General features: G+C 64.8%; 53 protein-coding genes and 2 pseudogenes (1 of these 55 only partly in view). 23 read left to right on the top strand and 32 right to left on the bottom strand.

The window, feature by feature from the left end; all coding sequences use genetic code 11:
• A protein-coding gene (locus ACO2SS_RS06185) for an autotransporter outer membrane beta-barrel domain-containing protein (RefSeq protein ID WP_423276715.1) crosses the window boundary here: on the top strand, positions 1-520 show its 3' end. It extends 5,684 nt beyond the left edge of the window; only the last 520 of its 6,204 coding nucleotides appear in the window; its start codon lies off the left edge, out of view; the stop codon is at positions 518-520.
• Between the two features lie 95 nt (positions 521-615).
• On the opposite strand, the gene ACO2SS_RS06180 is transcribed toward ACO2SS_RS06185, so the two are convergent.
• Genes ACO2SS_RS06180 through ACO2SS_RS06160 form a run of 5 tightly spaced genes read right to left on the bottom strand, consistent with a single transcriptional unit; the run spans position 616 to position 4,674 of the window.
• Entirely contained in the window at positions 616-1,041 is a 426-nt protein-coding gene (locus tag ACO2SS_RS06180; RefSeq protein ID WP_423276714.1) for a cupin domain-containing protein, read from the bottom strand.
• 11 nt (positions 1,042-1,052) lie between these two features.
• Complete coding sequence (locus tag ACO2SS_RS06175) at positions 1,053-1,844, bottom strand: SDR family NAD(P)-dependent oxidoreductase (protein ID WP_423276713.1); 792 nt, start codon at positions 1,842-1,844, stop codon at positions 1,053-1,055.
• Positions 1,845-1,872: 28 nt separating this feature from the next.
• Positions 1,873-2,628, bottom strand: a complete 756-nt coding sequence (locus ACO2SS_RS06170; protein ID WP_423276712.1) for an SDR family NAD(P)-dependent oxidoreductase — start codon at positions 2,626-2,628, stop codon at positions 1,873-1,875.
• Positions 2,625-3,878 (bottom strand): ABC transporter substrate-binding protein, encoded by a 1,254-nt coding sequence (locus ACO2SS_RS06165; protein WP_423276711.1) that lies wholly within the window; start codon positions 3,876-3,878, stop codon positions 2,625-2,627. Before ACO2SS_RS06165 ends, ACO2SS_RS06170 begins: the two co-directional genes overlap by 4 nt.
• Before the next feature lie 31 nt (positions 3,879-3,909).
• On the bottom strand, positions 3,910-4,674 hold the full coding sequence (locus tag ACO2SS_RS06160; protein ID WP_423276710.1) for an SDR family NAD(P)-dependent oxidoreductase: 765 nt from the start codon (positions 4,672-4,674) through the stop codon (positions 3,910-3,912).
• A 164-nt stretch (positions 4,675-4,838) separates the two neighbouring features.
• Between ACO2SS_RS06160 and ACO2SS_RS06155 the strand changes: the two genes are divergently transcribed.
• Positions 4,839-5,681 (top strand): IclR family transcriptional regulator, encoded by an 843-nt coding sequence (locus ACO2SS_RS06155; protein WP_423276709.1) that lies wholly within the window; start codon positions 4,839-4,841, stop codon positions 5,679-5,681.
• Between the two features lie 101 nt (positions 5,682-5,782).
• Positions 5,783-6,985 (top strand): ABC transporter substrate-binding protein, encoded by a 1,203-nt coding sequence (locus ACO2SS_RS06150; RefSeq protein ID WP_423276708.1) that lies wholly within the window; start codon positions 5,783-5,785, stop codon positions 6,983-6,985.
• Between the two features lie 467 nt (positions 6,986-7,452).
• Here ACO2SS_RS06150 and ACO2SS_RS06145 read toward each other — a convergent pair.
• A pseudogene (locus tag ACO2SS_RS06145) lies at positions 7,453-7,608 on the bottom strand (MBL fold metallo-hydrolase); the annotation flags it as partial.
• A 40-nt stretch (positions 7,609-7,648) separates the two neighbouring features.
• Here ACO2SS_RS06145 and ACO2SS_RS06140 point away from each other — a divergent pair.
• Positions 7,649-8,137, top strand: a complete 489-nt coding sequence (locus ACO2SS_RS06140; protein ID WP_423276707.1) for a substrate-binding domain-containing protein — start codon at positions 7,649-7,651, stop codon at positions 8,135-8,137.
• A gap of 555 nt (positions 8,138-8,692) precedes the next feature.
• On the opposite strand, the gene ACO2SS_RS06135 is transcribed toward ACO2SS_RS06140, so the two are convergent.
• The 9 genes from ACO2SS_RS06135 to tenA all read right to left on the bottom strand — a co-directional run bounded on the left by ACO2SS_RS06135 (position 8,693) and on the right by tenA (position 18,059).
• On the bottom strand, positions 8,693-9,028 hold the full coding sequence (locus ACO2SS_RS06135) for a helix-turn-helix domain-containing protein (RefSeq protein ID WP_423276706.1): 336 nt from the start codon (positions 9,026-9,028) through the stop codon (positions 8,693-8,695).
• An 83-nt stretch (positions 9,029-9,111) separates the two neighbouring features.
• Complete coding sequence (locus ACO2SS_RS06130; protein WP_423276705.1) at positions 9,112-10,260, bottom strand: hypothetical protein; 1,149 nt, start codon at positions 10,258-10,260, stop codon at positions 9,112-9,114.
• Positions 10,261-10,276: 16 nt separating this feature from the next.
• Positions 10,277-12,025: a hypothetical protein gene (locus ACO2SS_RS06125; RefSeq protein ID WP_423276704.1), complete on the bottom strand. Its 1,749-nt coding sequence runs from the start codon at positions 12,023-12,025 to the stop codon at positions 10,277-10,279.
• Between the two features lie 2 nt (positions 12,026-12,027).
• Positions 12,028-13,350: a hypothetical protein gene (locus ACO2SS_RS06120; protein ID WP_423276703.1), complete on the bottom strand. Its 1,323-nt coding sequence runs from the start codon at positions 13,348-13,350 to the stop codon at positions 12,028-12,030.
• Positions 13,347-14,342 carry a hypothetical protein gene (locus ACO2SS_RS06115; protein WP_423276702.1) on the bottom strand — a complete coding sequence of 332 codons (996 nt, stop codon included), beginning with the start codon at positions 14,340-14,342 and terminating at the stop codon, positions 13,347-13,349. Before ACO2SS_RS06115 ends, ACO2SS_RS06120 begins: the two co-directional genes overlap by 4 nt.
• 28 nt (positions 14,343-14,370) lie before the next feature.
• Complete coding sequence (locus tag ACO2SS_RS06110; RefSeq protein WP_423276701.1) at positions 14,371-15,261, bottom strand: hypothetical protein; 891 nt, start codon at positions 15,259-15,261, stop codon at positions 14,371-14,373.
• A gap of 356 nt (positions 15,262-15,617) precedes the next feature.
• Positions 15,618-16,355 carry an acetoacetate decarboxylase gene (locus ACO2SS_RS06105; RefSeq protein WP_423276700.1) on the bottom strand — a complete coding sequence of 246 codons (738 nt, stop codon included), beginning with the start codon at positions 16,353-16,355 and terminating at the stop codon, positions 15,618-15,620.
• 505 nt (positions 16,356-16,860) lie between these two features.
• Positions 16,861-17,340 carry a transcription elongation factor GreA gene (greA, locus tag ACO2SS_RS06100; protein ID WP_423276699.1) on the bottom strand — a complete coding sequence of 160 codons (480 nt, stop codon included), beginning with the start codon at positions 17,338-17,340 and terminating at the stop codon, positions 16,861-16,863.
• A gap of 53 nt (positions 17,341-17,393) precedes the next feature.
• A complete protein-coding gene (tenA, locus tag ACO2SS_RS06095; protein WP_423276698.1) occupies positions 17,394-18,059 on the bottom strand; it encodes a thiaminase II in 666 nt (221 codons plus the stop codon).
• Between the two features lie 973 nt (positions 18,060-19,032).
• On the opposite strand from tenA, the gene ACO2SS_RS06090 reads away from it, so the two are divergent.
• From ACO2SS_RS06090 to ACO2SS_RS06040, 11 genes are all read left to right on the top strand, one after another.
• Complete coding sequence (locus tag ACO2SS_RS06090) at positions 19,033-20,625, top strand: sensor histidine kinase (RefSeq protein WP_423276697.1); 1,593 nt, start codon at positions 19,033-19,035, stop codon at positions 20,623-20,625.
• Positions 20,622-21,248, top strand: coding sequence for a response regulator transcription factor (locus tag ACO2SS_RS06085; RefSeq protein WP_423276696.1), 627 nt, complete (start codon positions 20,622-20,624; stop codon positions 21,246-21,248). The genes ACO2SS_RS06090 and ACO2SS_RS06085 overlap by 4 nt, the downstream gene beginning before the upstream one ends.
• 146 nt (positions 21,249-21,394) lie before the next feature.
• Positions 21,395-21,745 (top strand): response regulator transcription factor, encoded by a 351-nt coding sequence (locus ACO2SS_RS06080; protein WP_423276695.1) that lies wholly within the window; start codon positions 21,395-21,397, stop codon positions 21,743-21,745.
• Positions 21,746-21,805: 60 nt separating this feature from the next.
• A complete protein-coding gene (locus ACO2SS_RS06075; RefSeq protein WP_423276808.1) occupies positions 21,806-22,456 on the top strand; it encodes a hydrolase in 651 nt (216 codons plus the stop codon).
• Between the two features lie 110 nt (positions 22,457-22,566).
• Entirely contained in the window at positions 22,567-23,409 is an 843-nt protein-coding gene (locus ACO2SS_RS06070) for an alpha/beta fold hydrolase (protein ID WP_423276694.1), read from the top strand.
• Between the two features lie 40 nt (positions 23,410-23,449).
• Positions 23,450-23,704 carry a DUF1427 family protein gene (locus ACO2SS_RS06065; protein ID WP_423276807.1) on the top strand — a complete coding sequence of 85 codons (255 nt, stop codon included), beginning with the start codon at positions 23,450-23,452 and terminating at the stop codon, positions 23,702-23,704.
• Positions 23,704-25,668: an amidohydrolase gene (locus ACO2SS_RS06060; protein WP_423276806.1), complete on the top strand. Its 1,965-nt coding sequence runs from the start codon at positions 23,704-23,706 to the stop codon at positions 25,666-25,668. The genes ACO2SS_RS06065 and ACO2SS_RS06060 overlap by 1 nt, the downstream gene beginning before the upstream one ends.
• Position 25,669: 1 nt before the next feature.
• On the top strand, positions 25,670-26,110 hold the full coding sequence (locus ACO2SS_RS06055; protein WP_423276693.1) for a DoxX family protein: 441 nt from the start codon (positions 25,670-25,672) through the stop codon (positions 26,108-26,110).
• Positions 26,107-27,729, top strand: a complete 1,623-nt coding sequence (locus ACO2SS_RS06050; protein WP_423276692.1) for an MFS transporter — start codon at positions 26,107-26,109, stop codon at positions 27,727-27,729. Before ACO2SS_RS06055 ends, ACO2SS_RS06050 begins: the two co-directional genes overlap by 4 nt.
• A gap of 29 nt (positions 27,730-27,758) precedes the next feature.
• Positions 27,759-29,132: an alginate export family protein gene (locus tag ACO2SS_RS06045; RefSeq protein ID WP_423276691.1), complete on the top strand. Its 1,374-nt coding sequence runs from the start codon at positions 27,759-27,761 to the stop codon at positions 29,130-29,132.
• Between the two features lie 90 nt (positions 29,133-29,222).
• Positions 29,223-29,690, top strand: a complete 468-nt coding sequence (locus tag ACO2SS_RS06040) for a RidA family protein (RefSeq protein WP_423276690.1) — start codon at positions 29,223-29,225, stop codon at positions 29,688-29,690.
• A 277-nt stretch (positions 29,691-29,967) separates the two neighbouring features.
• Here the strand turns inward: ACO2SS_RS06040 and ACO2SS_RS06035 are convergent, their stop codons facing one another.
• Positions 29,968-30,642: an alpha/beta family hydrolase gene (locus ACO2SS_RS06035; protein ID WP_423276689.1), complete on the bottom strand. Its 675-nt coding sequence runs from the start codon at positions 30,640-30,642 to the stop codon at positions 29,968-29,970.
• On the opposite strand from ACO2SS_RS06035, the pseudogene ACO2SS_RS06030 reads away from it, so the two are divergent.
• Both ACO2SS_RS06030 and ACO2SS_RS06025 read left to right on the top strand, forming a co-directional pair.
• Positions 30,578-31,402 (top strand): annotated as a pseudogene (locus ACO2SS_RS06030) (5'-3' exonuclease); the annotation flags it as partial. The gene ACO2SS_RS06035 and the pseudogene ACO2SS_RS06030 sit on opposite strands and share 65 nt — an antisense overlap.
• A 156-nt stretch (positions 31,403-31,558) precedes the next feature.
• Complete coding sequence (locus ACO2SS_RS06025) at positions 31,559-32,329, top strand: exodeoxyribonuclease III (RefSeq protein WP_423276805.1); 771 nt, start codon at positions 31,559-31,561, stop codon at positions 32,327-32,329.
• 227 nt (positions 32,330-32,556) lie between these two features.
• On the opposite strand, the gene ACO2SS_RS06020 is transcribed toward ACO2SS_RS06025, so the two are convergent.
• From ACO2SS_RS06020 to ACO2SS_RS05995, 6 genes are read right to left on the bottom strand one after another with little or no spacing between them, the layout of a single operon-like run.
• Complete coding sequence (locus ACO2SS_RS06020; RefSeq protein WP_423276688.1) at positions 32,557-33,336, bottom strand: SDR family NAD(P)-dependent oxidoreductase; 780 nt, start codon at positions 33,334-33,336, stop codon at positions 32,557-32,559.
• Positions 33,333-34,907: a class I adenylate-forming enzyme family protein gene (locus ACO2SS_RS06015; protein WP_423276687.1), complete on the bottom strand. Its 1,575-nt coding sequence runs from the start codon at positions 34,905-34,907 to the stop codon at positions 33,333-33,335. Before ACO2SS_RS06015 ends, ACO2SS_RS06020 begins: the two co-directional genes overlap by 4 nt.
• Entirely contained in the window at positions 34,904-35,581 is a 678-nt protein-coding gene (locus ACO2SS_RS06010) for a TetR/AcrR family transcriptional regulator (RefSeq protein ID WP_423276686.1), read from the bottom strand. Before ACO2SS_RS06010 ends, ACO2SS_RS06015 begins: the two co-directional genes overlap by 4 nt.
• A gap of 51 nt (positions 35,582-35,632) precedes the next feature.
• Positions 35,633-36,718: a TRAP transporter substrate-binding protein gene (locus tag ACO2SS_RS06005; protein ID WP_423276685.1), complete on the bottom strand. Its 1,086-nt coding sequence runs from the start codon at positions 36,716-36,718 to the stop codon at positions 35,633-35,635.
• A gap of 46 nt (positions 36,719-36,764) precedes the next feature.
• Positions 36,765-37,190: a Zn-ribbon domain-containing OB-fold protein gene (locus ACO2SS_RS06000; RefSeq protein WP_423276684.1), complete on the bottom strand. Its 426-nt coding sequence runs from the start codon at positions 37,188-37,190 to the stop codon at positions 36,765-36,767.
• Complete coding sequence (locus ACO2SS_RS05995; RefSeq protein ID WP_423276683.1) at positions 37,187-38,326, bottom strand: thiolase family protein; 1,140 nt, start codon at positions 38,324-38,326, stop codon at positions 37,187-37,189. The genes ACO2SS_RS06000 and ACO2SS_RS05995 overlap by 4 nt, the downstream gene beginning before the upstream one ends.
• A 400-nt stretch (positions 38,327-38,726) precedes the next feature.
• Between ACO2SS_RS05995 and ACO2SS_RS05990 the strand changes: the two genes are divergently transcribed.
• Positions 38,727-39,233 (top strand): DUF421 domain-containing protein, encoded by a 507-nt coding sequence (locus ACO2SS_RS05990; protein WP_423276682.1) that lies wholly within the window; start codon positions 38,727-38,729, stop codon positions 39,231-39,233.
• 76 nt (positions 39,234-39,309) lie between these two features.
• Here ACO2SS_RS05990 and ACO2SS_RS05985 read toward each other — a convergent pair whose 3' ends face one another.
• From ACO2SS_RS05985 to ACO2SS_RS05960, 6 genes are all read right to left on the bottom strand, one after another.
• A complete protein-coding gene (locus ACO2SS_RS05985) occupies positions 39,310-40,599 on the bottom strand; it encodes a PQQ-dependent sugar dehydrogenase (protein ID WP_423276681.1) in 1,290 nt (429 codons plus the stop codon).
• Positions 40,599-41,030 carry a DUF2231 domain-containing protein gene (locus tag ACO2SS_RS05980; RefSeq protein WP_423276680.1) on the bottom strand — a complete coding sequence of 144 codons (432 nt, stop codon included), beginning with the start codon at positions 41,028-41,030 and terminating at the stop codon, positions 40,599-40,601. Before ACO2SS_RS05980 ends, ACO2SS_RS05985 begins: the two co-directional genes overlap by 1 nt.
• A gap of 251 nt (positions 41,031-41,281) precedes the next feature.
• Positions 41,282-41,470: a hypothetical protein gene (locus tag ACO2SS_RS05975; RefSeq protein WP_423276679.1), complete on the bottom strand. Its 189-nt coding sequence runs from the start codon at positions 41,468-41,470 to the stop codon at positions 41,282-41,284.
• A gap of 34 nt (positions 41,471-41,504) precedes the next feature.
• Positions 41,505-41,900 (bottom strand): hypothetical protein, encoded by a 396-nt coding sequence (locus ACO2SS_RS05970; RefSeq protein ID WP_423276678.1) that lies wholly within the window; start codon positions 41,898-41,900, stop codon positions 41,505-41,507.
• A gap of 24 nt (positions 41,901-41,924) precedes the next feature.
• On the bottom strand, positions 41,925-42,191 hold the full coding sequence (locus tag ACO2SS_RS05965; RefSeq protein WP_423276677.1) for a hypothetical protein: 267 nt from the start codon (positions 42,189-42,191) through the stop codon (positions 41,925-41,927).
• Positions 42,192-43,128: 937 nt separating this feature from the next.
• Complete coding sequence (locus ACO2SS_RS05960) at positions 43,129-43,797, bottom strand: PRC-barrel domain-containing protein (protein WP_423276676.1); 669 nt, start codon at positions 43,795-43,797, stop codon at positions 43,129-43,131.
• A 200-nt stretch (positions 43,798-43,997) separates the two neighbouring features.
• On the opposite strand from ACO2SS_RS05960, the gene ACO2SS_RS05955 reads away from it, so the two are divergent.
• On the top strand, positions 43,998-46,115 hold the full coding sequence (locus ACO2SS_RS05955; protein WP_423276675.1) for an ATP-binding protein: 2,118 nt from the start codon (positions 43,998-44,000) through the stop codon (positions 46,113-46,115).
• Positions 46,115-46,780: a response regulator transcription factor gene (locus ACO2SS_RS05950; RefSeq protein WP_423276674.1), complete on the top strand. Its 666-nt coding sequence runs from the start codon at positions 46,115-46,117 to the stop codon at positions 46,778-46,780. Before ACO2SS_RS05955 ends, ACO2SS_RS05950 begins: the two co-directional genes overlap by 1 nt.
• An 11-nt stretch (positions 46,781-46,791) precedes the next feature.
• On the opposite strand, the gene ACO2SS_RS05945 is transcribed toward ACO2SS_RS05950, so the two are convergent.
• Positions 46,792-48,114 carry a DUF2254 domain-containing protein gene (locus ACO2SS_RS05945; RefSeq protein WP_423276673.1) on the bottom strand — a complete coding sequence of 441 codons (1,323 nt, stop codon included), beginning with the start codon at positions 48,112-48,114 and terminating at the stop codon, positions 46,792-46,794.
• A gap of 165 nt (positions 48,115-48,279) precedes the next feature.
• On the bottom strand, positions 48,280-48,834 hold the full coding sequence (locus ACO2SS_RS05940) for a DUF305 domain-containing protein (protein ID WP_423276672.1): 555 nt from the start codon (positions 48,832-48,834) through the stop codon (positions 48,280-48,282).
• A 569-nt stretch (positions 48,835-49,403) separates the two neighbouring features.
• Here ACO2SS_RS05940 and ACO2SS_RS05935 point away from each other — a divergent pair.
• The 3 genes from ACO2SS_RS05935 to ACO2SS_RS05925 all read left to right on the top strand — a co-directional run bounded on the left by ACO2SS_RS05935 (position 49,404) and on the right by ACO2SS_RS05925 (position 52,377).
• Complete coding sequence (locus tag ACO2SS_RS05935) at positions 49,404-50,321, top strand: phage exclusion protein Lit family protein (protein ID WP_423276671.1); 918 nt, start codon at positions 49,404-49,406, stop codon at positions 50,319-50,321.
• Between the two features lie 269 nt (positions 50,322-50,590).
• Positions 50,591-51,022: a very short patch repair endonuclease gene (locus tag ACO2SS_RS05930; RefSeq protein ID WP_423276670.1), complete on the top strand. Its 432-nt coding sequence runs from the start codon at positions 50,591-50,593 to the stop codon at positions 51,020-51,022.
• Between the two features lie 56 nt (positions 51,023-51,078).
• The gene (locus tag ACO2SS_RS05925) at positions 51,079-52,377 is read left to right on the top strand and encodes a DNA cytosine methyltransferase (RefSeq protein WP_423276669.1); all 1,299 of its coding nucleotides are present in this window, start codon (positions 51,079-51,081) and stop codon (positions 52,375-52,377) included.
• On the opposite strand, the gene ACO2SS_RS05920 is transcribed toward ACO2SS_RS05925, so the two are convergent.
• Together ACO2SS_RS05920 and ACO2SS_RS05915 are read right to left on the bottom strand one after the other, a co-directional pair.
• Positions 52,328-53,392, bottom strand: coding sequence for a hypothetical protein (locus ACO2SS_RS05920; RefSeq protein ID WP_423276668.1), 1,065 nt, complete (start codon positions 53,390-53,392; stop codon positions 52,328-52,330). The two genes, ACO2SS_RS05925 and ACO2SS_RS05920, sit on opposite strands and share 50 nt — an antisense overlap.
• A 6-nt stretch (positions 53,393-53,398) precedes the next feature.
• Entirely contained in the window at positions 53,399-55,771 is a 2,373-nt protein-coding gene (locus tag ACO2SS_RS05915) for an ATP-binding protein (RefSeq protein ID WP_423276667.1), read from the bottom strand.
• Positions 55,772-55,903 lie beyond the last annotated feature (132 nt).

The following is a 55,903-nucleotide window of genomic DNA, read 5'->3' as shown; positions in this document are numbered from 1 at the left end:
CGACGAGAACCGCGCGCTTGCCCGCAGCCGGGCGGACGTGCTCTCGGCGGCAGGCCGCTTTCGCGTCTCGCATCAGTTCGTGTTCGGCGACTGGTATGCCAAGCCCTATCTCGACCTGGACGTCATCCACGACCGCGTGTCGCGCTACGGGGAATACGGGGCGCCCGGCTACAACCTGGATGTCGAGGGTATCAACAAGACGGTCTTCGTCGCCAACCCGGCGATCGAGATCGGCGGCCGACTGGAGGCGGCCGGCGTGACATTCCGCCCCTACGCGTCCGTGGGCATGAGCTTCCTCTCCTCTGACCGGGTGGTCGGCACTGCGCGCCTCCAAGGCGCGCCGGCGGCAGTGGCAAGCTTCCAGACCGTCGCGCGCACTCCCGACACCCTGGCCGATCTCGGCCTGGGCCTGCAGGCCATATCGGCCGGCGGCTTCGAGGTGACGGCCGAGTACCACGCGCAGCTCGGGCGCGACTTCACGGGCCAGATGGGAAGCGCCCGCTTGTCCTATCGCTTCTGAGGCCAGGCAGGGCCCGTCGGCTGCATGGCAAGGAGCGTGCGGGCCGCCAGCAGCAGGAGTCCTTTCGTCCTCCTGCTATAATCCTCGAACTCGCGCTAAGCCCGCCGGTAGCCCTCGAGGAGGGAATCGTCGACGTCGTCGAGGTTGACGACGATGTTGTCCGGGGTCCGGCAGGTGATCCAGACGAGCTCCTCCGTCGTGCTCATGTTGGCTTCGACATGGTTGAAGTTCGGCGGCACGAAGACGAAGTCGCCTTCGGTCATCTCGACCCACTCGGAGTAGTTCTCGCCGAAATAGATGCGGCCCCGACCCTTGAAGAGGTAGCCGCCCGTCTCGGCGTCGCCGTGGTGGTGGGGGAGGGAGCGGAAGCCCGGCTCGTTCGAGACCTTGCCGTACCAGATCTTCGTCGCGGGCGTGTGCTGCGGGCTCACGCCCGAGATCCTGACCGCGCCGCCCGACTGGCCGGTGCCGCGGTCCTCCTCGTTCTTGCGCGTGACGACGGGCCTGACTGTTGCGCTCATGGTGTGCTCCTTCAGTTCTGGATCTCGGGGAGGATGCCGGTTTCGGCCGCGACGCGGCGGTAGGGAGCGCCCGCGATGAAGCCGCCATCGATGACGAAGTCCTCGCCGGTGATGAAGCTCGACGCGTCGCTGGCGAGGAAGAGGACGAGTTCGGCGATCTCCTCGGGAGTGCCGGGGCGCCGCATTGGCGTCATCCGGATCATGGGCTCGAGATGCGGGGAATTCGCATTCAGGCCGGTCACGACGAGCCCGGGGCAAACGGCGTTCACGCGGATGTTGTCGGAGACGAGCTCCATCGCGGCCGTGCGCGTGAGGCCGCGCAGGCCCCATTTGCTCGCCGTATAGGCCGGGTCATAATGGGCCGAGAAGGCTGCATGCGAGGCGATGTTGACGATGGCGCCCCCGCCGGATGCTTTCATGGCTGGCGCCGCGGCCCGAATGCCCAGGAATGCGCCTGTCAGGTTGATCTCGATGAGGCGCGACCAGGCGGCCGGCTCCGTCGCCGCGATCGTGCTGCGGTTGATGATGCCGGCATTGTTGACGAGGATGTCGAGGCGGCCGCGCCAGGCCGCGACCTCGCCGACCACTCGCGCCCAGGCTTCCGGCGAGGAGACGTCGAGGTGCCAGAAGCGGCAGGCGTGACCGGCCGCCTCCATCTTTCGCGCCAAGTCGGCCCCTTCTGCCTCCAGCACGTCGCAGATCGCCACCGCAGCCCCGGATTGTGCGAACAGCCGCGCCTCGGCCGCGCCCTGGCCGCGAGCCCCGCCCGTGACGATCGCCACCTTGCCGTCGAGTGCGGCCATTCGAGAATCTCCGTTCGCTCTGCGCGACCTAGTGGATGAGGAGCCCGCCGTTCACATCCGTCTCGGTGCCCGTGATGTAGGCCGAGAGCTCGGAGGCGAGGAACAGGCATGCGCCCGCGACGTCTGCCGGGGTGCCGAAGCGCCCGAGCGGGATGTTGGCGAGCATGCCGGCCTGCTGCTCCTCGCTGAACACGCCGCGATTCATGCCCGTCATGATGACCCCGGGATTGATCGCGTTCACGCGGATCCCGCGCGGGCCGAGCTCGCGCGCCATGGCCTTCACGAGGCCCAGCACGCCGCCTTTCGAGGCCGCGTAATGCGGGCCGCCCATCAGGCCCCCGCCCCTCTGCGCCGCAATGGATGCGATGCAGATGATCGAGCCCGCCCCCGCATCCGTCATCGCGGGCACGACCGCCTGGCACATCTGCAGGGTGCCGCGAAGGTTCACATCGAGGATGGCGTCGAGGTCCCCGGGCGTGACCTCCAGGAGCCGACGGGTCTGGACGATGCCGGCGCTGTTCACGAGCGCATCCACGCGGCCGAAGGCGTCGAGCGCCGCCCGCACCATCGCTTCGCAGGCGGCCTTGTCGGCGACGTCGAGCTCGAGCCCGAGCGCGGCCGGACCGAGTTCGGCGGCGAGCCTCTTCGCGCCGGCTCCGTCGATATCCGCGAGGAGCACCTTCGCGCCCGCCTCGACGAAGAGCCGGGCCGTTGCGAAGCCGATCCCGTCCGGAGCCCCGGCTCCCGTGACGATCGCCGTGCGGCCGGCAAGGATCGGGGTCATCCGCCGCTCCGGGTGTTGCCGGTGACGAGCGGGCAATTGCCCTTGTCGAGGGGGCGGAAGGCCTCCTCGGGCGGGATGGTCGCCAGGAGCTTGTAGTAGTCCCAAGGGCCCTTCGACTCGGCCGGGCTCTTCACCTGGTAGAGATACATGTCGCGCATCACGCGCCCGTCCTCGCGGATCCAGCCGCGCTTGGTCATGAAGTCGCTGATCGGAGTCGCCTTCATGGTGGCCATCACCGTGGCGGCGTCGTCCGTCCCCGCCTTCTCGACCGCGCGCAGGAAGTGCGTGACCGCAGTGTAGTCGCCGGCCTGAAGCATGCTGGGCTTGCGGCCGTTGAACCGCTCGGCGAAACGCTTGGAGAAGGCGCGGGTCTCGTCCGTCTGGTCCCAGTAGAAGGCCTCGGTCAGCATGACGCCCTGGGCCGCCTCGAGGCCGATCGCGTTCACGTCCGAGATGAAGAGGAGGAGGGCGGCGAGCTTCTGGCCGGACTGCGTCAGCCCGAACTCGCGGGCCTGCTTGATCGAGTTGATGGTGTCGCCGGAGCCGTTGGCGAGCCCGACGACCTGCGCCTTCGAGCCCTGCGCCTGCAGGACGAAGGACGAGAAGTCCGGGCTGTTCAGCGGGTGGCGAACCTCGCCGACCACGGTTCCGCCGAGCCGCTTGACCACCTCGGAGGCGTCGCGGGCAAGCGCATGGCCGAAGGCGTAGTCGGTCGTGAGGAAGAACCAGCTCTTGCCGCCCTGCTTCGTCACCGCGGCTGCCGTGCCGCTCGCGAGGGCATAGGTGTCGTAGGTCCAGTGCAGGCCGTACGGCGAGCAGGCCCGTCCGGTGAGATCGGAGGAGGCCGGGCTGACATGCATTGCCAACCGCTGCTTCTGGCGCGCGAGGTCCTGGACGGCGAGCGAGACCGCGGAATTCGTGAGGTCAACGATGACGTCGACGCCCTCGTCGTACCAGCCGCGCGCAATGCCGGCGCCGATATCCGCCTTGTTCTGGTGGTCGGCGGAGACGACCTCGATCGGCTTGCCGAGCACCTTCCCGCCGAAATCCTCGACGGCCATCTTCACGGCGACGACTGCTCCGGGACCGGAGGAATCTGCGCTCGGGCCGGCCATGTCCGACAGGACGCCGATCCGCACGACGTCGCCGCTGAGGCGAGGGGCGCCCTGAGCCGCTACGGCGCCGGCGTGACCGAGAAGACCGGCGAGCGCCGCGGCCGCGATCCAGGAGCCATGTCGAACCGATGTCATGCCGTTCCCTCGCTCGTTGTCCCGATTTCGATCAGGAGATCGTCAGGCCGCTATCGACCTGGAGGATGTGACCCGTCGTGCGGGCCGACTCGTCAGAGGCGAGAAACAGTGCCGCCATGGCGACGTCCTCCGGCTCCGCCAGCCCGACGAGATGCTGCTCGGCAAGCTTGCGGGTCGTCTCCAAGGCCCCGAACTGCTCGACCACGCGGGGTGTCCGGGTGACGCAAGGCGCGACGGCATTCACGCGCACGCGTTGCGGTGCGAATTCCACCGCCATCGAGCGTGTCAGCGCGGCGATCCCGCCTTTAGCGGCCGTGTAGGCGTCCTTTCCGGGCCAGCCCATATGGGCCACCACCGACGAGGCGTTGATCACCGACCCGCCGCCCGCCTTCACGAGCTCCGGGATGCCGTGCCGGCAGACCAGCCAGGTTCCGAACAGGTCGAGCTTGATGGCGCGCCAGAACTCGTCGGTCGGGCACTCGGTCACCGGACCGTCCGCGAGGGTCGAGCCCCCGGCATTGTTGTAGAGGATGTGGAGTGCGCCGAAGCGCTCCACCGTGGCGGCGACCGCCGCCCTCACGCTCTCCTCCTCGGTCACATCCGTCTGGATGAAGAGCGCCTTGCCGCCGGCCTGCTCGATTCGGCTCCGCGTCTCTTCGCCCGAGGCGGCGTCACGCTCGGCGATGGCGACCTTGGCGCCTTCGCGGGCGAAAAGTTCTGCCGCGTGGCGCCCGATCCCGGATCCCGCTCCGGTGATGAAGGCGACCTTTCCCGCCAGCCGTCCCACACGTTCCATCCCGTGATCTCTGTGCGTTAATCGCACTATACGAGACTTTTGCGCGATACTGTGATTGGAAGGCAAGCGATTTCTGACCGGCTCGATGCGCTTTCCGGCAGGTGGGGCTTCGGCTCGGCGCTCCCGGCGTTCTACATCGCGCCATGACGCAACCGAGATCGGCGATGAGCAGCCTCGATAAGATGCTAGGAATCCTCGGCCTCTTCCGGGAGAACCGGACGAGGATCCGGATCGAGGACGTCATCGATCTGACCGAGGCGTCGCGGGCGACGGCTTATCGCTACCTGCAGTCGTTGACCGATGCCGGGCTTCTCGCGCCGGCGACCGGCGGGACCCATGCGCTGGGGCCCCGCATCATCGAACTCGACCGGTTGATGCGAATGACGGACCCGCTGCTGACCCAGGCGGCCGGGCCGCTTCGGGAACTCTCGGCCGCACTGCGCGCCAACGTGATGCTGTGCAGCTATTACGGCGACAAGGTCATGTGCGTGGATCTGGTCTGGCCCGACAGCACCGTCCCGCAAGCCTACGAGCGCGGCCGGCCCATGCCGATGTTTCGGGGCGCCATGGCGAAGACCATTCTGGCGCATCTTCCCCCTTACCACCTGCGCAACATGATGGCCTGGCACGCGGCCGAGATACGGGCGGCGGGCCTCGGCGAGTCCTGGGATGAGTTCCGCAGCCAGATGGCCAGGCTGCGACGCGCCGGAATCGTGGTCACGCGGGCAGAGGTCGTGCCCGAGCTGATCGGTCTCGGCGCGCCGCTCTTCGATCGCGAGCAGCGCGTCCTCGGGAGCCTCGTCTTGGCCATTCCCGAGAGTCGCTTCGATACGGAGGGCATGGAGATATTCTCGGGCCGCCTCACCAACACCGCCGAACAGATAAGCGCCGCTATCTCCCGTTCGGCGGAGGATGCTTCGCTCCCGACACCGAAACCTGCGCGTCCGAGACCGCCTTCGAGCAGGGGATCGCGCTCGGCGACGCCGAGAAGCAAAAACGAGATTTGACGATAGTCACACTATGTGAGACTTTTTAGCGCCATCCGCGAGGTGGCCAAAGGCCGTCCGACAGAGGATCGCGGCCTGTGCAAAAGCCAGGGAGGATGAGAATGACCCGTGTCCGACGGTGGGCCTTGCCTGCCGCCTTGATGATGCTCGTCGCCGGAGCGGCCGAAGCAGAGCCCGTCAAGTTCGGCGTTCTGACCGACATGAGCGGGCCGTTTTCCGATCTGTCGGGCAAGGGTTCGGTCGAGGCCGCCCGTCTCGCGATCGAGGATTTCGGCGGAACGGTGCTCGGCGAGAAGATCGAGCTCGTCTTCGCCGATCACCAGCACAAGCCCGAGATCGGCCTGAACATCGCGCGGCAATGGCTCGACGAGGGCAAGGTCGACGTCATCCTCGATGTCCCGAATTCCGGCATCGCGCTCGCCGTGAACTCGCTCGTGAAGGAGAAGAACAGGATCGCGATCTACGCGAGCGCGGCAACGGATCGCCTGACCGAGGACAGTTGCAACGGCCACGGCTTGCACTGGACCTTCGACACCTACTCGCAGACCCGCGGTGCTTCCCGGGCGATGATCGAGCAGGGCATCGACACCTGGTTCCTGCTCGTCGCCGACTATGCCTACGGCCACTCGATGGAGCAGGCGATGCGGGACGCGATCCCAGCCAATGGCGGCAAGATCGTCGGGAGCGTACGCCACCCGCTCGCCACCCTCGATTTCTCCTCCTACCTCCTGCAGGCTCAGGGTACCGGCGCCAAGATGATCGCGCTCGCCTCGGGCGGGGACGCGACCGTCAACGCGATCAAGCAGGGCAGGGAATTCGGCCTCGACAAGACCGGCACGCGGCTCGCGAGCCTCCTGACCTTCCTGACCGACGTGCACAGCCTCGGGCTGGACACGATGCAGGGCCTGCAATTCGCCGTCCCTTTCTACTGGGACATGGACGAGAAAACCCGCGCCTTCTCGAAGCGCTTCGAGGAGCGGACCGGGAAGAAGCCCGGCGAGGCGCAGTCCGGGATCTATTCGGGGGTGCTGCACCACCTCAAAGCGGTCCAGGCCGCCGGGACGAAGGACACGCAGGCGGTGCTCGCCAAGATGCGTGAGCTGCCGGTCGAGGATGCGTTTTCCCGCAACGGCAAGGTTCTGCCGAACGGACGCATGATCCACGACATGTTCCTGGTCCAGGTGAAGAAGCCGTCCGAGTCGAAGGCGCCCTGGGATTACTATTCGATCCTGTCGACCATCCCGGCCGAGAAGGCCTTCCGCCCACTCAGCGAAAGCGCCTGCCCCCTCACGAAGAAGGGCTAGTCGCGCGCGACGTGTTGCGCCTGGCCGGGGGGCTCGGCCAGGTTCAACGCTCAACATAGGAAAGCTGACAACCCGGTCGTAGAAGAGCAGCATTTACATGCTGCACACGGCTGCCAGCCTGCACCGGAGCGGCGAAGGAGGGAGCGCGGCGATCCATGGCGCCCGGGGAGAGGTCGGCGGCGATGGTTTGGAGCTTCGTGCGGCTCGCCTCGTTGCCGCTGCGCTTTGTCAGCATCGGACCCCGCGGGCCCGGAAGGCCTACGCACCGGGTTGACGTCTCGCACTGAGACCAGGTGGTCCGGCCTGGAGCGCAACAAACTCGCAACGAGAGGGCCGATGCTGCCAGAAGCCAGGGGACATGCCGATCCGGTGGCGATACTTATAGGACCTGACAGCGGTCGAGCAATCCAGCACCCTTGGTAGACACGGTGATGTAGCGAACCTCACCGGCTCCACGCTCGCCCGGATCAAACTCCCGCATAGACGAGCCGTGTGAAGAAGTCCGGCCCGATGACAAACTTGCCCCATTTCGCGTCGAATGCTGCCGTCGGTCTCGCGGCGGCCGTGTCCGCGAGCGAGCGCCCCTGTGCCTTCAGCTTGGCGACATTGCCGCGGATCGCGACCGAGCACCTGATCGAGCACGGGCATCGGCGCATCGGCTTCATGTGCGGCCGCACGGGGCTGAATGACCGCGCAGCGCAGCGCCTTCAAGCCTTTCGAGACGTGCTCGCGGAGAACGGCATCCGGTTCAGGGCCGACCGGGTCGCCGAATGCGCCTTTGAAGCCGACGAGGGGCGGACGCGAGCCGAGCGGTGGTTGACCCGTCCCGACCGGCCGACCGCCATTTTTTGCGCGAACGACATTCTGGCGCTTGGAGCGTTGTTCGCCTGCCAGAGCCTCGGGCTCGCTGTTCCAGGGGACGTGTCGATCGTCGGCTTCGATAACCTGCCGATGACCGCTGTCGTGCCACCCGGCCTGACTACGATTGCCGTGCCGGCCGAAGAGATCGGCCGCCGGAGTGTGCGACTTCTGTTCGACGGCGGAGCCCTCTCGAGTCCTGCACCCCGCATCGCGGTCGAAACGCAGCTTATCCAACGCAGCAGCGTCGGACCGGCTCCGTCCACGGCCAAGCTGCGTCGGTCGAGCAGGTAATTGACCGGCGCTCTCGGTCGCTAGGCTCGCTTGCTGCCTGCGCTCAGCGCCCTTTGCCGATTGCCGATCTCGGCCCTGCGGAGTTCTTGATCGGCGACGACCTTCCGCCCGGGAGGCGCTGCGTGCACCCGCGACGCCAATTCTGATCGGCACCGCGAACGAGCGCCTTCCGGCCTGATCTCTGCCTAACGGTCCGCGCACGGCGGCCCGCCGGTTTCCAAAGTTGCGCGCAGGGGGCATCGCGCCGCGATCGGTCGAGTGCAGCTTCGTCGCGGAATCCTGTGGTGCGGTGGAGCGGCGCCGCCGCCAGCGGCAGAGCGGAACAACTCGCATGGCACTAGCCGCCCCCTCCGAGGGGGGCAGCGCTTGCCCCTGGGAGCAAGCGCGGCTACTACTTGGCGACCCGTGATGACTGCTCCTAGAATGCGTTCGTGTAGCCCTTACGACGGACTTGGGCGCTAAGCAGCCACGACCGGCGTCGGCGGGAAGCCGCTCTGCCAACTTCGATACACCCCAGCGGACGACGCCTTCCGCTCGGGGTCCGAGCCGCGACGACTAGATCTGCTTGCCCCGGCCTGGATTGCCCCCTCGGTACATCACGCAGAGGTCGATCCGGCGGTCGATCGAGAGCTTCACGAACATGTGCCGCAGGTGGGCCGATACCGTCCAATGGCTTATGCCGAGGTAGATTCCGATCTCCTTGTTCGACAGACCGTCTGCTACGAGCCGGGCGATGTCCTGCTCTCGAGGGGAGAGAGCGGAGATCAGGCCGGCGCCGCTGACCGGCGCGCTCCGGACTATCCTTAGGGGGCCCTTCGTCGGCTCCTCCGTCAGGGTCGCTTTGCTGGCAGGCGCCGAGACTATGGCGTGGGCTGACGAAGCATTCGACATGGCCGCTCCTCCCATGAGCCCAAAGGCCCGCTTACGCCCTGGGAAGCGCTGCATTCACCTCCAGGGTGGGCCTTGTTTCTCCCCTAAGACGCACTCGGATAAGCCTGCCCGCGCCGAGGCAAGGCGGCGGGGCGGAAGGTGACGACGTTGTCCCGGCCCGCCTGTGGCCGGTAACGGAGGCCGACGGATTCCGCGCTCGTCAACCAATCATCGCAGGCATCCACGATCGCCTCAAGCAAGGATTCGAAGTCGATCCTTACGGTGGACAGTAGGTAATCCTCGGACAACCAGCGCAGGATCTCCCGACCCGTCACGGCCATTCGACTTCGCTGCGAGGTGACCGGAATCTCCCGAACGTAGCGGGTCAGCATCTCCTCGAGCACGTCCCAGGCGTTGTCGGCGCCGAACAGGTTGATCACGTCGTGAGAGCCCAGGATGTCGAACGCTTCCTGGAGGAGCACCATCACCTCGCTCCGCAGCACGGCGACGTGCCCGAACGAGACCTGCTTCAGGTTATGCCGCAGGTCCAGACCGGAACGGCGCACGACCGCCATGCTCCCGAAGGTCTCGCGAACCCCGTCGGGCCGCAGCACCTCCGAGACGCGCTTGTCCTCGAAGAAGCGCGAGACGTGCTGGCAGAAGTTGCTGAGGAGCGCGTGGAAGGCGGTGTTCGGCTCCGCGCCCGCGGGGGGCACCGCTTCCGTATAGCCGAAGACCTTGCGGTAGGCTGCCCGGCGCTCGCGCTGCGTGTAGCGAAGAACGCGCTTACGGTCGTACTGGTAGAGCGACAGGGCGCCCGGGCCGTCGGAGAGTCGGATTTCGCCCGCCTGGAAGAGCTGTTGCAGCTTCAGGATGGCCCGGAATACTCCGGCCCGTTCGTGCTGGTAGATGTAGTAGAGGTCCCCGACCGCGGTGAGCCGCTCCCGGCTGATCTGATCATCATAGGGCGGCACGAGGGCCGTCGGGCGCGTCTCGTTCAGATCGGAGGCGACGCGATCGCCCAGCCCGATCAGACGGCTCATTCCGCGGTCGTCTTCCGGTTGCCCAGGAACACGGTTGAGAGCGTCGTAAAGGATCGTCTCCGCTTCGGAGATGTACTGATTGATGAGCTCAGCCTGGGCCGGTGTCTTCGCGAGTTCGTCGCGAGCGTCCCGGACCATCTGGGAGCGGACCCGCTGAAGTCGTCCAAGAAGATCGTTCAGCTCTCCGAGGGTCGTATTCTTGTCGGGCATGGCAGATACTCCCGATCTAAACTAGGGCAAGCGCAGCTTTTGCCGCTTCATCCAGGAGATATCGCAACTCGATGAGCTGCCGTATCGGCCCTGGTAGCCTGATGGAGAACCGGAGGATGTTCGCCTGGGACAGGAAGGCTTCCGCGGCATCCCTCAGCGCGGCGAGTTCGTCGGCCAGTATCCGAAGATCTTCGGATTGCAGTGTCGCCGCGCGGTTCTCGGCCCTTGCGAATGGTTCGGTGACCGCCTGTGTCCACCCCAGGAACTGCCCGATCGAGACGCGTACATCCTGGTGACGACCCTGCCGGACCTGGACTGACACGAACTGGAGATCTTGTTCGCTGACGCTCGTCCCGGTTTGGACAAGGGCGTCCATAAGCGCCGTGGCCGAGCCGAGCACGGCCGTGAGGGCTTGCTCGAGGCGTGCCGCGTTGACGCCGCGTTGCGCGCCAAGATCGATGGCGAGAACCCGACGGCCGATCGACTTCAGGAGCTGCCAAATCGCTTTCAGCTCGGCCGCCACCTCCTCGTTACGAACCGAGCTGACCGGTGCCGCAAGATCATTGTTGATGATATCGTCGACTGCCCGGACAAGCGCGTCGGTGTCGGATGCCGAGAAGCGAGTCCGCCACTTCGTTACGGCGTGGACCCCACCGATTTCGAGGTACTCGGCCGTGGTCCTGATGACGCGGCGATACTGGAAGCCGGCTCGTGCGCGATTGATCCCGAGCGGATCACGTGCCGTTTCAATGAGCTGGTTGAGCTCCTCGGCCACACGCTTGCGCATCACTTCAGGCTCGAAGATCCCGTTCGCGATCTCGAAGCGGCTCATCGGCGGCAGACGGCCTATCGTCGCCATGAGCGCATCGGCCTCGGCCCGCAGCAGATTGGCGTTGACCAGAGCGGAACCGCGCAGGAGCTGAGATTGGTCAGCGAGGGCCCGCGGGGCCGCTTCCGCATCGGTTCGGTAGTAGACTTTGAAGCCGTCCCGCTCCTTCCAGGCGAAGTTCCGCATAAGGCCGCTGACCAGCCGATCTCGAGCCTTATCGAGGTCGTTCTCGTGACCGAATTGAACACCGTCGTGAGGCAGTCCGAGTTCGTCGAGGGTGGCGGCCATTTGAGCGCTGACCGCGTCGAACCGTCCGGCAGCGCGCGTGGTCTCGGCAGGCTGGGGCTGCCGCGGCGTCTGAAGGGACGCCATCATGACGGCTAGGTCGCGGATTGCGTCGCTACTGGAGATATTATCGACCGCTTGGCTCGTCCTCGCAGTCGCGACTTCCGGTGAAACTCGTGCGAGGTCATCCGTGAGGCCTCGTGCACCGTCCGCCAGCTTGGTGCACAGCTTGTCGGCCTGGATGAGGGAATCGGAGATCTCCTTTCTCATCTCCTTAGAGCGCGTCGCATCGTAGGGCGTCGCATCCAGCACGTCGGTCAGGACGCGACGATATTCGGAGTTCACGATCTCTTCGTAGAGCAGGCTGATCAGGCGCAACGCTGGCGTAAATATCCTGTCGGGACTTCGCCTCTCGACCTCGGCTTCCGCTTCCTCGGCGAGCTTCTGCGCCTTCCTCAGGGACAAGGCGAAGTGGGGGCGCAAAGCTTCCCCCTCGATCTCGTCCGAGAATTGGCCGAGATCGTCGATGCACGCATCCAATTCACCAAGGCAGCAAGACAGGTCGGACAGGGAGCGGGCCACATCGGCGAAGGGCTCATGGCCTCCTCCAGTCGCGCTCGACGTCACGTGCTCCGTCGCGAGAACGCTCATCATCATCTCCCCAGAGTGTCGTAGAAGTTGCGGTGGATGACCTCCGGATCGGTGCGCTTGCGGACAAGCGCGATGCGGGCCGCAGCTATAAGGAAGCGCTCGGGAAGCACACCCGTGCTCGTGCCTGCCTCGAGGCGAAGCGCGGCCTCTCGAACGAGTGTCGCGTGCTTGGGCTCGAAACGAATGACTTGGGCGAGCGCCTTGTCTCCGTACTCATCGAAGTTCTCGAAGCACATCGCATCAAGCGTCGTGTCGATCTGCTGCTGCAGCCTCTCAGTCACCCAACCCGGGATCTTCCTCCAGACGGAGGCAGGATAGAGTTGGTCCCATGCCCGTCGAAATGCGCTCGCGTCCTCTCCGAAACCGATGCGCTCGAGCAGCCTGATGTTCAAAGGGACGCGGATCAGCGGCGTCGGATGCACGGCATCGTCGGAATACGCGGAGGCCTGTTCCCGCGAGCGCCCGACCACGTCCATCAGAGATCCCACATAGGCGGGTCCGATAAGGAGCACGCCGGTCAGGTCCGCGTAGGTCTCCTTGTGCCAGCGTTGCCATACCTCGGCGTTCCTGTCCGGCAATTTGTGTCCGGTGAAGGCGCGCTTGATGCGCCTTGGCATCACGGCCCATAGCCCGAGGTCGTTCTGGAGGTTGTGAGCGACTTCGTGGGGCACGGCGCCCAGGGACCAGGGGTTCAACAGCCGATGGTAGGGGACCTTGACGAGAGGGAACGGGTTCTGCCGCTGCCCGAGCATCGAGAGCTTCACGCCGCGGCGGAAGGTTGCCGGGCCGAAGCCAGCCTCCATGTAGGCGAACGGTGCGGGCGAGGGTATGGGCCGCGCTTTCCCCAAACCAAGATAGACGGCTTGGTAGCAATCGAGCGCAATCCGATCGATCCCGCGCAGCCAGTGGCGGAACGGACCCGCACGCTGGCTGAAGAGATTCAGATAGAACTCCCAGATCTTTTCGGCCTCGCCGGCCAGCGCCTGGTTGCGCTCCTTCAAGTGCAGGAGCAGGGCGCGCTGTGCGTCGCCCGCCTTTCCGATGTTCCGGGCAACTCTGGATAGTCGCTCGTCCTCGACGATCTGGGGCTGGCGGGCCTCAGCCAGAAGCCGGTTCACGGCTTGAATATGTGCGCGGCTTGGCGCCTCCGGACCCAAGCCGAATTCGTCCTCTCGGAACGATTTCAGGCCGGTTCCGAAGCGCGTGGCGTTCACGGCGGTTCGAAGCGCGAAGAAGGGTAGGGCATCTCCGGTCGTCGCAGTGATCGCTTGACGGGCCCGTGCGCGGGGGGGCGGGGCATCCAGTGCTGCGAGGATCGCGCTCACGTCGCCATCCTCCATTGCTCGGCAGCGTCCTCCCCCTGTCTCCCGGGCACGGCCCTGGACGCGAGGCTGGCAGCCACGATGGCAAGCTTGAGGGCGGTCGGAAGGACAGGCGCGAACGCCTTGTTCACCGCATCCGCCAACGCCGGGATGGCCGCCGGATCGACGAGCTTGTAGCGCTCGGCCGCGTCTGCCACCGCGGCGGCGGCTGCCGCGTTGATGGCGACCTGATCCAGGGCGCCGCCCTTTGCATCGCCGACGATCCGGATGAATTCGGAGACGAACCTGTCGGCGGCGAAGCGGGCGAAGGCATTTCGCAACCGCGCGAGATCGCCGGGAGGAACGGAAGGGTGCCGCAGGGCAAGGCTGCGCGTATCCAATGCCCTCCCGGTGCTCACGCCGAGAAAGACGTTGGCAGCCAGGGACCGCAGACGCTGGCGCGCCGCGAAGCTCGCCTGGCGCTTGTCTCTGCCCTGCTGCGCGCGATCCACCCCTCGGACCACGGCGCGGGTCTTGAGTAGACCCGCCTGGATCTTGTTCCGCCGCTGCTTCTTGGGGTGCGAGCGTTCCGGATCACCTCCCTCGTTCCGGAGCGCCTGCAGATGCGCATCGAGGGCGCGTTGCAGCCGAGCGCGTACGCGCTCGTCCGCCCAGGTCCGCTCGAGGAGATCCCGCCGCTGACGGTCGGATAGGACGCCGGGGCCAGTCGTCGGGACCTTCCTCAGGGCAAGGCGCAAGGCGATGGCGATGATGCGCCTGCGCGCCGGATGGTGCCGAGATCCGATGGAAGCGCTGAGCCCGGACGGAAGGCTTCGAAGCAGCCGCGGAAGTACCCGGATTGCGTATGCCAGGACGAGGCGCTTGAAACCGGGCCGCGGCAGCGGTGCCGGGGTAGCCGGGAGGGGAGGGCCGCGTTCGAGTTCCTCCAGCGCCGCTTCCAAGGAGCTGTTGGCAGAGGCCGCTTCGAACGGGACGCTTTGATCGATGGCGAACATCGGCCGGCTCCCCAGCCCGATCGAAAGCCTAATAGAACCGCTCGGACCGCGCTATAGCGCGGCGGTCGAGCTGGCGCTTGCGCACGGCGTTTCCCGCGAGCGCCTTCGCGAGGTTCTGCGGGTTCGAAAGCGTACGGTTGGCCTGCTTCGCCATTACCCGGACGGCCGTACGGGGAGTCACGGGCTTACCCGTCTGGGCCTTGCGCGTGAGGGTTGCGATCGTGCGGCGCTGAATGGTCGGCAGCGCGCGGATCAGGGCACGGGCACGCGGGTCACGGGTCATCACGAGCCTGCGCGCAACGTCCGCGCTCGCCTTAGCGAGCACCGGCGTGACGGTCTTGACCGCGAGCGGCGCGCGGCTCGCGATGGTGATGGTGATGGCGGAGCCGAGTGCGAGTGCGTCGTTCGCGGGTGACTTCGACGCCGCAACCGCCATGGACTCGGCAAGTTGTTCGTCCGTCTGTGGGATGCGAACGGTCGCATTCATCTCGTCCTCGGTTTCGCCCTCGTCCTCGGCTTCGAGGGAGCGAACGACCGATCCGAGCTTCCCGCCAATCGCGGCGCCTGCCGGGCCGCCGAGAGCGCCGCCGATGACCGTACCGATCTGCGGAGCGAACTTCTTTGCGATAGGCGCGACAACCTTGGCCGCCTTCTTCGCCGCTTTCCAAATTGATCCGAGGAACTCGTCGCCCTCGGCTTCGCCGAAATACTCGGTCTCGGATTCGAAGCTCTCGTCTTCGAAGCTCTCGAAACTCTCGAAATCCATCAAGTCGCTTTCGCTTTCCCCGAATTCCTCTCCCATGAAGGTTTCGAAGTCGCCGCCGAACGCGTCGCCTGCCTCCGAAAGAACGCCAGCCTCTTGGCTGTCAAATCCGAGATCCTCTCCGAGGCCGTTCGGAGATCCCATGTCCTGGATCATCGCATCCTCCTTCGAAGCGGGGCTCTCCTGGCCCGAAATCTGGTGGTGCGATTAGACGCGCAAAAACAGACACGCGACAGATCCAAGCATGAACTAGCTCGTTTGCGCTAAGTTGGCTTTAGAGAGAAAACGGTCCATAGAAGTGAATAGCGGTCCGGAGCAAATTGTGTCACCGGCAATGTTGCGTGTTGATGGCTATTTGCCTGTTATGGGCGGTCGGCCGGAGGTCTGTGCTTGCCCGTAGGCCTGGGGTGCTTCCTGACGGACTTTAGGCCCATGGCCGTGAGTAGGGCAGTCCTCAGGGAGCGTGCACGACGGGATCGGCACCTCCCGGCTCGTTCCCGATAGCCTTCCGATCAGGCCAGGTAGTCGTGGACGACTTTCCCGAGGCCGAGCGTCAGATCGGCGAGGATGTGCGTCGTCGAGACGATCTCGACGACCGGCAACTCGGCGACGGGCGCGAGCGCGTGAGGTGAGAGCGCGAGCGCGCCGGGGCCGGTCCAGGCGCCCTTCAGGTCCACGTCCAGCAGGGCATACTCGACGAGTTCGCAGATGCGGGCGGTACCATCGACATGCGGAATGATCTTCAGGAGGAAGTTCGGCGCCTCTAGGGCCTGCCGCACCGCCTTGAGATCGGCCGCACCGTGCTTGTAGCCCATCGTGGCGGTGGCCACGCGCACCGGGCCGTAGTCGAGGGTGCCCACCAGAGTGTCGACCTCCTTGCGGAGGCTGGGGTTCGCGAGCTTCTTCGGAAAGCCCCAGATCTCCCGGCCGCCGGCGATCGGTCCCTCGTCATCGAGGAACATGCAATGCGTGTAGCCGCCCTGGCGCCCGTTGAAGGTGACGGGAATCACCTGGCCGGTCTCGGTGTAGTCGCCGAAGCCGGTCGAGTCCGGCATGCGAATGAACTCGTACTTTACGAGCGGCTCCTCGATCTCGAGCGGCTGGGGAACCACCGCTCGCAGCTTCGCGGGATCGGTCCGGTACGTGATGGTCAGGAATTCACGATCAACGAAACGATACGGTCCGGGCGGGTAGGCCGGGCACGTTAGGGGCATGGCGAAGGCGCGTTCGCGAACCTCTTCGATCTTCATATCGCTTCCCCTCTGTGAGCGTAACGGGAATGAGCATGGTTCGCTGTAACCGGACCTCCAAGACTCCTTGCTCGCAAGCCGCGAGAAATCCTGGTCCCTGGATGCGCAGGCTTCAAAGCGAGCTCTGTGATTAGAGGAAGGGGTGGCCGCTCGGCCAGTCTTACGCGGCACGACGATCGGGCGAGATCGGATCGGGCCACCGCTAACGAGATCGCCGGCCAGCGCTGCCGGGGCGATTGCTGGGGTCGGGCACGACAGAGGGGCCAACATTGGACGCCGATCGCGGGCCAATGTTCGACGCCGTTCGACAGGCTGAGCATCAACCCGGACGCTCGCTCGGTCGAGGAGCTCACGTTGACCCGCTGGGCGCGCTGGTCGCACGGAGAGGTGGATTGCGTAACAGGCGGGCCCTCAACTGCCTCGATCGAGCGGAACTCGATGCTGGTTTGCCAGGCGGAAGGAGCGGATTCCGTACCCTGACCCGGACCGCCAACCAGGAACGGGATCACTCGACCGCCACGATCTCGATCTCTCCTCCGGCAACGGTGGCTACCTCGCCAGCCCGGCGGCCGAGGATAGCTCGTGCGAGGGGCGAGACATAGGATACCGAGCCCCTCCTGGCGTCCGCCTCGTCCTCGCCGACGATCCGGAAGGTCTGCCGCCGCCCGTCCTCCCGATCGAAGGTAACCTTGCTTCCGAACACGGCAGCGCCTGAGGAGCGATCCGGCTGCGTCACCTGCGCGCTCGCCCGGCGCGCCGTGTAGTAGCGAAGGTCCCGTGCCGCCTTCGCCAGGGCTGTCCGGTCGGCCTGCAGATCCCCGGCGGCCTGCGCTGCTGCGTAGGCAGCTCGAGCGGTTGCGAGGGCAGCGTCGAGTTCGGCCAAACCCTCCGGAGTGACCAAGTTGGCGTGCGGAGAGATGGGCCGGTCAGGCACGTGGGCCGCCGCTGCCTCAAGGTCTTCCTCGCGCGTGAACGCGACACTCATATCGGCTCCTTTTCGGCTGAACCGGACATCAGGTGCTTGCCCGCAAGCGGACCTCAGGCCCCCGGATCCAACGCCATTTGCCAGAAGTCAGCCTCAAGCCTCGAGGCCTTCGCAAATAGCGCGGCCAACTCGGCGAACCGCTGTTCAGTCATCGCTCTCGCAGCAAGCGCATCGAGATGCCGGCGCGCGGCTGCCGCAACGAGGGCGTAGGGCTCGCCTGAATACTCCATGATCCACTCTCGATACGGATGGTCCGAGAGGGTCGCGGTTTCCTGAGAAGCTATCCGGGTCGCAATCTCCGCGTAGCCGATGACGCAGGGGGCCAGTGCAACATGAAGGTCGAGCAGGTCGCCCGAAGCACCGCAGTCGAGGACAAAGCGAGTGTAAGCGATCGTTGCGGCATGCTCCGGCGCAGCTTCCAGATCAGCGGCGGAGAGCCCCCAGCGTCCGCAGAGCCGGACGTGGAGATCCATCTCCACATCCAGGATCGCGGACAGGCCGGCTTGTGCAACGCGCATGTCGGCTAGGTTCCGACCCTTGTAGACGGCAAGCGCATATGCCCGAGCGAATTGGATCAGAAACAGGTAGTCCTGAACCAGGTAGGCGCGGAACGCGGCCTCAGGCAGCGTTCCGGTCTGAAGCTGCCGCACGAAGTCGTGCTCGACATATCGAGCCCAGTCGGAGGTAGCGGTGACTCGCAGGCGATCGAAGACGTCCATGGGGTCGGCATCCTGGGCGAACGGAGCTGCGGAGGCTCGGAAGTCTGCTCCGCGATAGCTGTTCTAACCCGACGAGTGTCAATCCAGGTCGACGACGGAATGCCAGTCATGACCTTCCGCGCGCCAGTTCCATGGCATGGCGAACCCCGCAGCCCACATGCCGCGCCGCGCTGCCTCTGCTTTTTCCTCGACCACTACATAGTCCGTGGCGTAGCGCCTGAACGCGACGGCGTGGCCGTCCCTGACGAGCGAGGAGGCCGGCGTGAACACCGTCGAAGGCCCTTGGGGCCCCGATCCGCCAGATCGCCCAGAACGCGGGCGGTGCAAACGTCGTGTCGGAGGTTATTTCGGCTCGCGCGGGGGCAGGTGGCGAAGATAGGTCGCCTCACGATCGGTGCGCGCCTTGATCTCCTCCTCGTAGGCCTGCTTCATCTCCGGCGAAACTGCTACGCGACGGCCCTTCTCCGACTTTCGCCGCGGGGCCTTCGTAAACTTGCTTCCGATCTCCACCATCATCCCCCCCCATGCCAAGTGCGGCCGGGGTGAAATCGCCCTGAAGCCGAACTGGCCTATCCCGCTTAGACTGCACAGGCGGGCGGTTAGCAATCAACCGTGTTGGCGCAGCCCAGCGGGCGCAGTGATCGTGCCGCTGACGGATATGGCAGCCCGGCCTGCATCGTCCGTCAATCTGGAGAAGCGTTGCTCTGCCTGACTCGCATCATAGCGCCGCAATCGCTGGTGGGCAGGAGCATTGCGCGTTCCGCGCCGAGGCAAAGAGTACTCAGGTCGGCACCGGGGTGTACGAAGGAGCCATTCAGCTTCGTCATGACAGCGGAACTTAGGGCAGCGCCCGAGAGCGGACATTCGTGGCTGCGCCGGGCTCGGTCGTGACCGGGCGGTGACCAACAAGCGCTAAGCGGGCATTCTCGACGCGACCTCAGGCACCTATAAGAGGCGCCGCTCACGAGGTCCGATGGCGAAGCCCGAATACCACAAGCTCCTCTGCGACCTGCCGCCGAGCAGGGCGCACCTTCGGGGTGCGCTTTCCCTCGTGGCTGCCCTTGTTCTGGCTTTCGGAGTCACGGTTCCGTTTGCGGGCATTCCCCTCGAGGGGACCGAAGCAGCCGTTCCGGCCTATGCCACGGCGATCTTCATCAACGACATCCTGACGGCCGCGCTCCTTCTTGCGCTGTTCTCGTCCCAGCCGGCGCCGGGCGTGCTGATGCTCGCCTGCGGTTACCTGCTCGCTGGCCTGCTGGCGGTCCCCTGGGCTCTGACCTTCCCGGGGGTTTTTGCGGAGAGCGGCCTCCTCGATGCGGGGGAACAGACTACGGCCGGACTGGCCGCCCTGCGCCGCCTCGGCTTTCCGGCTTTCGTGCTTGCCTACGCGGTTCTCAATTACTTTCGGCCGGAGGGACCACCGCTCGGATCTCGCGCCGGAGCTCGCGCGATCATCGCGATCCTCGGCCTGACAGTGGCGCTCGTGCTCGGTTTCACCATGCTGGTGATCACCCAGGACAGCGCGATGCCGGACCTCATGGCGGGTCCCCTGCAGGCCTCGGGGTTGTGGACCTATGTGGCCGGTTCGGCCGTTGCCCTGTACCTGCTTGCCATCGGCATGCTGCTCGCCCGATGCCGGTCGGTCCTCGACCTCTGGCTCGTCGTCGTTCTGTTCGCGCTGCTCATGGAACTCGTCCTCCTGTCCTTCGTCGGTTCGGGGCGCCGGTTGACGGTGGGCTGGTGGTCTGGACGGGCATACGGTCTCGCGGCGGCGAGCATCGTGCTCGTCCTGATGCTCTGGGAGACAACGACGCTCTACGCTCGCCTGGTGCGATCCATCGGAGCGGAGCGGCGGGCTCGAGAGACGCGGCTCGCCAGCTTCGAGGCACTTTCGGCATCGGTCGCGCACGAAGTGAACCAACCCCTTGCCAGCATGGTGACCAATGCGGATGCCGGCCTTCTCTGGCTCGACAGGCCGCAACCGCAGATAGAAGAGGCCAAGATCGCGTTAGCGCGCGTGATCGAAGAGGGGCATCGAGCCGGCAAGGTTATCGAAGGTATCCGGTCGCTGTTCAGGAATGATGCCCGTGATTTGACATTGGTCGACCTCAATGCGGTCGTAGGCGGAACTCTCACCGACATCAGGCGCTACGCGCGGCTGCACGACGTTGTTGTCGAGCTCGATCTGGAGAAGAATATCGCGCCGGTGTTGGGCAATTCCATCCAGTTGCAGCAGGTCGTGTCCAATCTGGCGTGGAACGGGATCGATGCTATAGGCGAAGTCTCGGACCGCCCCAGAAGCCTCGTTATCCGGACGGCCAAAGAAGGACCAAACAAGGTGACTCTATCGGTCTCCGACACCGGCAGGGGGATGGATCCGGCGAAGGCAGCCGGCTTGTTCGAACCGTTCGTGACCACCAAACCTTCGGGGCTCGGCATGGGCCTGATGATCTGCCGGTCGATCGTGGAGACTCATGGCGGCCGGATCTGGGTGGTCCCGAACAGGCCGCGGGGCTCCGTGTTCAACGTGGCGTTGCCCGTTGCTTCCGGGCCGCCCCAGCGATGAGCGGGGCAAATCCGATCGTTTTCGTTGTCGACGATGACAGGGCCGTCCGCACGTCCCTGGAAGGCCTCCTCCGGTCCGTCGGACAGGAGGTCCGCGCGTTCGAGTCCACTGCCGCCTTTGCCCGGGCGGAGAGGCCGGAAGGGCCGGCTTGCCTCGTCCTGGATGTGCGATTGCCGGACCAGAGCGGGCTCGAGTTCCAGCGTGAGCTTGGCCAGACGGGGCGCTCCCTGCCCATCGTGTTCATCACCGGACACGGGGACGTGCAGATGTCCGTTGCCGCCATGAAAGCCGGCGCCGTCGAGTTCCTGACGAAGCCGTTTCGGCACCAGGACCTGCTGGATGCCGTGCACAGGGCGCTCAGCATCGACAGGGCGCGGCTCGCCCAAGTGGCGGGGCTGGAGGAATTGAGAGGCCGGTTCCGGAAGCTTACCCCGCGCGAGCGAGAGGTCATGGAGCTTGTGGTCGCCGGAAAACTCAACAAGCAGATCGCCGGCGACCTGGCCCTGAGCGAGATCACCGTGAAGGTTCATCGCGGCCAGGTCATGCGGAAGATGGGGGCCGGCAATCTGCCCGACCTCGTCCGGATCTGGGACAAGCTGGCGGTGGCCGGGAGCGCTCCCTAGCCGCCTCGCGCCTTCGGCCGCCGCATAGGCCGTACTGTACCACGGTATAATTGATCCCAACCCATCGGCGCTGGCTCCATGCGTTTGCGCCAGATCCTCTCCGCCCCACGGGGAGATGACGGTGCAGATGGCACCGGAAGCCGGGCTTGGTTCCCCTGATCTGCGTAGTGGACGACGACGATGCCTCTCGCGAGGCGATTTCGGGGTTGGTCCGCGCCCTAGGGCATCGGGTGGCCGAGTTCTCGAGCGCTGACGCGTTTCTCGCGTTCGCCGAAATCGGAAGGGTCGAGGTCTTGATCGCCGACGTGAGAATGCCGGGCATGACCGGGATCGAGCTCTGTGAGCTCATGGCTGCCTCGGGATCGGCGATCCGGACCGTGCTGGTTACGGCCCATCCGAGCGAAGCCGACCGTCAAGGGGCCGCGCGAGTTGGCGCCGCCTTCCTCGTCAAACCCGTGTCGCCCGCCGCCTTGGCCGCTTGTCTCGGCGCGCCCTGATCCGCTGTCCCGGCGCTGATTTCACCCACCCTGCTGCATCTTCGAGGAGCTCCCATGCCGATCAAAGCTACGCCCACCCCCGGCAAGCGTCTGGTTTCGCCGAACGACCACACGCTGATCATGATCGACTTCCAGTCGCAGATGGCCTTTGCGACCAAATCGATCGACGCGGCTCTGCTCCGCAACAACGCCGCCTTGGTGGCCCATGCCGCGGCTGGGTTCAAGGTCTCCACCATTCTCACGACGGTGGCCGAGAAGAGCTTCTCCGGGCCGATGTTCGCGGAGATCACCGACGCGTTCCCGGGTCAGCCCCTCCTGGACCGCACCTCGATGAACACTTGGGAGGACGCGCCCGTCGTCGCGCAGGTGACGAAGATCGGGAAGGATCGGCTGGTCTTCGCCGGTTTGTGGACCTCCGTCTGCATCGTCGGCCCCGTCCTGTCCGCGATCGACCAGGGCTACGAGTGCTACGTCATCGCGGATGCCTGCGGGGACATCTCGGAGGAGGCGCACGATCGGTCGATGGACCGCATGGTCCAGGCTGGCGCGCAGCCCATGACGGCGCTGCAATACCTGCTGGAGCTCCAGCGCGACTGGGCCCGCACCGACACCTACGACATGACGACGGGCATCGCGAGGAAGTTCGGCGGCGCCTACGGGCTGGGCATCATCTACGCCAAGACGATGTTCGGTGCTTCCGAGGGGCACTGACGCCCGGCCGGCTCTCGCGCGCGGTGTCGCGGCCGCGGCACCCCGCCTTCGATGCGAGCCTGAGTTCCAGGCCCGCGCCTGACGAGCAGTACAAAACAGGAGCCATCACAATGGCCACGATCACCACCGCTGACGGCGTCGAGATCTACTTCAAGGATTGGGGTCCGAAGACGGCGCAGCCGATCATGTTCCATCACGGCTGGCCCCTCAGCGCGGACGACTGGGACGCCCAGATGCTCTTCTTCCTGGAGCAGGGGTTCCGGGTGATCGCCCATGACCGCCGCGGGCACGGGCGCTCTGCTCAGGTCGCTACGGGCCACGACATGGATCACTACGCCGCCGATGCCGCGGCGGTGGCGGACCACCTCGACCTCCGCAACGCCGTGCATATCGGCCATTCGACCGGCGGCGGGGAGGTGGCGCGGTACGTCGCCCGGCACGGGCTGCCCAAAGGCCGCGTTGCCAAGGCGGTTCTGGTCAGCGCGGTTCCGCCGCTGATGCTCAAGACCGAGGCCAATCCCGGCGGCCTGCCGCTCGACGTCTTCGACGGTTTCCGGAAAGCGCTGGCGGACAATCGCGCCCAGTTCTTCCTCGATGTGGCGAGCGGGCCCTTCTACGGGTTCAACAGGGCGGGTGCGACCGTGCACCAGGGCGTGGTCACCAACTGGTGGCGCCAGGGCATGATGGGCAGCGCCAAGGCCCATTACGACGGGATCAAGGCGTTCTCCGAGACCGATCAGACCGAAGACCTTCGGGCGATCACGGTGCCGACGCTCGTGCTTCACGGCGAGGATGACCAGATCGTCCCCATTGGCGCGAGCGCCCGCCTGTCGATCAAGCATCTCCCGAACGGCATCCTCAAGACCTATCCGGGCTTCCCGCACGGGATGCTGACGACGCATCCGGCGGAGCTCAACGCCGACCTCCTGGCCTTCGTCAAGCAGCCCGGCTGAGCTGCCGGAGGCTCGGGGCGCAGCGCCCGGTCCCATGACGATGAAACTCTATCTCGTCTCGCTCGGAGCGGGGCTGCTGGTCGGTGGCATCTACGGGTTGCTCAACGTCCGCTCGCCCGCGCCGCCGATCGTCGCGCTGCTTGGACTGCTCGGCATCCTGCTCGGGGAGGCCGCGGTCTCGTACCTCCGGGGCCACCCGGACGTGCTCGCGTCCCTCGGGCACCGGAAGACCTTCCACAACGGAGCCAAGCCGGAGCGCGAACCGTCGCGACCGGACAGCGGGAGCGCTGGATGATGGAGCAGTCGAAAACCGGACGTCGCCCCGTCCTCGCGGGTTTCGGGGCCAGTGCCCTCGCCACCCTGCTGCCGGACCCTTCTCGGAGCCAGACCATGGACCGCGCTGCCGACCTCGTCGTGACCAATGCCCGCATCACGACTCTCGACAGGACGAAGCCTGAAGCGACAGCGCTGGCGGTGCGCGACGGTGTGTTCGTGGTGGTGGGTGACGAGCGCGAGGCGATGGCGGTCCGGGGCGCCGGAACGCGCGTGATCGACGCGGGTGGCCGGCGCGTCATTCCAGGGTTGTGCGACAACCACCTGCACGTCATCCGCGGCGGGCTCAACTTCAACCTGGAACTCCGATGGGACGGGCTCCGGTCGCTCGCGGACGCGATGAACAGGCTCAAGCGCCAGGTGGAGCGCACCCCGCCACCGCAATGGGTCCGCGTCATCGGCGGCTTCACCGAGCACCAGTTCGTGGAGAAGCGCCTGCCGACGATCGATGAGATCAACGCGGTCGCGCCCGACACGCCGGTCTTCATCCTCCACCTCTACGACCGCGCGCTGCTGAACGGGGCCGCTCTGCGGGCCGTCGGCTACACGCGGGAGACGCCGGACCCACCGGGCGGCGAGATCGTCAGGAACGAGCGTGGCGACCCGACCGGGCTGCTGATCGCGAAACCCAACGCCACCATCCTCTACGCGACCCTGGCAAAGGGTCCGAAGCTGCCGCTCGACTACCAGGTGAACTCGACGCGCCACTTCATGCGCGACCTGAACCGCCTCGGGGTGACCAGCGCGATCGATGCGGGCGGCGGCTACCAGAATTACCCGGAGGATTACGAGGTCGTCTCGAAGCTCGCCGCCGACGGGCAGCTCACCATCCGCCTCGCCTACAACCTGTTCACGCAGAAGCCTAAGGCGGAGAAGGACGATTTCCTGCGCTGGACCTCGTCGGCCCGTTATGGCCAGGGCGACGATTACTTCCGGCTGAACGGAGGCGGCGAGATGCTCGTCTTCTCGGCGGCCGACTTCGAGGATTTCCGCGTCGAGCGGCCGGAAATGCCGGCCTCCATGGAGGAAGACCTGGAGGGTGTGGTCCGCGTCCTCGCCCAGAACCGCTGGCCGTGGCGCCTCCATGCCACCTACGACGAGACGATCACGCGCGCCCTCGACGTGTTCGAGAAGGTCGATCGGGAGATCCCGCTGAAGGGCCTGAACTGGTTTTTCGACCACGCCGAGACGGTCAGCGACAAGAGCCTGGAGCGGATCGCCGCGCTGGGCGGCGGCGTCGCCGTGCAGCACCGCATGGCCTACCAGGGCGAGTATTTCGTTGAGCGGTACGGCAACCGTGCCGCCGAGCGCACGCCTCCGGTCGCCAGGATGCTGGAGATGGGCGTTCGCACCTCTGCCGGCACCGACGCCACGCGCGTCGCCTCCTACGACCCATGGGTCTCGCTGTCCTGGCTCGTCACGGGTCGGACGCTCGGTGGCCTGAAGCTGTATCCCGAGGCCAACTGCCTGGATCGCGAAACCGCTCTCCGCATGTGGACGGAGAATGTCGGCTGGTTCTCGAACGAGGACGGGAAAAAGGGGCGGATCGAGCCTGGGCGCCTGGCCGACTTCGCGGTTCTCGACCGGGACTACTTCGCCGTTCCCGGAGAGGAGATACGCGAGATCGAGTCGCTGCTGACAGTTGTCGGCGGAAAGGTCGTCTATGGCGCGGGGGACCTCGCCGCACACGGTCCGCCACCGCCTCCGGCCCTGCCGGATTGGTCGCCGGTGAACACGTTCGGCGGCTACAACAAGCGCGCCTCCGCCGAGACAGACCGGAAATACGCCTTCGCGGCGTCCGCATGCTCCTGTGATGCGGCGTGCAACCTCCACGGCCACGCGCATGCCCGGAGTTGGGGGGCGGACGTGCCCGTCAACGATGGCGCGTTCTGGGGTGCCCTCGGCTGCTCCTGCTGGGCGTTCTGAGATGGCGGCTTCTCGCACCCATGCGTCGACCCTGGCGCCCGCCGGGTGGGTGTCCGGCCTGCTGGACCTTCCCGGACTGGGCTGGATCGCGCGGATCTTCCTCGCTGCGCCCTTTATCGGCAGCGGCCTCGGCAAAGCCTTCGATTTTCCAGCCGCGACGGAAGAGGCTGCCTCCCTCGGGCTTCGGCCGGTCAGCCTCGTGGCCGCTGCCGTCATCCTGGTCCAACTCGCGGGATCCGGCCTGTTCCTGACCCGGCGCTGGTGCTGGCTAGGCGCCGGATTGCTGGCCGGCTTCACGGTTGTGGCGACGCTGATCGCGCATCCGTTCTGGCACTTCGAGGGGCTCGAACGGGTTCGGCAGACCGCGACCTTCCTCGAACATCTCGCGATCGTGGGCGGCTTCCTGGCCGCAGCTCTCCTCGTGAACGGCCGTCGACGATGAGCGCGGTGGACATCGCCCCGCCACCGGCGGCCTCCGCGCCGCCGGGCGCTTTCGCACCCCTCAAGCAGCGCCTGTTCGCGGTGCTCTGGCTTGCGACCGTGCTCGGCAATGTCGGCAGCTTCATGCGCGACGTGGCGAGCGCTTGGCTCGTCACCGACCTGTCGCCGTCCCCCTTCGCCGTCTCGGCCATCCAGGCGGCCGGCACCCTGCCGGCCTTTCTGCTCGCAATTCCGGCCGGAGCACTGTCCGACATCCTCGACCGCCGCTACCTTCTGATCGGCATTCTCGCCTTTCTCGCGGGCGTCAGCTCGCTTCTCTCGGTGCTTGCCGCCACGGGGCAGGCATCTGTCGAGAGCCTTGTCGCCCTCACGTTCCTCGGCGGGATCGGAGCCGCTCTCGCCGCCCCGAGCTGGCAGGCGATCGTGCCCGAGCTCGTTCCCCGCTCCGACCTGAAGGCGGCGGTCGGGCTGAACTCACTCGGGTTCAACATCGCGCGGGCGATCGGGCCCGCCGTCGGCGGTCTCCTGGTCGCAGTCGTCGGGGCGTCCGTGACCTATCTGTTCGACGTCGGAAGCGATCTCGTCGTCATCGCGGCCCTGCTCTGGTGGAAGCGGAGGATCGCTCCGAGCGACGGGCTTCGCGAGCATCTCGGCGGCGCACTCCGGGCCGCCCTCCGCTATGCACGCGCGAGCGCCACCTTGCGCAGCGTTCTGCTGCGTTCCGCTATCTTCTTCCTGTGCGCCAGCGCGATCTGGGCCCTGCTGCCGATCGTGGCACGGCGCGAACTCGGCGGTGGACCGGGCCTGTACGGCCTGCTGCTCGGTGGCGTCGGGTTGGGGGCGATCCTCGGCGCGGTCCTCATGCCCCGGCTGAGGGCGAGGCTTGGCCAGGACGGCCTGCTCACCGCTGCGATGGGGCTGATGGCGGCCGTGATCGCCTTCATGGCGATCGTGAATGCGGCCGCCGCCGCGCTGCCGGCGACGCTCGTGCTGGGGATCTGCTGGATCGTCGTCCTGACCACCCTGAACGGCACCGTCCAGGCCATCCTTCCGGACTGGGTGCGTGGCCGCGGCCTCGCCGTCTACCTCACGGTCCAGGGCGGCGCGATGACGGTTGGAAGCCTGTTCTGGGGCGCCTGCGCGGGACGTATCGGCGTCCCCGCGACGCTGCTGGCGGCCGCGGGCGCCTTGGCGCTGGTCGCCGGGGTCACGGCATTCCGGCGCTTGGCGCTTCCCGCAGGCGAGGCCGACCTCACGCCTTCCGGACATTGGACCGAGCCGGAGGTCGCAACGGCGCCGGAGCACGACCGTGGACCGGTCATGGTCAGCGTCACCTATCGCATCCCGGCCGAGCGACGTGGGCCGTTCCTCGCCGCGCTCGCCCGCTTCGGCGAGGAACGGCGCCGCGACGGTGCCTATGCCTGGGGCGTCGCCGAGGACGCGGCCGACCCGGAGCGGATCGTCGAATGGTTCTTCGTCGAATCCTGGGCCGAGCACCTGCGGCAGCACCGGCGCGTATCGAAAGCCGATGCGGACATCCAGGCGGAGCTGTTGGGCTACCATGTCGGTGAGGCGGCACCCGAGGTCACTCACCTTCTCGGCCTCAGCCTGCCGCGATGAGCGCGCGCCGGCCAGTCATCGGAGCTCTCTTGCTCGCGCTCGCTCCCGCATTTGCGTCGGCGGAGCGAGCTTCTCCACCAAGCTTCACGAATAGCCGCCATGGCGAGGACTGGCGCTACCTGCGCGAGCCCGGGAACCGGACGGGTGCGGAATGGGAGCGCTACAAGTTCGTTCCGCTCGATGGTGAAGGCCAGAGCTTCCTGACGCTCGGGGCGGACCTGCGGCTGCGCTACGAGGGATACCGAAACAACTTCTGGGGTGATCCGCCCAAACCGAACGAGGGCTACGGCTGGTCGCGGATCCTGCCCCACGCCGACCTGAATATCGGCCCCGATTTCCGGCTCTTCGGGCAGATGGTCGGGGCCTGGGCGGACAGGAGCCGCCTGACGAAGGGACCCGTCGATGAGACCGGCCCGGACCTGCTCCAGGCCTTCGGCCAGTGGCGGATCGGGGCGGATGGGGTCGGCACCGTCCTGACCGCCCAAGGGGGGCGCCAGTTGGTGGCCTACGGATCGGAGCGCCTGATCGGGTTACGGTTCGGGCCGAACGTGCCTCTCGCCTTCGATGGAGCGCTCGTCAGGGCCGAAGGGGGCGCCTGGAGGATCGACGGCTTCTTTCTGCGCCCGGTCGAGAACAACCTCCACGGCTTCGACGACCGCACGGATGGCAGCCGCCGAGCCTACGGCGTCTATGCAACACGGGAGCTTCCCGAGATCGGCGCGGGGGCCGGGATCGACCTCTACTGGATCGGCTACCACCGGGCGAATGCCCGTTTCAACGCAGGGGTCGGCACCGAGGACCGACAAACCGTCGGAAGCCGCCTGTTCGGGGCGCTGGGCAACTGGGCCTGGAATCACGAAGCCATGCTGCAGTTCGGACGCTTCGGTCAGGACGACATTCTGGCCTGGTCGCTCGCGACCGTGACACGCTACACTTTCCGGGACTTGCCGTACCTCCCGTTCCTCGAACTCAGGGCGAATGTGATCAGCGGCGACGGCAATGCCGGGGACGGCACGCTCGGCACCTTCAACGCCCTGTTCCCCAAGGGGAAGTATTTCGGCGAGATCGGACTACTCGGCCCCTACAACCTGACGAACCTGCATCCTGTCGTGGGTGTCGATCTTGGCTCCGGCTTGTCCCTCTCCGCGGCGGCCGTGTTCTACTGGCGCGAGTCCCTAGCCGACGGAATCTACGGCAACCCGGGCAATCTGCTTCGCCCGGCCGGCGTGAGCCGGGCCCGGTACATCGGAACGCAGGCCGAACTCGTCCTGGGCTGGGAGGCGACCCGGAACCTGTCCTTCGAGGTCTCGTATGCCGCTTTCGTGCCCGGCCGCTTCATCGAGGAGACCGGTCCATCGAGGCTCGTCCAGTTCATCGGAGCCGAGGCCCAGATCCGATTCTGAGAGCGGCAAAGAAGGGAACTTTCCCGGACCGCAGTGAAATCCAGACGCAGTGAATTCTCTCATCCTCACAATCCGCATGGAGATCACGTCATGATGGGTTCGAGCAAAGCGCGCGAACGGCGGGTCGCGAATTTCGGCGTGCCATGGGAAGATGCCTACGGCTATGCACAGGCCGTAGAGGTCGATGGGGTGATCTACGTCTCGGGGCAGGTCAGCCACGACCGGGATGGTACCCTGATCGCCCCGGCGCCGCTCAACGAGGCCGGCCGGCCAACATCCTATTCCAACACCGAGGCGCAGCTCCGACGCTCCTACGAGAACGCCGCCAGTCTCCTCGGCGAATTCGGGGCAACACTGGACGACGTCGTCGAGGAAACGCTCTTTGTCATCGACATAGAGGCAGCCTTCGCGGCGGCCGGCAAGGTTCGCAAGGTGATGTATGCTAGCGACAAGCCACGGGTCGCGAGCAACCTCATTGGGGTGTCGCGCTTGGCCTTTCCTGAACTCCTGGTGGAAGTGGCCTTCAGAGCTATCCCCGGGCGCGGCGGGGCGGCCTGACATGGTGCGCTATCCCAGGGGGAAGCTGCTTGCGTCGTGGGGGACGCGAGATTGGCTGACGCACGAGGCCTCCCTGCAGCTTGCTTAGCCGAGCCCGCCCCGCAATGCCGCTAGCCGCTCCAGGCACTCGGGTCCGTCACGCTGGTCGAGGAATTCCCAAGCCGACCTTCGGGTTTCGGCCAGCTTGGTCTTAGACGCGCCAGGAGCGGAACTTGGCTGCGAGCCGGAGAGCGGACCTCCGACGTCGGCCTGGGCACTCGTGCGCAAACGCTCCAGCCTAGACAACCCGACGCACCCAGCGAGCGAGTACGTCAAGAACCTCGGCCATGACCTCAACGTCTTTCCGCCCCGAGCGGGCCGGAACGTGGAACGCGTGATCGGCGCCATCGACCGTGTGGAGCGTCGCCCCGGGGCCAAGGTCGGCGACTACCGATCTTATGAGTGAGACTTCCGCGAGCGCATCGTTTGTCCCTTGCAGAAACAAGAGTGGGAGATCGACATCCGCTAGATGCGTCGGGCGTTCGGTCGAGGGCCTGCCTGCGGGATGCAGCGGGAAGGCCAAGAACGCCAGCCCGCGCACGTTCGGAAGTGGCTCCAGCGCTTGGGCCTGCGCGGTCATGCGGCCGCCGAACGATCGGCCACCGGCGACAAGAGCGACGCCTGGCAGGAGACGGGCAGCTTCGGTCACCGCCGCCCTGACCGTTGCATGCGCCAGCGGCGGCGAGTCCGGCCGCTTCGACCCGGCCTGCATGAAGGGGAACTGGTACCGAAACGTCGCGATGCCACGATCCGATAGACCGGAAGCCACCAAGGCCACGGACGGGTGGTCCATTCCGGCGCCTGCCCCGTGTGCCAGGACGAGGCAGGCCCGAGCACCATCGGGGTGCATGAGGCGTCCGGAGACGCTACGTCCTGGACTGACCTCGAAGCTGACAGCCCGAAACTCGTTCATGGTGGTTCGCTCACAACGTGATCAAACATCGGACACGGCCCGTGGCCGACGTCCTCTCCTGATCATAGATGGGGACTCGTTCACCCATCGCGCCTACCACGGTCTGCCGAAGACCATCCGGCGAGCCGGCAACAAGGGTGGCGGCGCAATCGTCGGCTTCGCCAATATGCTCCTGCACTTCTACGCCGAGGAGCGGCCCAGAGCTGTTGTGGTTGGCTGGGACACGCTGGAGGCGCCTACTCACCGGAGCCGCGCCTTTCCGGCCTACCAGTCCGGCCGCCATTTCAATGATGAGCTGGTCGAGCAGCTTGCTCTCTTGCCCGCCCTCGTTGCCGCCTGTGGCTTCGTGAACGCCAAGGCCGCTGGATACGAGGCTGATGACTTTCTGGCCGCTGCCGTTCGGCGGGAAGAGCGAAAGGGCGGTCGGTCCCTGGTGGCGAGCGGCGATCGCGATGCGTTCCAACTCGCCTCGGAGCTGACCACCATCCTGCATCCGGTGCGCGCCGGCGAAATGGCCCGGATCGGACCAGTTGAGGTGCGCGAGCGGTACGGCGTCGATCCCGGTCAGGTGCCGGACTTCATCGCGCTGCGAGGCGATCCGTCCGACAAGCTACCGGGCGCGCGTGGGATCGGGGCAAAGACGGCTGCAAGCCTGCTGCAACGGGCAGGCAGCCTGGAGTCGCTTCTCTCCGAAGGCCGCTTCGCCGATCAGGCAGCCGATCTTCGATTGTTCCGCCAGATCGCGACGATGGACGCCGAAGCGCCGCTGCCGCCCATACGAGATCAGAAGCCGACCTGGGAAAGAGCAGCCAGGCCCGCATCAGAGTGGGGGCTCGATCGGCTCGCCGAGCGGCTGGAGGGACTGGGCAAGGAGACACGCCCGAGGATGAGGCCGCCAGCCCCGGCACGAACGCGGCTGCGGATCGCCACCTTCAACATCAACGACGTCAATCGGCGCCTGCCGAACCTCCTGGCTTGGCTTGCGAAGGAGAAGCCGGACGTTGTCTGCCTCCAGGAGCTCAAGGCCGAGAACGACGACTTCCCTGCGGGCGCGATCAAGGTCGCCGGCTACAAGGCCGTCTGGAGCGGCCAGCGCTCCTGGAACGGAGTCGCAATCCTGGCGCGGGACGCGGAGCCGGTCCTTACCCGCACCGAGCTTCCAGGCGATCCGGAAGACAAGCAAGCCCGCTACATCGAAGCCGCCGTCCGCGGCGTGATCGTCGCCTCCATCTACCTGCCCAACGGAAACCCGCAGCCTGGGCCCAAATTCACCTACAAGCTCGCCTGGTTCGAACGCCTGATCGCTCATGCGGCCACGCTGCTCGCGGCGGGGGTGCCGGTGGTGCTTGCGGGTGATTACAACGTGGTCCCGACCGACCAGGACACCTACGGGACGCGCTCGTACGCAAAGAACGCTCTGCTGCAACCCGAACCTCGCGAGGCGTACCGTCGGCTGCTCGACCAGGGCTGGACGGATGCCTTACGGGAGCTTCATCCCAGCGAGGCCATGTTCACGTTCTGGGACTACAAGCGGGATCGCTGGTCGCGTGACGCCGGACTGCGGCTCGATCATCTGCTCGTCAGTCCAGATCTGAAACCTCGCCTGAATAGGGCTGGTGTGGACCGCTGGATCCGGGGCGAGCCTGACGCCAGCGATCACGCTCCAGCCTGGATCGAGCTGAGTTGAGGCTGATTGAGCTGACAAAGCTCCCTCCCGCTGCGCGCCATGAGCAGACTTGAGGTGCCTGTCCAGAAGCGTTCTTAAGCAAACCGGCATCCGCCGCTTCCCTACTCACGTTGAATCAAGCACCCACGCAGGCTCTCGCTTCCGAACCGCCCTTGAGACGAGCATGATTTCTCGGATTGCAGGCTGCCCTTCGACCCTATCAGGAACTTGCGTTCTGGCAGGGCACGTCACGCGGCGCTGATGCCCCCGTTCACGCTGATTGCCTGCCCGGTCAGGCGGGCAGCGGCTGCGCTGGCCAAGAAGACGATGAGAGGGGCGATGTCGTCCGGCTCGACGACGCCCAGGTGAGCCGCTCCTTCCGCCTTGGCGAACAGCTTTTCGCTGAACGGCTCGGCCTGGATCCGCTCATATGTCCGGGTGCCCCGCACGATCGAGGGCGTGATCGCGTTCACCCGGACGCCCAATCGCTTCGCTTCAAGTGACAGCCCGCGGCTGAACATGACGATGCCCGCCATCGCGGCGCCGATCACGGCCTCTCCGGGAGTTCCGACCTTCGCGGCGTCGGAGGCCACGTTGATGATGGCTCCGGAGCGCTGGCCGTACATGCTAGGCAGCACGGCCCTGCACATCAGGATCACCGGGTCCAGGCAGTTATGCGCGACCTGGACGGCGCCCTCCGCCGTTTGCTCGTGGAACAGCTTGGGCAGGTGGTCGCCGCCGGCGCTGTTGACGAGGACGTCGACGCCTCCGAAGGCCGCTTCGGCTTCGGCGACGATGCGCGCGGCGTCCCCAGCGACCGTGACGTCTCCCGACACGAAGAGCGGTCGGGTCCCGTCGCTCAGCTCCTTCAGGCGACGACAGGCGGCCGCGCCCCGCGCCTCGTCGCGGCCAGCCAGCACGATTTTCCGTGAGCCTGCGTTCACGAAGGCCTCCGCAGTCGCAAGGCCGATCCCCGACGTTCCCCCGGTGATGAGGATCCGCGCTTCGGCAAGTTCAGCTGACGTCATGATGCCACTCCGACTGCGAGCACGTCCGACCATTGCTCGATTTCATGCCGAAGGATCTTCCCGGTCGTGCTGCGCGGGAGGCGCTCCTCGGGGACGAACAGGATGTGCTTCGGCCGCTTATACCCGGCGAGTTCCCGGCGGCAGCGATCCAGGAGCTCCTCGGCCGTGATGCTGCCGTCGAGCACGGCAACCACGGCGATGGGCACCTCGCCCCAATCCCGGTCCGCCCGCCGGACCACGACGGCGTCTCTGACCCTGCTGTCGGCCAGGAGCACCCGCTCGATCTCGGCGGGGTAGATGTTCTCGCCACCAGATTTGATCAGGTATTTTGCCCGATCGGCGAAGGACAGCGTGCCATCCGGAGCGCGGACGAACATGTCGCCCATATGGTACCAGCCATCCCTGAACTCGCGGGCATTGGCCTCGGACGCATTGAAGTAGCCGCTGAACAGGGTCGGTCCCTTGAACAGGAGCTCGCCGGCAACCCCGTCCGGAACGTCGAGACCGTTCTCGTCGACGAGCCGGTAGTCGCACAGCGCGTTCACCTGCTTTGCCAGGTTGGTCGGCTCCATCCCGGCGGGGATCCGGCCCGCCGATGCGGGCGGCAATCCCGTTTCCGTCGATCCGAACGTATTCGCGTACGGCGCACCGAGCAGCCCTGTCAGCTCGGCCAAGAGGCGTCGGGGCAATAGGTCCGCCATGACCCCGACGAGCCGGACACCCTTCGGTCGGATCGAGCGCCCGCGCATCGCGGCGACGAACGGTTCGACCACGCCCGGCATCAGAACCAGCCACCACTGCGCGCGTTTCTCTACCTCCGCGAGAACCCTCTCGAGATCGAAGCCGTCGACGATCACGGCGGTGCCGCCGAGGCAGATCACATGGATGCACTGCTCGGTCGCGATCATGTGGAACATCGGCGGCCAAGCGACGAAGGTGTCGCCGACCCGGAGATCGAAATCGAGCGCATTGACGAGCATTCGTGCGATCTCCGCGCGATGGCTCAGGAGCGCACCTTTCGGCCGGCCGGTGGTGCCGCTGGTGTAGATGATGAGCAGCCCGTCTTCCGGTTCAACGTGCCCGTCCGGCTCTGCGGCCGAACTGGCCGCGAGAGACGCCTCGTATTCGCTTCCAAGGACGGCCAGGACGCCAGCGTGGGGCCTGAGGGGCGCGGCCTGGTGGCGGAAGCGCTCGGACAGGATCACCATCTTCGGCGCGACCAACTCGACGCAATAGGCGAGCTCGTTCTCCACCAGGCGCCAGTTCAGGGTCGCCACGATGGCGCCGAGCTTGGCGGCCGCGAAGACGATCTCCAGGTACTCGATGCGGTTCTCGGAGCAGAGCGCGACGCGATCGCCCCGCCCGACGCCTTGCGAGGCGAGAAACGCTGCCGTTCGGTTCACCCGCTCGTTGAAGTCCCGGAACGAGAGGGCGCGGCATCCGTCGTCGACGGCGATCGCATCGGGCCGTGAGCGGGCTTGGTTGCGGAGCATCGTGCCGATCGTGAGCTGCCCCGCGAGGGCGATCTCCGGCGGGATTGCCGGCATGGTCGAGGTCGTGTCCGCGTTCATGCGCTCTTCCGCTGTTTGGCTTCGCCGCGGGCCTGCGCAGCAGGCGAGCCCTCGATGAGGGGCGCGAGCCGCTCCCATGGGACGAGGCCTCCGAGGAGAACGCGAAGGCCGCGCGCCAAATATTCGTCAGGCGTGATCTGCCGATCCAGCCGCCACGCGCTCACCGGCCAGCTCTGAATGGAGATGAGGCACAGATAAGCGAGCATCGTCTCGTCGACAGGCGGGAAATCCCCGCTCTCGACGCAGGCTGCGACGCGGCGCGCGACGAGCTCGGCCAGGGATCGCTCTCGCGCCTTGATCTGCTCCAGCCGATCCCGCCTGAGCTGGCTTGCTTCGCGGTACCCTAGGCGCGCGGCGGCCTTGTGGGCCACCACCACGGTCGACAACCCGGACAGCAGCGCGACGAAACGTTCGAGCGGCTCGGCCGCAAGGCATTCGTTTCGCTCGATCTCGACCTCGTAGGCGGACACGACCTCCTCGATCACAAGATAGAGAAGGTCCTGCTTGTCCTCGACATACTGGTAGATCATCCCGACGCTGACTTCGGCGCACTTGGCGACATCCTGCATCGTCGTCAGGTGATAGCCACGGCTGGCGAAGGCCTCCGCCGCCGCGGCGAGGATGGTCGGAAGGCGGCGTTCGATCAGCTTCCGATCGTCGACCCGTCTCTTCATCCAGTCAGTCCCAACCTCGTCGGCCCGATTCCGGCGAGCGGCCGCCTCGCATCAGCGTTGACGCCGAAGGCGAAGCATCGTGGTGTCGAACGAGTACTCCGCAATCTGGTGATACGTATAACTCTTGTCGCGGAACGCTGTTTGGGACTCGAGCATCCGGCGGAAGAGATCGTTCGTCGTGGCAATCTCCTTCAAGAGCTCGTTGGTCTCTCGGGCCAGAACCTCCAGCACCTCGGGCGAGAAGCTGCGCAGTTGCGCCCCCGCCTGGATGAGGCGGACGAGAGCGTCTGGATTTTCGGAATCGAAGCGGGCTTGCATGGCGGTGTTGCAGGCCATGGCGGCGACCTCGATGGCGCGCTGATACCTCTTGGGCAGCTTGTTCCATTGCTCGAAATTAACAAGGGTCACGATGATCGAGCCGCCTTCGTGCCATCCGGGATAGTAGTAGTATGGCGCCACACGTACGATGCCGAGTTTCTCGTCGTCGAATGGACCGATGTATTCGAGGCCGTCGATCGTCCCTCGCTCGAGCGCTGAGTAGATGTCGGATGCAGGGATCTGCTGAGGTGTGGCTCCTACTCTCGCGAGGACCTCGCCGGCAAAGCCGGCGACGCGGAACTTGAGGCCCTTCAGATCGCCGGGCGTCTTCACCTCGCGGCGAAACCAGCCGCCCATCTGCGTTCCCGTGTTGCCGCTGGGCAGGCCGTATACGTTGTGCTTCCGGTAGAGCTCCTGAAGGAGCTCGTTGCCGCCCTTGTAGTACAGCCAGGCATTCTGCTGGCGGGCGTTGATCATGAAAGGCAGGGTGGATCCGAACGCGAATGCCGGGTCCTTCCCGTAGAAATAGGTCGGCGCGGTCTGGGTGAGCTCGATGGTGTTGGACGCGGTCGCATCGAGGACTTGCGTGCCGCCGACGATCTCGCCCGGGCCGAACAATTGTACGCGCAACCGTCCGTCCGTGAGCTCGGAGACCATCGAGGCGAACAGCTCGGCAGTCCCGAACATGACACCAAGATTCTTCGGAAAGCTCGTCACCATGCGCCAGTTGAACTCGGGCGCCGATTGCGCAATCGCCGGCGCGGCAACGGCTGCCGATGCCCCGGCGCCAAACGTGGCCAAAAGACGTCTACGATTCATGTTGTTCCTCCCTTTCGTTGTTGCTGCCCACCTGTGATGCGCGGCTTCAGGGCGGCTCCGTCTTCGCCGCACGGAACAAGACCCGCCACGCCCCAGCTTTCTCTGCCAGGAAGATCGGCTCGACCGTGAGGCCGATCGCGAGAGCGGATACCGGCGTTTCGACGAGGTTCGTCACCAGGCGGATTCCCTGCGCATCCGGGAACTCGACGAGCCCGACGACATAGGGCGGATCCGGCGCGTTGCCCTCGGGATCGAACGCGTGGCGCACGACGGTCCAGGAGAAGAGCTGCCCGCGTCCGTCGACGGGCTCCCAACCGATGTCGGCGCTCCGGCAGCTAGGGCAAAGCTTCATCGGGTACCAGTGGAAGCGCGTGCACGAGGTGCAGCGCGGGAATGCGAGCCGACGCTCCTGCAGGGCCGCGAAGAACGGCCGGAATTCGGCCGCGCGGCCGTCGTTCTCACGCCCGCTCATCGGGTGAGGATCGCCACGCCGTAATCCGGGGGCGAGAACCCGCCGACGAGCCCGATCTCGGCGCCCAGGACCTGCGCATCACCGGCATCGCCGCGCAATTGCCGGACAGCCTCCACGACATGCTCGATCCCGAGACGATAGCTGTAGGACAGGAGGCCGCCATGCGTGTTCACGGGGAGCCGGCCGTCGATCGTAATCCCCTGCTCGCGCATGAAGTGCGCGCCATCTCCCTTGCGGCAGAAGCCGAGATCCTCGATCTGGGCCAGGCAGGAGATCGTGAAGCAATCGTAGATCTCGGCGAAATCGACATCGCCGAGCGAGATTTTCGCGCTCCGCTGCGCCTGGTCCGATGCCCGCGTCGCGGCCGGGGTCGTGAGGAGCGGCGAGGGTTGCGTGAACACGTCGTCGCCCGGCACGGGGGCGCTCGCGAAGCCGACGCCGCGGACCTCGACCGGAACGCGCCGAAGATCGCGCGCTCGCTCCCGGCTCGTTACGACATAAGCGCCGGCGCCATCGCTGATGAGGCAGCAATCCGGGACGCGCAGCGGATCGGCCACGAGGCGGCTCGAGAAGTATCCGTCCCGGTCGAGCGGCTTGCGGTTCTGCGCGCGCCCGGTCCGGATCGCGTTGTGTCGGTGCGCGACCGCGATGTCGGCGAGGTCCTCTTCGCGAAGCCCGAACTCGTGCATGTAGCGGCGCGCCCAGAGAGCGAAATAGGCGGGTTGCGCCGAGAACCCGTAGGGCTTCTCGAAGGCAGCCTTGGCCGGGTAGGCGTCATGGAACGCGTATGGCCCGCCCGGGCGCGAGCCCCAGTCGACGCCGAAGTACACGAGAACGGCACGGGCGCGCCCGCTTGCGATCGCCATCTCGGCCAGCATGGGCGCCGCAACGACGGCCGCCCCTCCATAGGACAGGCTCGCGCTAAAACTCAGTGTCATCCCGAGCTGCGCGGCGAGCCAGTCAGCGGGCACTGTCCCCGGCATGATAACGGAATCGGTGACGATCCCATCGACCTCGGACCCGCCCAGGCCCGCATCCGCCAGGGCGTCCGTACAGGCCTCTAGGACGAGCGCTCGAATGTCCTTCCCCGACTGGCGAGCGGGCGCAGTCTCCCCAATACCAACTATCGCGACCAAGCATCCCTCCTGGTGTGAGCGAATGTTCGTTCACTCACCAATTATGTCAAGCCGTGAGTGGGCATGTTGCGCCACAACCGGAACTTGGGCCAGCGCCCGAGGGCGGACATTCCGGATCACGCCCACCCCGGCCGTAGAACGTTGGCGAGTATGCTCCTGGAAGCAGACATCGAAGCCTGCCGAGACGGTAGACGCCTCGGCAGAGGGCTCGTCCCAGGCGCGCCCGAGCAGCTTCGGTTGAGCTGTGCCGAGCTTGAGCGCAGGCGAGCGAAACGACGCGCAGACGAGGGGCAATAAGATCCCCTCGTAGCGTCCGACGGGCATGGCTTCGTGGCGGTCAGGGCCGCGGGACAATGTGGTTGCCTAGGCGTTGCCGTAGTTGCGCGAACAGGAGACGCTGATGTTCTTTGACAGTTGGGCTGGGCTCCTAAGGGTAGTGATCGTAGGCGTCCTCGCGTACGCGGCCCTTGTTCTGTTTTTGCGCGGCTCGGGCAAGCGCACGCTTGCGAAGCTCAACGCCTTCGATCTTGTGGTTACGGTCGCGCTCGGCTCGACGCTATCGTCCATCATTCTCACGAAATCGGTCGCCCTGCTCGAAGGCATCCTCGCCTTCGCAGTTTTGATCGCGCTTCAGTTTATGATTACCTGGCTCTCAGTCCGATCCAGTCACTTCAAACAGCTGATCAAGGCTGAACCCGCGCTACTTCTGCGTAATGGAGCCGTCCTCGACGGGGTGATGAAGCGCGAACGGGTAAGCCGAGAGGACCTTTTGTCCGCAGTTCGGTCTCAGGGCGTCGGAGACATCTCCGAGATCGCCGCGGTAGTGCTGGAAACGGACGGATCCATCAGCGTCGTCCGGAATGCGTCGCAAACCCAGAGCAGTCTCGGCAATGTACAGCCGGAATGAGAGATGCTTCTGGTTCGCACCCCGCTCGATGGTCCAAATGTAGTCATCTGGGTTGCGCTGAGCCCAAGCTCTCAGCCTAGCGACTTTGTTCAGGCGTAACCCTCCACACCGTGTTGGATAGGTCGTCAGCGACGATCAAGGCGCCGCGCGGGTCAACCGTAACGCCGACAGGTCGACCGCGTGCATTTCGGTCGGCGTCAAGGAAGCCGGATACAAACTCGATTGGGTCGCCGGCCGGCTTGCCGTCCCGGAAAGGGATGAAGACCACCCGGTAGCCGACCGGCACGCTTCGATTCCAGCTGCCATGCTCGCCGACAAACACGCCGTCGGTGAACGTCCCTCCTACGGCGGGGTTGGAGAAAGCGACGCCGAGCGCCGCCACATGCGGCCCCAGAGCATAGTCCGGAATGATGGCCGAAGCGACCTTCTGCGGGTTCTGGGGTCGGACCCGGGTGTCAACGTTCTGCCCCCAATAACTGTAGGGCCAACCATAAAATCCACCTTCACTCACCGCGGTAAGATAGTCCGGCGGCACGTTGGGGCCGATCTCGTCCCGCTCGTTCACGACGGCCCAGAGCTGTCCCGTTCCCGGCTGTATGGCGAGGGCGGTCGGGTTGCGGAGACCGGTCGCGTAAGGCTTGTGCGCCCCGGTCTGAGCGTCGATCTGCCAGACTTGCGCCCGGTTGGTCTCGACGTCCATGCCGCGTTCAGTGATATTGCTATTGGACCCGATGCCGACATAGAGGAATCGCCCGTCCGGGCTCGCGGTCATCGCCTTGGTCCAGTGATGGTTGATGGCAGAGGGCAGATCCGTCACCTTCGTTGGCGGGCCGCTCGCCTCCGTCTGGCCATCACGATAGTCAAAGCGCACCACCGCATCCTGGTTGGCGACGTAGATGAAGCCGTTGGCCAGGGCGAGCCCGTAAGGAGCGTTGAGACTGCCGGCGAAGATGCCGCGGGTCTCATAGACACCGTCACCATCCGCGTCGCGCAGCAGCGTCAGCCGATTCCCCCCCTTTGTGGAGCTCTTGCCCAGGCTTTTGATGTAGCTCGCGATGATGTCCTTGGGCTGCAGCGCGGGCGCGTTGCCGCCCGAACCCTCCGCGACCAGAATATCACCGTTCGGCAGAACCAGGGTCTGTCGGGGGATCATCAGGTCGGTAGCGATCGCATCGATCTTGTAGCCTTCCGGTACGATGGGCCGATCGTCCCCCCACCTTGCCGGTCTCGGGATCACCATGCTTGGCAGAAGGCCTCGCTCCGGCTGGGGGATCGTGGGGCTTGGCCCGTATTGCGGCGGCGGGGGCTCACTCCCGCAGGCGGACAGACCTGCCGCCAGCGCCCCGATCACAAGGAGCTCGCGCATCAGCCCACCTCTTCGATTCGAAATCCCGAATAGCCCCTCCACGCCGCAACGAGAGCCAAAATGGTTGTGGCAGCTGAGAGATACAGGCCCTCCGGCATTGTCGCCCAGGCATCCTTGGCGTGAACGAGAGCGTTGATAAATCCGAGCACCCACATAACAAGCAGCACGCCAACATAGGCGATTGGCATTCTCTCGCCTGCTCTCCAGGCGAGGACCAGTCCAACCAGGGCCCAAAGCAAAGCCCCGGTTGCACCGATCATTCCGCCGACGATGAGCCACGATGAGAAATTGGACCACTGGACGTGGTAGGTCTCCCAATAGGCGACATCGCTGAGCAGCGCGCCCGGGAACATCGACAGCGGAAAGGCGAGCAGGATCGCGTGAAGAGGATGGAGTGTCCTTCGCAAAATCGAGCCGGAAAGGACGAGCAAGGTAACTCCTCTGACTCACGGGCCGCGGCGGCTGCGCTTAGCGCCATCCGTCAATGCATCATTGCGGGGGAGGTTTCGGCGGCTGAGATCTTCCGGCCGCAGAGTCAAGACTGCCGCGTGCTCGTGCGACTGGGCTCCAAACCGCACCGGCACCTCCCGCAGCCTCGCTGCTTCTCGCCATAGGTCTGCCTAGCAGGTCGTAGCTCGGTTTCGATCTGAACCGGGGGCCGCACGGGCCGCGCGAATTGAAGCTAGCGGAGCAGCGTTTCACCCAGCGAGACGAGCCCGGCCGAGATGAGCACTAGGCACAGCGACGGAAAGACCAGAAACATCAGAGAGCCCCGCAGGAAGGGCCGGCACTCTTCGCCCCGGCGCGCCGTTCCGATGATCACCAGCACGACTCCGGCGGCAAGGATGATACCTCCCAGTCCGAAATCCATCAGCATCTCTCCGTACGCTCAACCGACACCGCGGCTAGATCGCGTATTCCGCCCGCTCGATGAGGCGCGCCGGCTCAAGGCTGCCCTCTTGCCTGTGCCGGGATGCGTGGTCGTCATCGTGCTTTCCGCCGCTCGCCACCAACGGATTGGAAATCGAAGCGGGGACCGTGGTCTGGACCTGATCGGCGTTCACCGACGCTCCCAAAGAGGTGGACAATTCGAAACACCGTTGCTTCGCGCCGATGAGCGCGCCAGTGTATCGTTCCGGCAAATCTACCCATTGTCCGTCATTGTCTCTGAGGTAAAACCGCCACACGGATGACCGTACGATCGGTCTTGTGCTACGGGTTCCCCAAGCGTTTTCCTGAACAAGCCCGCCGCCGCCGAGCACATCGCTGCGCTTTGCGTAGGTGAGTTCATCAAGCGGCATACTTGGCTCCGAGCGTATTCCCCGTCAGCTTCGAGATTTCAGGTTTCCGTAACTGCCTCGTACGGCCTCGGTCGCAAAATGCAGGACGCCGGTGACAGCAATGCTGACCAGCGCGGCGTAGCCCATGTTCACGGGGATCATGGTGGCTGGCTCAAGACGCGTTGCCGTTCCGACAAGGCCCGAGATGCTGCCCACCGCGACCGCAATGAAGAGAATACGGTAGCTGAGGGTCAGGATCTGAGGCGAAAGGGCCACAAAGCAGCCTATGGCGATGGCGATCTTGGCGATCATGTTCATCCTCCAGACTGCCGGCGTTTGGGACCGCTCTCGACCGAACAGCGCCGCAGGTGATGATCTAGGACGCGGGCCGGGACGACGCAGTCGGGCAATCGGGAGAGACTTGTCGGGTAGATGCCCTACACGGACCGGTGCGCCGCCTATAGTTCAGGGCTGCGAGCGGGCAACCGGAGGCGGGGCGGGAACTCAGGGCCGTCTCCGCCGCGTTGCACAGCGCTCAAGGCGTACTGTCGCTGGGGAGGAGTAAGCTAGGCGTACTTGTTGCGGCAGCGCCATTCGATTCCCAGGCGGCCCAGAGTTGTTCGCAGCGCATCTAGAAGCTCGTGCATCCAGCTAAGACGACCAGCAGCGTGATCTGCTGCTGGCCCCCGTAGCGGACAATCCGCATCGCTCATTCACGGGCAGAACCAGGCGCGCCCAATCGCGATACATCGGCGCGCGCGCCAATTAGGAGGGCGGACGCGGTATTGGCGATAACCGCGCGGCGGGTGACGGTAGTGGCGACCGCGCCTGAGTTCGCGGTGACGATAGCGGGGCCTGTCGAAACTCCTGTCATGCCCCCGCTGTGCTAGTTCGATCCGGCCTGGCTCGACAGACCTGACCTGTGCCGCGTGTGCGGACACAAATGGAGCGGCCAGAAGACTAGCAGCAAGTAGAAGGGCTTTCATTCTGATCTCCGAACGGTGAGAGGCCTATCGGTCAAACAAGCGGCTCGCCGGTGATGTTCGCTAGAAGGAGAAGCAGCCCGACGAGAGCGAGTGCCATCCAGAAGATGGCCTTGGCGATAACTTCCGACCATCAGCGCGACCCACGGACGCAAGCACGCCTGCGCTCAGCGAGATGATGAGGAATGTGAGCGTCAACGCCTGCACGTCACGCACCGATCGACCGTGAGAGGCAGCGTAAAGCCGCCTCTCACGGTCCTCATGCCCTATTTCGCGTACTGGAATTCCGGCGCGTTCTTGAGCTGATCTTTGGTGGCTCCGGCGAGCACTGCCCGTGCGGGATAGTCCCGATTCTGGTCATAGCGCGTGTCCGCGATGTGACCATCGTTCTGCCGAGGGGCTGTGGCGGTTGAGCCCATTCCGCCAGTGCCGGCTTCCGGGGCGGCCGGGCGGGTGGTCGACGTGCTGGCTGTCGTGTTCGTGTCGCGAGCAGACTGCGTCGAAGGCGCTGCCACGGTATTCTGCCTTTCGTTCACCTGCCAACGAAGCTGATCGAACGGTACGGCAACGTCGCGCTGGCCGAGCCCCAAGAACCCTCCGACGCCGATCACGACTGCTTCGACCTTGCCTTGACGGTCGACGAGAACCTCAGAGATGTCGCCGATCTTTTCGTTCCGGTCGTTGTAGACATCGACTCCTTCGAGCTTCGATGCGCGCCACAGATCGCGCCGGTTTTGCGTTACGTACCGGATCTGCCCTGGTGTAGGCTGCTCCGATGCGCTTGTGCTTTTCGCTTCCGCTGCATGCGAAGCCTTGGAGGGCTTCTGCATCGCGGTCGGTGGCTGGGCTGCTGTCGGGTTGGCCGGCTGCGCGAGGGCCGGGCCCGTGATGGCGGATACCGCGATGAGTACGGCGAGATGCATTCTCGTGATCATGGTCTCTCCTGATTGAGTCGGAGAACCTGCGCCGCGCGCAGGCACGTCGTTTGAGATCGGCCTGGGAGAGACCAGTTCACAGTCGGGGAGTTATGCCGCTGGTGTCCGAGTTTTCCCCGACAGGGAGGAGCGAAACGCCCCACAGACGGGCAACCCCTTCTATGTCAGCGAGACCGGCGGGTCGGAGGAAAACGTAGCTCATGCAAGCCGAAACGGTGCGCGTTGCGACCGCCTCAGCCGGCAACGAACGCGTGCCCCGTCAGCAGCGTCTCTCCGTAGCCGCCGGACCTGTCCCGGGAGGCCGGCGAACCCTCCTCTCGCTCATGCTGACGGCAATGATCCCGGTCCTGCTCTTGGGGTGCGCGGCCGCTTACCTGGTCGCAGAGCAGGCCCGTCACGCTGCTCGAAAGGACGCTGTCGACACGCTCGACCTTGTTGCGAGCCGGGTTACCTCTGAATTCGCCAAGGAGATCGAGGTTGCTCAGACGCTCGCCGCTCTCCCCTCGCTCGACCGCAAGGATCTCTCGGGCTTCTACGATGAAGCTTCGCGCATCGTGAAGGCACGGCCGCTCTGGGAGACGGTGTCGCTTGCGGAAGCCTCAGGCACCCAACTCCTGAACTTGCTCCGACCATTCGGGGATGCGCTCGGGCCTGTAGCCGACCGGCGAGCCCTTGACGCTGTCGTCCGGACGGATCGACCAATCATCGGAGGGATCGGAGAGCCAGGCCCCTCGACAGGCAAACGTCTCGTCGCACTTGGGGTGCCCGTGCACGTTCGAGAGACAACGCGGTTCGTATTGACTGTGGGTCTCTCGCCCGCCGCCATACAGGGCGTGTTGTTGGCCGCGGGCGCTCCGAAGGGCTGGACCGGGACCATCGTCGACGGGGCAGGTAACATCGTAGCGCGGACAGCAAAGACGGAGGATGTCGGGGCTTCGGTCAGTGAAGCCGTTCGCGAAGCCACCCGCGGTGCAGAGGGGTTCTACTCGGAAAGGCTACCTAATGGCGACGAGGTCGAGAGCGTCTTCCGCCGTCTCCCGATCGCCGAAGGCTGGACAGTCCACTTCGGCATACCCAAGGACAGCCTCAACGCTCCAGTCTACCGTTCCATTCAGCTACTCGCGGCCGGGTCGCTGGCGAGCCTAGTCCTCGCCGCCGGTGTGGCTCATTTGACGAGCCGCGACCTGACCCACCGGCGGCAAGCAGAGCAGGAGCGGGCAAGCCTCGCACTCGCTCTGAGCCAAGAGCGCGAGGCATTGGCCGTTCAGGCTGCGGAACTCGGCACCTGGCGCTGGGATCCGGAGGCTGATGAGATAAGCGGCTCGGCGCGGGCAGCTCAGCTCCTGGCCATCCCCCCAGATTTCGCCCGGCAAGTGGGGCGACTGCCGCTACATCTCTGTCTTTCCCATGTTCACGACGCAGACCGCTCCCGTGTGGAAGACGCCGTGCGAGCCAGTGTGGAGCTTGGGACCTCTTTGGACGTTGAGTTCAGGGCCATGTCTGACGAGGGAGAGGTACGCTGGGTTAGGGCGAAGGGGCGCGCTCTCATTCAGGACGGCAGGTTCGGAGAGGAGGCTCACCTGATGCATGGGGTAGTGGCCGACATCGAGCCGCAGAAGCGAGCGCAGACCGAACGCCTAGATCTTCTCCGGCGCCTCGCCGACGCCCAAGAGGATGAGCAGCGCCGTATCGCCCGCGAGTTGCACGATCAGGTCGGCCAAACCGTGACGGGGTTGTCGCTCGGACTGAAGACGCTTGAGACCTCGCTGGAACCCGGGCACAGCGCAACGGATCATGTGCGCTGGCTACAGTCGCTCGTGGGGGAGATCGGGCGCGACATCCACCGCGCTGCGTCGGACCTCCGACCCACAGCCCTCGACGACTTGGGCCTCGAAGGAGCCCTGGGCGCATTCGCCCGCGACTGGAGCGAACGTTGCGACGTCGCACTCGACCTGCAATGCGTCGGGATCGACGACCGCTTACCCCCGGAGGTGGAGACAGCGATCTATCGTGTCGTTCAGGAGGCTCTGACGAACATTCTCAAACATGCGCATGCTCGCAGCGCCAGCATCGTGGTTGAGCGCCGGGCTGGACGCGTGCGAGCCATCATCGAGGACGACGGAATCGGGTTCGACCCGCTGGCCGTTGACCAGGCGCCGACCTCCGACGGCGGAGCCTCGGGCCGGCCTCACCTCGGGCTCAAGGGCATTCGGGAACGTCTTGCCTTGCTGGCGGGGGAATTGGCGGTCGAAGCATCTCCTGGCACCGGAACGACCTTGTTCGTCAACATCCCGCTCGCAAGCGGTGAGGAGGCCTGATGGGCCAAATGCGCGTCGCTCTCGTAGACGACCATCCCGTCGTGCTCGCGGGGATCTCGGCTCTCCTGCGACGAACTCCCGAGATCGAGGTCGTCGGGGAGGCAACCAACGGCAGGGATGGTCTGAGGATCGTCCAAGAGGCCGTTCCCGACATAGTCGTGGTCGATCTTTCCCTACCCGACATGAGCGGGGTCGACTTGGCACGCGAGCTCGCATCAACTTGTCCAGGCGTGAGGCTGCTGGTGCTCACCGTGCACGAGGATCGCGCCTACGTTCAGCCGGCGATGCGTGCCGGCGCCCGCGGGTATGTTCTCAAGCGTTCAGCCGCCGCCGATCTACTAAGGGCAATCCGCGCCGTAGCAGAAGGCGGCATCTATCTTGACCCCGCCGTCGTGGGAGGCGTTCTCGCGGGAGCTGAAGAGCAGCGGGTCGGCGCCGAGTTTGCCGCGGACCTCAGCGCTCGTGAAGAAGCCGTGCTGAAGCTGACCGCGCAAGGCTTCGCCAACAAGGAGATCGCCCGCCAGTTGGATGTCAGCGTGAAAACGGTCGACACCTACAAGGCGCGAGCCTGCGAGAAGCTCTCGCTTCGCTCGCGCGCAGCCATCGTTCGGCTCGGGGTGGCCCGAGGCTGGCTTTCGGAGCTCCAGGACAGCGCACCAGTGTAGCGGGGTCCAGCTTAGGAATGCACATCGAGGGGCGTTTGGCAGGTTGCTTCACCACGGGACTTGCCGACTACGGTCCGAAACGCGTCGAGGCGCTTCCTGAGGTCAGTGACCGCGTCCTCATCGCCAAGATTTTTCTCGCCGGCCGCGAAAACAAGATCGGCATGACGGCTGATCTCTTGAAGACGATCCGTTGCACGCTCGACCTCTGCGACCTTCGTCAGCACGTCGAGCATGCGGATCAATACGAACGGGGAACGAGCGCCGTTCTGCCGAATGGCGTGGAACATCGCGTTGAGCAAGCCCTCATACTCCGTGACAGGGTAGAGAACGACGATCCTTCCTTCCCGCGGCGTCACGCCCGTTGGCAGGAAGCGCGATGAAAGTCGGCAGAGGGCGTCGCCGAAGCGCTCCAGCACGCTACCGGCTGTGAACGGGTCGTTTATGCCGGGTGAGAGTGCGCGGACCGCGACTTCGCTCAGCTGGCGGACCGTGTATTCGAGGTCCTGCAGCGCTGTTGGTTGACTTCCGAACGTGAGCGTACGGTCCAGGAGAGGCTTCGCTTGGTCATGCGGCGGGTCCACCTCCGCAACAGGCAGTCCCTTTGGAACGTAGTCTCCCGGCCTGACTCTCAGTCGGACGCGGCGATTTTCGGACGCGGCCCAATCCCCGATGACGCCGTGATCAATGGCCTGGAGGTATCCGCTGCCCGAGACGTTGACTGTCATTCCCCTTTCGAACGCAACGCGTGTGAGGTCGGGACGGTCGAGAGTCGCCTGCTCCACCGCATCGATCAGATCGCGGTGAACCGCCTCCACGACCTTTTCGACGTTGATGCTCGTCGCAACGTGGTGGACGAACCAGACCAGCGTCGCGACGCATATCACCGCTAGGATGATCGCGCCTGTGACCCCGGCATGGGGGATAAAGGCGCCCTCCTGCTCCGTTCGAACGGTTCGCAAAATCAGCAGCGCGTAAGCGAAGGTTCCGACGAAGATCCCGAGTGCAAGCTGGTTCCGACTGTCCCGGACGAAGTTCCGCAACAGCCGCGGCCCCATTTGCCCGGAGGCGAGCGACAGCGCTGCTACGGTGATCGAGAAGACCGTACCCGCAACACCAATCGCCGATGACGCCACTGCACCGAGGAGCGCCCGCGCGCCCTCTGCTCCGCCGCTGTAGCCCCAACTTGCCGGGCCGCCGGACCCCGCGAACGGTTGAGTGGTTTCCAGCCAGATCGCACCCCGCGCCATCAGCATGCATGTGATCACAACCAGAGCCGGTCGAAGCCAGAATTGATCGCCAAGCCGCTCGAGCCATGCGCGCACTCGAGCATTCACGCTCCGTCTCCGTCCGTGAGTCCTTCAAGTTTTCGACGAACCATGCAGTCTGCTGTTCCGGCCGGCCTCAAACGAAGCAGCCTCTAGTATGCTGAGAAAGAGGGCCGCGCCATGCTGGTCGGCAGCGCTCGGTCAGCCCTTAAGTACTCCTATGGAACACAAAATTCAGTTCCGCTGCTGTGTGCCGATCCCGGCGGTCTTGTCCGTCTCGGGTGCGGGCGGGGGACCGCCACGTCGACGGTTAGACGGGAGGTCTGGGGCATCCGTCGGAATGGGGTGCCCCTCGAGCCGGGCAATCAGCCGCTTCATCTCCGCGATCTCTCGAACCTGCGCATCGATGATCCGGTCGGCCAACGCCCGGACCTCCGGGTCTCGGATGTGCGCGCGCTCGCTGGTAAGAATGGCAATGGAGTGATGTGGGATCATCGCCCGCATGTAGGAGAGATCGCCTACAGCCTGTTGGCTTCGGACAAGCCACAGAGCGCCGACAAACACGAAGAAGCTTCCCAGCAGGATCGCGAGCTTGGCGCGCCTGTTCTCGTACATCCCCCACATGAATCCGAGCATGGTTATAGCCATGGCGGCTCCCATGATCAGAGCCATCCAGGTTCGCGTTTGACTGTATTCGATGTGGCTGAGGGCAAAGACGTTCAGGTACATCAACCCGAACATCAGAATTGTAGAGGTCGTAACCATCGCCGCGAAGCGGGCGTAGCTCATGGTGCCGTCTCCATGTGCTGAGCCAACTCGCGGAATGACGCATGGTTGCGAACCCTTGAGGGCCACTTGGGGCCAGGCAGCTGGCCGTATCTAAGGTGGGGCGATCAGCGCGTGTCGTTTTGAGAGGCGGAGCGCTGCCAGCGTGATCTCGGTAGCGGAGGGGATGAGTCAACCACGAATGGTCTTTTCGGGCGTACCCTTTGAGTGCGATGAATGACGCCTCGTCTGCCCCGTTCGGGCCTGCGTCTACAAGGTCAGCAGCCGTGCAAGGGGGCGAGAGCAGTCGGCAGAACAACGTCGGCTTCCCTTGCGGCGCTCTCCAAAGCGTCCGGGCTGCTTTCGGCCAAGATGCGCCAACTCCGGACATTACCTGCTTCCCCGGAAGCGGACCTCCGCGACCCGGCTCGGCCTACGAACGCTCCACCCTTCTCGGACGCTCATAACGTCCGCTTGAGCGTCAACCTTATCCCAATTGGATCCGTGTTGGCCGAGGTAGGCCTTCCAGACCGCTTGCCAGCGCCTTAGGATCGGGGCGCGGCCGCCCAGCCATCGTTAAAGGAGACAGTTCGGTGGACGTATCTGACGCCGTAAACGCCCTGTTCAACGGCGTTGTGCCTGAACGTGTCGAAACGATGCGTCTCGAAGCCGCCGAGGTAGATCGGTTCAGACTTCTCGATGCTCCTCGCTTCCTTCTTCAGGCGAGCTACGGCGTAATCCAAGTGAGTGAGAAGGCTTTGCGGCTGATCTGGCTCACTGGGTACACCGCTTGGGCGGGCGTCGAGGCGTATAATGTTCGGATCGTTTGGGAGCGCCTGAACGGAGCCGCTTTCGATCCGGTCGCTTGGAATGACTACGCGCAGCAGAAAGCGTACGATGAAATATTTGATCGTCTCCTAGCCAATGTACGAGATCTCGATGCGGCGACCTCACTCGTAGATTTCGAATGGCCCAACAACGTGCCGGTGCCAGCTGAGGGCCTCCGCCTCCACGACATATCGCAGAAGGCGACGTTCGATCTCATCTGTATAGCTGGCGCGTTCGTCTTCGCACATGAGGTCCGACATGCTTTGCTCGACCGCGATGGGGCCCGGCCTGATCGCCTCGTAGACGAGGAGAGAGAATGCGACCGCTGGGCGCTCGCACTCCTGCTGGACGAGATTTCAGCATACGCGGGTAACGCGAAGGAGGATCCAACGCTTGTTCGCGCCAAGCGCATCCTCGGAATCATCTTCGCCCAGCTCGCGATCCTAACGCTCACACCACGAGGTCTATGGGAAGAAACCGAGGACTATCCGGCTGTTAAAACTAGGCTTCGCGCGGCCCTCGACGCAGCCGCTGATCCGGTTCCAGACTGGTTCTGGATCACCATCGCCTCGCTGCTCACCGCCTTTGCGCGCGGGCTTGACGCGCTGCCGCCTCCTGGCCCGTTCCCGCCAACGGACCGCGAGCTGGCTTATGCGCTTTGCGATGCACTGCGCTCCACGTAGCACGCCGGCGGCGGCAGAGCTTCGTGACTCGACAGCATACTACCTGCATTCCCGTTTAGGCGTTCCCGATGACGAAGCCTGAAGTCTACATTATTGAGTCTCTCGATTTAGAAGATGAAAATCAGCGAAAATAAGGTGAGATACTTTCTGGGGCCCTGTTGCCCGCCGACCGATGTCTGTGGCCTAGGCCGGCCTTCCTGGCGCACCATTGGGGAGCGTATGCGGGTGTCCACTAGGTTTCGAATCCAACGATGGACGGAGGAGCGCTGGTGACCGACATCATGACTCCCGCCCAGCGCAGCGCGCGGATGGCTTTGATCCGGGGCGCTAACACAAAGCCCGAGCTACAGGTTCGCCGCCTGCTGCACGGCATGGGCTATCGCTTCAGGCTTCACCGGCGTGACTTGCCAGGACGGCCGGACATCGTGTTTCCGGCGCGCCGAAAGCTGTTCTTCGTTCACGGGTGCTTCTGGCACCACCACGAGGGATGCAGGGTCGGTCACTTGCCGAAGACCCGGCAGGACTACTGGAAGCAAAAATTCGCGACCAACAAAGAACGGGACGCCAGAAACCTCTCCGATGTCATCACCCTGGGCTGGGACGCGCAGGTGATCTGGGAGTGCGAGGTCAAGGACGTAGCGGCGTTATCGGACCGCCTTCGGGCCCTCCTAGGGCCACCTGGGGGCAGAGTCAAAAAATAAACCTGGTCCTGCCACGCTTCCAGATTCATAGTCCGGTAACCGGTCGGGGGCGCCGAATGCTGAAGGGTCCAACCAAAGAGAGAGCTGGACCAGAAGCTGCCGCAAGCGCTTCGTCGCCCACCTATATCGACATCTTTGCAGGGTGCGGTGGCCTGAGCTTAGGACTTCATCGCGCTGGTTGGCGCGGGTTATTCGCCATTGAGAAAGACGCCTTCGCATTCGCGACGCTGCAGGCAAACTTCCTCGAGAAGGGCGCGCGCTTTCGTTACGATTGGCCTAGCTGGCTACCGCAGCAGCCGTCGACGGTCGAGGGCGTAATCGCCAGGCACCGCGATCAACTCGTCGCGCTGAGAGGAAGCATCGACCTGCTGGCCGGTGGACCCCCGTGCCAAGGTTTCTCAAGCGCAGGCCGGCGCCGAGCCGACGACCCGCGTAACGTGATGGTCGATCGATACCTGGAGCTAGTCGAGATTGTCCAACCCAGAACCATCCTATTAGAAAACGTCCGCGGCTTCACCTTGGACTTCAAGGCCCGCGCAGGTGGGCTTACTCGCGAGAACGCTGCCGCACAGCTAACGCGCAAGCTCTCTGAGGACTACATCATCGAAGCCCAAATCCTCCGGGCCTGCGACTTCGGCGTGCCCCAGAATCGGCCCCGGTTCATCCTTGTTGGGACAAGGAAAGGAGCTGGCCTTGAGAGCGGCGCCCTGGCGGATTTGCATGTTAGTAAAGCCTTGGTCCTCCAGCACTACGGGTTGGCGGCAATCTGCTCGGCCCAGGATGCGATTTCAGACCTGGAGATTGGCAGGAATGAGCTGCATCCATGTCCCGATAGCCCGGGCTTCGAGGCGATTGGTTACAAGGCGCCGATCACCCCCTATCAGCGTGCGATGCGCGATGGACTTGATGGTGAGCCGACTGATACCCGCCTGGCAAAGCACACTGCGTCGATCCGCGAGCGGTTCGCCGACATCATCCAGATGTGTCGCGATGAGGGGCGGTCAAACCGGCAGTTGAGTCCAGAGATGCGTGCAAAGTTGGGTATTACCAAAATGGCGACGCGGGTGCTCGATGCAGCCCTTCCGGCGCCCACTGTCACCAGCATGCCCGATGATCTGCTGCACTATTCTGAACCGCGGACCCTCACCGTGCGAGAGAACGCGCGGCTACAATCTTTCCCTGATTGGTTTGTGTTCAAGGGCAAATACACTACTGGCGGTCATCGCCGTCGCACCGAGGTGCCGCGCTTCACGCAGGTGGCAAACGCAGTCCCGCCTTTGCTGGCGGAGATCCTAGGGCATAGGCTTAGGCAGCATTGCCTGAAGGGCAGCCAGACCAAGGCGAACACGGGGTAGCATCTCCGGCGACCGCCTCCGCTGCTTCTTCCACCGCGGCTTCTATCTTCGCGATCTCCTTGGCCAAGGCAGGCTCACCGGCGGCTCCCGCCAGCTCATGCAGCGAGCTGAGAAGGCCGCGAAGGTTGTCGGCGTGCGCCAGGAGCCTAAGCCTAAGCGCCTTCATTGAATCGTGGTCGAGGGGGTCGGATCGACCCTCCAAGTGGAGCTTGCCGTCGCTGACATGCGCCTTCCTGTGGGCGAAGTCATTCCGCGGGGTGATTACCTCCTGGTGATATTTGCCGAGCCCATCGACGACGTGCTGTTCGCCTAACTTGTCGGCCAGCTTGGAAATTTCCTCTTGTAGCAGTTGGAGCCGCAGGAGGGCGCCGAAGGAAGGCTCGCGTAGCAATTTGGCGAGCTTCCCCCTCTTCCCGAGGTCGTCAATTTCGTCAGCCTTGCTGCGCATGGACTTTGAGATGCGCGCTGCGATCTCGTTGGCGTAACCCGCGGCCCCCTGGTCGCCGGCATAGAGGATCTTCTGCACGACCTCTAAGCAGTCGATTATTCGCAGGTCGAGGTCGCTCGTGGCGGCCATGACGATGCCGCGCATGTGGTTGAGGTCGAGAACGCGGCGGAGCTGGCCCTGGATAATGCCGTTCGCCCTATCACTCAGGTTCGGGCGGCTGACGCAAAAGACGCCATCGATGCCCTTGTTGAAAATGAGCTGGCGAAGCGCCGCGGCCGGCTCGGAACTGTAGAAAATGAAGTCGGTGTCGCGGAACGTCACCCTCAGCTTCTGGGCAAGGTCGGCCCCATCGTGCTGGCCGCCCAGCTTGTAATCCATCAAGACCAAATCAACGTCCGTCTGCGGTGGCAAACTGGCGAGCGGTTCAGAGACGTCGGCGGTAATGATGCGGAGGTCAACGTGGGGCTCGAACCCTAACCGCGCGATCATGCTTTGGACACGATCCACAAACGGCTTGATCGCCTGGGCCTGATCGTCGAACCAGAGGATGCGATAGTTGAGCTGCATGCTTGCTCATCCCCTGATCCGGATAACAAACCGGGCACCCCGTTCCGACCGTTCAGGCGTTATCGCCCCCCCAAGGTCGTCGAGGATCTGCGCCACATGGTAGAGGCCCAACCCCGACCCCGTAGACGTCGTGAAGCCCTTTTCAAACAAACGGCCGAGCTCGGCAACCGATGGATGAAAACCTCGACCGTCATCCTGCACAACGATCCTCAGTTCGTGTGGTGTGGGCTGGTCGAGGTGGAACGAAATCTTGGTCGCTTCGGCCCTTCCGGCATTACTCACCAGATTGTCGATCAATATTGAAATCTCGATCGGTTTGAAACGCCGGAGCAGCTCCTTGGCTTCGGAGGTAACTAAGATCCGGATGCCCGTTTCAGAAAACATCGGCGCGACTTCATTGATGTAGTCAACGATGTAGCCGGCCAGGTCCTCGTCGATGTTTTCAGAGTCGAGGCGGAAGTTCGCTTTAGTCGCAAACCTTGCCGTCGAAAGAACCTTCCGATTTTGGAACGAGATGTTTTCGAAGGTCGAGATCAGGTCGTCACGGGTCGGCAATGCGCCGTCTCGCAGTCGATCGAACTGCGTGTTGACTATCTCACTGATAGCCGCAGCGTGGATGATGATCTGGTGGTGAAGGATCTCGACGACGTCCCGGTCCAGGCTAGTGAGCGACGTGAGGAAAAGGTTCCGCTTACGCTCCTCATCTAGGGACTTGGTTGCCGTCTCGGCGCGAAGGGCAGCTTCAGCTGCGGCGCGTTCGGCATCTCGGCGGGCTACACGTTCTCGGTCCGCGGCGCCACGAGCAGCTACCTCAGCCCTTTGAAGGTCTGCATACCGGGAAGCGGCGGCATCGATTTCGTGCAGCAAGGCCGCATTGCCGGACTTCCGCGCGAGCACCTTCAGGCCAGAGAGAGTGTCCGTGAAGGCGTCTGACCGCTCGTTGAGGATGCGAACGAGGTCATGGTTGTAATCTAGAAGTTCGACGCCTTCGGTGCCGGCCAGCTGGGCGACAATGGCGGTAATCCGAGCGCTCGCGCTGTCCCCCCGCAACCTTGATGCGTCCTCCACGTCGAGGTCGAGCGCGTCTTTCCAGTTCACCCCAACGACGTAGCGTTCAAGGCGCCGGAAGCATCGCTCGTCGAAACAGCTTTCGAGCTGGGCGTAGGCAGGCGTTTGGATCAGGCCCTGGTCCCGGCTGGTAGACTCCAAGAACACGTCGTCCGAACCACTGACGTCGATCCGCCCGATGACGTCCCGCGTCCCGAGGAATCGATTGTAACCCTGAGCCTTTCGCCGATCGATCCCGAACGTGTCGACCCCCTCCTCGCCGATCGGAAAGATGCGAAACCCGTTCTTGAAGAGGAAGATCGACCCGAATTGGACGGAGTTCACGCCCATGCGGCGCTTGAACGTCAGCTTGGCGGACCTGTTCAGGTAAAACAGGTTGCAGTGGAATCCCGTGCCGGCCAGTAGGGGAAACTCGCGGTTCGGCTCGCGGATGTGATAGACCAGTTCTCCACGGTCAGTGAGCGTCGAGTAGATGTGATGGCCATCGTTCGACACGGCCACTTCTAAGTGGGTCGTCTTGCCTTTCAACGTGTCGAAGATGAAGTTCTCGATCCGTCCGTTGACGACGCTGGTTTGGGCGTCTTCCGGACCCGACCGGGCCAGCTCGACCGCGTCCTGATCGACCTCAGCGGGCACGCGAAGCCAGACCTGGAAGTTGTCGCTTGTACCCCCGAATGGGTTGATCAGCTTAGCGAGCGCAGCGCGAAGCCTGAGTAGCTTGTCTCGATCCCAGTCCTCACGAAGGCCGCCGATTTCTAGCACAGTGCCGGACAGCATTGGGTCGACCTGATCGGGGAGGTCGAAAGCTACACTTGTCTCGTGCTGCAAGGGGACGCTAGCGAACTCCTCTTTCGCGTCCTGCTCGAAACGATCCCAATCGACCGAGACCACCTCTACAAGGTTTCCTGCGCCGGCCCGACGGGTTTGCATCCGCAGCGTTCGGCCTAGCCTGTCACACGAAAACCGCCCGACGCCCTTGCTGCCGGCATAGGCTCGATCGGTGCCAATACGGTCGCGGTAGTCGAGGTCTTCGGTTCCGTCGCGCTTGGCCGAATAAGCCACGAAGAGCCATTTGTCCGTAATGTCCTGGAGGGACATCCCCTTGCCATTGTCGACGATGTAGAGCCGCCCGTTATCGAGAACGATGTCGACCCGGCCTGCACGAGCGTCGAAGCCGTTCTTCACGAGTTCGAAGATGGCGACGAACTCGTCCGTGATGAGGTCGCGCCCGATTACGCGCTTTAGCGCGGAGCTGATCTTAAAGTGCAACGGGTTAGCTTCTGGCTCTTCCGCAATCACAGGGAGTGGCATGCCCCAATCGTCCGACAGCCATTCCCGGCCAATCCCACCATAGCGGAGTCGCAAAGATCGGTCATATTAGTTGAATGGATAGCATGGACGTGACCGATACGCTCTCACTGGGCAGGTGGGCGCGCGGTTCTC

The organism is Enterovirga sp. CN4-39 (assembly GCF_049446235.1).
GTDB lineage: Bacteria > Pseudomonadota > Alphaproteobacteria > Rhizobiales > Beijerinckiaceae > Enterovirga.
This window is presented reverse-complemented; position numbering and strand designations above follow the sequence as displayed.

Excerpts from the sequence above, each read along its gene's own strand:
- ACO2SS_RS06035 (WP_423276689.1), bottom strand. The coding sequence starts at position 30,642 with ATGAACGAGTTTCGGGCTGTCAGCTTCGAGGTCAGTCCAGGACGTAGC.
- ACO2SS_RS06040 (WP_423276690.1), top strand. The coding sequence starts at position 29,223 with ATGATGGGTTCGAGCAAAGCGCGCGAACGGCGGGTCGCGAATTTCGGC.
- ACO2SS_RS06130 (WP_423276705.1), bottom strand. The coding sequence starts at position 10,260 with ATGCCCGACAAGAATACGACCCTCGGAGAGCTGAACGATCTTCTTGGA.
- ACO2SS_RS05915 (WP_423276667.1), bottom strand. The coding sequence starts at position 55,771 with ATGCCACTCCCTGTGATTGCGGAAGAGCCAGAAGCTAACCCGTTGCAC.
- greA (WP_423276699.1), bottom strand. The coding sequence starts at position 17,340 with ATGAGTGTCGCGTTCACGCGCGAGGAAGACCTTGAGGCAGCGGCGGCC.
- ACO2SS_RS06020 (WP_423276688.1), bottom strand. The coding sequence starts at position 33,336 with ATGACGTCAGCTGAACTTGCCGAAGCGCGGATCCTCATCACCGGGGGA.
- ACO2SS_RS06015 (WP_423276687.1), bottom strand. The coding sequence starts at position 34,907 with ATGAACGCGGACACGACCTCGACCATGCCGGCAATCCCGCCGGAGATC.
- ACO2SS_RS06165 (WP_423276711.1), bottom strand. The coding sequence starts at position 3,878 with ATGACATCGGTTCGACATGGCTCCTGGATCGCGGCCGCGGCGCTCGCC.
- ACO2SS_RS06055 (WP_423276693.1), top strand. The coding sequence starts at position 25,670 with ATGGCGGCTTCTCGCACCCATGCGTCGACCCTGGCGCCCGCCGGGTGG.
- ACO2SS_RS06090 (WP_423276697.1), top strand. The coding sequence starts at position 19,033 with ATGGCGAAGCCCGAATACCACAAGCTCCTCTGCGACCTGCCGCCGAGC.
- ACO2SS_RS06010 (WP_423276686.1), bottom strand. The coding sequence starts at position 35,581 with ATGAAGAGACGGGTCGACGATCGGAAGCTGATCGAACGCCGCCTTCCG.
- ACO2SS_RS05920 (WP_423276668.1), bottom strand. The coding sequence starts at position 53,392 with ATGCAGCTCAACTATCGCATCCTCTGGTTCGACGATCAGGCCCAGGCG.
- ACO2SS_RS06070 (WP_423276694.1), top strand. The coding sequence starts at position 22,567 with ATGGCCACGATCACCACCGCTGACGGCGTCGAGATCTACTTCAAGGAT.
- tenA (WP_423276698.1), bottom strand. The coding sequence starts at position 18,059 with ATGGACGTCTTCGATCGCCTGCGAGTCACCGCTACCTCCGACTGGGCT.
- ACO2SS_RS06065 (WP_423276807.1), top strand. The coding sequence starts at position 23,450 with ATGAAACTCTATCTCGTCTCGCTCGGAGCGGGGCTGCTGGTCGGTGGC.
- ACO2SS_RS06005 (WP_423276685.1), bottom strand. The coding sequence starts at position 36,718 with ATGAATCGTAGACGTCTTTTGGCCACGTTTGGCGCCGGGGCATCGGCA.
- ACO2SS_RS05940 (WP_423276672.1), bottom strand. The coding sequence starts at position 48,834 with ATGAGCTACGCCCGCTTCGCGGCGATGGTTACGACCTCTACAATTCTG.
- ACO2SS_RS06085 (WP_423276696.1), top strand. The coding sequence starts at position 20,622 with ATGAGCGGGGCAAATCCGATCGTTTTCGTTGTCGACGATGACAGGGCC.
- ACO2SS_RS05975 (WP_423276679.1), bottom strand. The coding sequence starts at position 41,470 with ATGGATTTCGGACTGGGAGGTATCATCCTTGCCGCCGGAGTCGTGCTG.
- ACO2SS_RS06180 (WP_423276714.1), bottom strand. The coding sequence starts at position 1,041 with ATGAGCGCAACAGTCAGGCCCGTCGTCACGCGCAAGAACGAGGAGGAC.
- ACO2SS_RS06105 (WP_423276700.1), bottom strand. The coding sequence starts at position 16,355 with ATGAAGATCGAAGAGGTTCGCGAACGCGCCTTCGCCATGCCCCTAACG.
- ACO2SS_RS06000 (WP_423276684.1), bottom strand. The coding sequence starts at position 37,190 with ATGAGCGGGCGTGAGAACGACGGCCGCGCGGCCGAATTCCGGCCGTTC.
- ACO2SS_RS06175 (WP_423276713.1), bottom strand. The coding sequence starts at position 1,844 with ATGGCCGCACTCGACGGCAAGGTGGCGATCGTCACGGGCGGGGCTCGC.
- ACO2SS_RS06110 (WP_423276701.1), bottom strand. The coding sequence starts at position 15,261 with ATGATCCAGGACATGGGATCTCCGAACGGCCTCGGAGAGGATCTCGGA.
- ACO2SS_RS06135 (WP_423276706.1), bottom strand. The coding sequence starts at position 9,028 with ATGTCGAATGCTTCGTCAGCCCACGCCATAGTCTCGGCGCCTGCCAGC.
- ACO2SS_RS06160 (WP_423276710.1), bottom strand. The coding sequence starts at position 4,674 with ATGGAACGTGTGGGACGGCTGGCGGGAAAGGTCGCCTTCATCACCGGA.
- ACO2SS_RS05990 (WP_423276682.1), top strand. The coding sequence starts at position 38,727 with ATGTTCTTTGACAGTTGGGCTGGGCTCCTAAGGGTAGTGATCGTAGGC.
- ACO2SS_RS06170 (WP_423276712.1), bottom strand. The coding sequence starts at position 2,628 with ATGACCCCGATCCTTGCCGGCCGCACGGCGATCGTCACGGGAGCCGGG.
- ACO2SS_RS06050 (WP_423276692.1), top strand. The coding sequence starts at position 26,107 with ATGAGCGCGGTGGACATCGCCCCGCCACCGGCGGCCTCCGCGCCGCCG.
- ACO2SS_RS05955 (WP_423276675.1), top strand. The coding sequence starts at position 43,998 with ATGCAAGCCGAAACGGTGCGCGTTGCGACCGCCTCAGCCGGCAACGAA.
- ACO2SS_RS05925 (WP_423276669.1), top strand. The coding sequence starts at position 51,079 with ATGCTGAAGGGTCCAACCAAAGAGAGAGCTGGACCAGAAGCTGCCGCA.
- ACO2SS_RS05970 (WP_423276678.1), bottom strand. The coding sequence starts at position 41,900 with ATGCCGCTTGATGAACTCACCTACGCAAAGCGCAGCGATGTGCTCGGC.
- ACO2SS_RS05965 (WP_423276677.1), bottom strand. The coding sequence starts at position 42,191 with ATGATCGCCAAGATCGCCATCGCCATAGGCTGCTTTGTGGCCCTTTCG.
- ACO2SS_RS06140 (WP_423276707.1), top strand. The coding sequence starts at position 7,649 with ATGTGCGGCCGCACGGGGCTGAATGACCGCGCAGCGCAGCGCCTTCAA.
- ACO2SS_RS05985 (WP_423276681.1), bottom strand. The coding sequence starts at position 40,599 with ATGCGCGAGCTCCTTGTGATCGGGGCGCTGGCGGCAGGTCTGTCCGCC.
- ACO2SS_RS06150 (WP_423276708.1), top strand. The coding sequence starts at position 5,783 with ATGACCCGTGTCCGACGGTGGGCCTTGCCTGCCGCCTTGATGATGCTC.
- ACO2SS_RS06115 (WP_423276702.1), bottom strand. The coding sequence starts at position 14,342 with ATGTTCGCCATCGATCAAAGCGTCCCGTTCGAAGCGGCCTCTGCCAAC.
- ACO2SS_RS05950 (WP_423276674.1), top strand. The coding sequence starts at position 46,115 with ATGGGCCAAATGCGCGTCGCTCTCGTAGACGACCATCCCGTCGTGCTC.
- ACO2SS_RS06155 (WP_423276709.1), top strand. The coding sequence starts at position 4,839 with ATGAGCAGCCTCGATAAGATGCTAGGAATCCTCGGCCTCTTCCGGGAG.
- ACO2SS_RS06060 (WP_423276806.1), top strand. The coding sequence starts at position 23,704 with ATGGAGCAGTCGAAAACCGGACGTCGCCCCGTCCTCGCGGGTTTCGGG.
- ACO2SS_RS05960 (WP_423276676.1), bottom strand. The coding sequence starts at position 43,797 with ATGATCACGAGAATGCATCTCGCCGTACTCATCGCGGTATCCGCCATC.
- ACO2SS_RS06125 (WP_423276704.1), bottom strand. The coding sequence starts at position 12,025 with ATGAGCGTTCTCGCGACGGAGCACGTGACGTCGAGCGCGACTGGAGGA.